At 62.7% G+C, this 57,671-nt stretch carries 41 protein-coding genes; 20 read left to right on the forward strand and 21 right to left on the reverse strand.

What is annotated here, in order from left to right:
- The 13 genes from mmsA to ACTHN9_RS13765 form a co-directional block, all read right to left on the reverse strand.
- On the reverse strand, positions 1-929 hold a 929-nt coding region (gene mmsA, locus ACTHN9_RS13705), incomplete at its 3' end, for a CoA-acylating methylmalonate-semialdehyde dehydrogenase (RefSeq protein ID WP_440537305.1).
- A 96-nt stretch (positions 930-1,025) separates the two neighbouring features.
- Entirely contained in the window at positions 1,026-2,792 is a 1,767-nt protein-coding gene (locus tag ACTHN9_RS13710; RefSeq protein ID WP_440537306.1) for an AMP-binding protein, read from the reverse strand.
- A 388-nt stretch (positions 2,793-3,180) separates the two neighbouring features.
- Positions 3,181-3,429, reverse strand: a complete 249-nt coding sequence (locus ACTHN9_RS13715; protein WP_440537307.1) for a hypothetical protein — start codon at positions 3,427-3,429, stop codon at positions 3,181-3,183.
- Positions 3,430-3,680: 251 nt separating this feature from the next.
- Positions 3,681-4,079, reverse strand: coding sequence for a response regulator (locus tag ACTHN9_RS13720; RefSeq protein WP_440537308.1), 399 nt, complete (start codon positions 4,077-4,079; stop codon positions 3,681-3,683).
- Positions 4,055-6,181: a response regulator gene (locus tag ACTHN9_RS13725; protein WP_440537309.1), complete on the reverse strand. Its 2,127-nt coding sequence runs from the start codon at positions 6,179-6,181 to the stop codon at positions 4,055-4,057. Before ACTHN9_RS13725 ends, ACTHN9_RS13720 begins: the two co-directional genes overlap by 25 nt.
- Positions 6,178-7,245 carry a chemotaxis-specific protein-glutamate methyltransferase CheB gene (cheB, locus tag ACTHN9_RS13730; protein WP_440537310.1) on the reverse strand — a complete coding sequence of 356 codons (1,068 nt, stop codon included), beginning with the start codon at positions 7,243-7,245 and terminating at the stop codon, positions 6,178-6,180. The genes ACTHN9_RS13725 and cheB overlap by 4 nt, the downstream gene beginning before the upstream one ends.
- Positions 7,242-9,203: a response regulator gene (locus tag ACTHN9_RS13735; RefSeq protein ID WP_440537311.1), complete on the reverse strand. Its 1,962-nt coding sequence runs from the start codon at positions 9,201-9,203 to the stop codon at positions 7,242-7,244. Before ACTHN9_RS13735 ends, cheB begins: the two co-directional genes overlap by 4 nt.
- Positions 9,204-9,392: 189 nt before the next feature.
- Entirely contained in the window at positions 9,393-10,862 is a 1,470-nt protein-coding gene (locus ACTHN9_RS13740; RefSeq protein ID WP_440537312.1) for a HAMP domain-containing methyl-accepting chemotaxis protein, read from the reverse strand.
- Complete coding sequence (locus ACTHN9_RS13745; RefSeq protein WP_440537313.1) at positions 10,859-11,422, reverse strand: chemotaxis protein CheW; 564 nt, start codon at positions 11,420-11,422, stop codon at positions 10,859-10,861. Before ACTHN9_RS13745 ends, ACTHN9_RS13740 begins: the two co-directional genes overlap by 4 nt.
- Complete coding sequence (locus ACTHN9_RS13750) at positions 11,419-12,915, reverse strand: CheR family methyltransferase (RefSeq protein ID WP_440537314.1); 1,497 nt, start codon at positions 12,913-12,915, stop codon at positions 11,419-11,421. The genes ACTHN9_RS13745 and ACTHN9_RS13750 overlap by 4 nt, the downstream gene beginning before the upstream one ends.
- A complete protein-coding gene (locus ACTHN9_RS13755; RefSeq protein ID WP_440537315.1) occupies positions 12,899-13,384 on the reverse strand; it encodes a chemotaxis protein CheW in 486 nt (161 codons plus the stop codon). The genes ACTHN9_RS13750 and ACTHN9_RS13755 overlap by 17 nt, the downstream gene beginning before the upstream one ends.
- Positions 13,385-13,386: 2 nt before the next feature.
- Positions 13,387-15,534, reverse strand: a complete 2,148-nt coding sequence (locus ACTHN9_RS13760; RefSeq protein WP_440537316.1) for an ATP-binding response regulator — start codon at positions 15,532-15,534, stop codon at positions 13,387-13,389.
- Positions 15,535-15,828: 294 nt separating this feature from the next.
- Entirely contained in the window at positions 15,829-16,962 is a 1,134-nt protein-coding gene (locus tag ACTHN9_RS13765) for an acyl-CoA dehydrogenase (protein WP_440537317.1), read from the reverse strand.
- A gap of 351 nt (positions 16,963-17,313) precedes the next feature.
- Between ACTHN9_RS13765 and ACTHN9_RS13770 the strand changes: the two genes are divergently transcribed.
- From ACTHN9_RS13770 to ACTHN9_RS13790, 5 genes are all read left to right on the forward strand, one after another.
- Complete coding sequence (locus ACTHN9_RS13770) at positions 17,314-18,336, forward strand: AraC family transcriptional regulator (protein ID WP_440537318.1); 1,023 nt, start codon at positions 17,314-17,316, stop codon at positions 18,334-18,336.
- A 115-nt stretch (positions 18,337-18,451) separates the two neighbouring features.
- Entirely contained in the window at positions 18,452-20,599 is a 2,148-nt protein-coding gene (locus ACTHN9_RS13775; protein WP_440537319.1) for a sensor histidine kinase, read from the forward strand.
- Between the two features lie 24 nt (positions 20,600-20,623).
- Positions 20,624-21,082 carry a response regulator gene (locus tag ACTHN9_RS13780; protein WP_440537320.1) on the forward strand — a complete coding sequence of 153 codons (459 nt, stop codon included), beginning with the start codon at positions 20,624-20,626 and terminating at the stop codon, positions 21,080-21,082.
- On the forward strand, positions 21,079-22,581 hold the full coding sequence (locus tag ACTHN9_RS13785) for a PAS domain-containing protein (protein WP_440537321.1): 1,503 nt from the start codon (positions 21,079-21,081) through the stop codon (positions 22,579-22,581). The genes ACTHN9_RS13780 and ACTHN9_RS13785 overlap by 4 nt, the downstream gene beginning before the upstream one ends.
- Before the next feature lie 101 nt (positions 22,582-22,682).
- Positions 22,683-23,951 (forward strand): hypothetical protein, encoded by a 1,269-nt coding sequence (locus tag ACTHN9_RS13790; RefSeq protein WP_440537322.1) that lies wholly within the window; start codon positions 22,683-22,685, stop codon positions 23,949-23,951.
- A 73-nt stretch (positions 23,952-24,024) separates the two neighbouring features.
- On the opposite strand, the gene ACTHN9_RS13795 is transcribed toward ACTHN9_RS13790, so the two are convergent.
- On the reverse strand, positions 24,025-25,608 hold the full coding sequence (locus ACTHN9_RS13795; RefSeq protein WP_440537431.1) for an ABC1 kinase family protein: 1,584 nt from the start codon (positions 25,606-25,608) through the stop codon (positions 24,025-24,027).
- A 377-nt stretch (positions 25,609-25,985) separates the two neighbouring features.
- Here ACTHN9_RS13795 and ACTHN9_RS13800 point away from each other — a divergent pair, with 377 nt between their 5' ends.
- The 4 genes from ACTHN9_RS13800 to ACTHN9_RS13815 all read left to right on the forward strand — a co-directional run bounded on the left by ACTHN9_RS13800 (position 25,986) and on the right by ACTHN9_RS13815 (position 31,466).
- On the forward strand, positions 25,986-27,023 hold the full coding sequence (locus ACTHN9_RS13800) for a rod shape-determining protein (RefSeq protein WP_440537323.1): 1,038 nt from the start codon (positions 25,986-25,988) through the stop codon (positions 27,021-27,023).
- Positions 27,024-27,215: 192 nt separating this feature from the next.
- Complete coding sequence (locus ACTHN9_RS13805) at positions 27,216-28,085, forward strand: MOSC domain-containing protein (protein WP_440537324.1); 870 nt, start codon at positions 27,216-27,218, stop codon at positions 28,083-28,085.
- A 101-nt stretch (positions 28,086-28,186) separates the two neighbouring features.
- Positions 28,187-28,969 carry an alpha/beta fold hydrolase gene (locus ACTHN9_RS13810; RefSeq protein WP_440537432.1) on the forward strand — a complete coding sequence of 261 codons (783 nt, stop codon included), beginning with the start codon at positions 28,187-28,189 and terminating at the stop codon, positions 28,967-28,969.
- A 205-nt stretch (positions 28,970-29,174) separates the two neighbouring features.
- Positions 29,175-31,466: an amylo-alpha-1,6-glucosidase gene (locus ACTHN9_RS13815; protein WP_440537325.1), complete on the forward strand. Its 2,292-nt coding sequence runs from the start codon at positions 29,175-29,177 to the stop codon at positions 31,464-31,466.
- Positions 31,467-31,534: 68 nt separating this feature from the next.
- Here the strand turns inward: ACTHN9_RS13815 and ACTHN9_RS13820 are convergent, their stop codons facing one another.
- Complete coding sequence (locus ACTHN9_RS13820; protein WP_440537326.1) at positions 31,535-31,828, reverse strand: hypothetical protein; 294 nt, start codon at positions 31,826-31,828, stop codon at positions 31,535-31,537.
- Between the two features lie 284 nt (positions 31,829-32,112).
- On the opposite strand from ACTHN9_RS13820, the gene ACTHN9_RS13825 reads away from it, so the two are divergent.
- From ACTHN9_RS13825 to ACTHN9_RS13865, 9 genes are all read left to right on the forward strand, one after another.
- Positions 32,113-32,580: a helix-turn-helix domain-containing protein gene (locus ACTHN9_RS13825; RefSeq protein WP_440537327.1), complete on the forward strand. Its 468-nt coding sequence runs from the start codon at positions 32,113-32,115 to the stop codon at positions 32,578-32,580.
- A complete protein-coding gene (locus ACTHN9_RS13830; protein WP_440537328.1) occupies positions 32,577-32,945 on the forward strand; it encodes a PIN domain-containing protein in 369 nt (122 codons plus the stop codon). The genes ACTHN9_RS13825 and ACTHN9_RS13830 overlap by 4 nt, the downstream gene beginning before the upstream one ends.
- 313 nt (positions 32,946-33,258) lie before the next feature.
- Positions 33,259-34,461, forward strand: coding sequence for a hypothetical protein (locus ACTHN9_RS13835; protein WP_440537329.1), 1,203 nt, complete (start codon positions 33,259-33,261; stop codon positions 34,459-34,461).
- 11 nt (positions 34,462-34,472) lie between these two features.
- Positions 34,473-35,099, forward strand: coding sequence for an ABC transporter ATP-binding protein (locus ACTHN9_RS13840; RefSeq protein WP_440537330.1), 627 nt, complete (start codon positions 34,473-34,475; stop codon positions 35,097-35,099).
- Positions 35,100-35,749: 650 nt separating this feature from the next.
- Positions 35,750-37,879 (forward strand): type I secretion system permease/ATPase, encoded by a 2,130-nt coding sequence (locus ACTHN9_RS13845; protein WP_440537331.1) that lies wholly within the window; start codon positions 35,750-35,752, stop codon positions 37,877-37,879.
- A gap of 15 nt (positions 37,880-37,894) precedes the next feature.
- Complete coding sequence (locus ACTHN9_RS13850) at positions 37,895-39,316, forward strand: HlyD family type I secretion periplasmic adaptor subunit (protein ID WP_440537332.1); 1,422 nt, start codon at positions 37,895-37,897, stop codon at positions 39,314-39,316.
- Between the two features lie 142 nt (positions 39,317-39,458).
- Complete coding sequence (locus tag ACTHN9_RS13855; protein ID WP_440537333.1) at positions 39,459-40,784, forward strand: TolC family protein; 1,326 nt, start codon at positions 39,459-39,461, stop codon at positions 40,782-40,784.
- Positions 40,785-41,206: 422 nt separating this feature from the next.
- Positions 41,207-47,131 (forward strand): beta strand repeat-containing protein, encoded by a 5,925-nt coding sequence (locus ACTHN9_RS13860; RefSeq protein ID WP_440537334.1) that lies wholly within the window; start codon positions 41,207-41,209, stop codon positions 47,129-47,131.
- 33 nt (positions 47,132-47,164) lie between these two features.
- Positions 47,165-47,980 (forward strand): sulfotransferase family protein, encoded by an 816-nt coding sequence (locus ACTHN9_RS13865; RefSeq protein ID WP_440537335.1) that lies wholly within the window; start codon positions 47,165-47,167, stop codon positions 47,978-47,980.
- Between the two features lie 128 nt (positions 47,981-48,108).
- Here the strand turns inward: ACTHN9_RS13865 and ACTHN9_RS13870 are convergent, their stop codons facing one another.
- The 5 genes from ACTHN9_RS13870 to ACTHN9_RS13890 form a co-directional block, all read right to left on the reverse strand.
- Complete coding sequence (locus ACTHN9_RS13870) at positions 48,109-48,609, reverse strand: hypothetical protein (RefSeq protein ID WP_440537336.1); 501 nt, start codon at positions 48,607-48,609, stop codon at positions 48,109-48,111.
- A 173-nt stretch (positions 48,610-48,782) separates the two neighbouring features.
- A complete protein-coding gene (locus ACTHN9_RS13875) occupies positions 48,783-49,340 on the reverse strand; it encodes a hypothetical protein (RefSeq protein WP_440537337.1) in 558 nt (185 codons plus the stop codon).
- A 95-nt stretch (positions 49,341-49,435) separates the two neighbouring features.
- The gene (locus ACTHN9_RS13880) at positions 49,436-50,611 is read right to left on the reverse strand and encodes a glutathionylspermidine synthase family protein (protein ID WP_440537338.1); all 1,176 of its coding nucleotides are present in this window, start codon (positions 50,609-50,611) and stop codon (positions 49,436-49,438) included.
- Positions 50,608-52,053, reverse strand: coding sequence for a saccharopine dehydrogenase NADP-binding domain-containing protein (locus ACTHN9_RS13885; RefSeq protein ID WP_440537339.1), 1,446 nt, complete (start codon positions 52,051-52,053; stop codon positions 50,608-50,610). Before ACTHN9_RS13885 ends, ACTHN9_RS13880 begins: the two co-directional genes overlap by 4 nt.
- A gap of 147 nt (positions 52,054-52,200) precedes the next feature.
- Positions 52,201-52,737, reverse strand: a complete 537-nt coding sequence (locus ACTHN9_RS13890) for a peroxiredoxin-like family protein (protein ID WP_440537340.1) — start codon at positions 52,735-52,737, stop codon at positions 52,201-52,203.
- A gap of 90 nt (positions 52,738-52,827) precedes the next feature.
- Between ACTHN9_RS13890 and ACTHN9_RS13895 the strand changes: the two genes are divergently transcribed.
- A complete protein-coding gene (locus tag ACTHN9_RS13895) occupies positions 52,828-53,595 on the forward strand; it encodes an AraC family transcriptional regulator (RefSeq protein ID WP_440537341.1) in 768 nt (255 codons plus the stop codon).
- A gap of 98 nt (positions 53,596-53,693) precedes the next feature.
- Positions 53,694-54,767, forward strand: a complete 1,074-nt coding sequence (gene hisC, locus ACTHN9_RS13900; RefSeq protein ID WP_440537342.1) for a histidinol-phosphate transaminase — start codon at positions 53,694-53,696, stop codon at positions 54,765-54,767.
- A 123-nt stretch (positions 54,768-54,890) separates the two neighbouring features.
- Here the strand turns inward: hisC and acnB are convergent, their stop codons facing one another.
- Positions 54,891-57,476 (reverse strand): bifunctional aconitate hydratase 2/2-methylisocitrate dehydratase, encoded by a 2,586-nt coding sequence (gene acnB, locus ACTHN9_RS13905; RefSeq protein ID WP_440537343.1) that lies wholly within the window; start codon positions 57,474-57,476, stop codon positions 54,891-54,893.
- Positions 57,477-57,671: the final 195 nt, after the last annotated feature.

Here is a 57,671-nt window from a genome sequence, read left to right on the forward strand (position 1 = left end):
AGATCGGGCAGCCATTCGCGGGCTTCGCCCACGAGCACCACGGCCGAGGTGGCCATGCATCGTTGGCCCGCCGCGCCGAATCCCGCGCCGGCGAGCGCATTGAGCGTTTGCTCGCGATTGGCGTCGGGCAGCACGACAGCATGGTTCTTCGCACCCATCATCGATTGCACGCGCTTGCCGTGTTCGCTCGCCAGGGTATAGACATGCGTGCCGACGGCCGTCGAGCCCACGAACGAGACGGCTTTGATGTGTTCGTGCGTGCAGAGCGCGTCCACGGCTTCCTTACCGCCATGTACGACGTTCAGCACGCCATGCGGTACGCCGGCCTCGATCGCGAGTTCGACGAGCGCCATCGTCGATAGCGGATCCTGCTCGGACGGTTTGAGTACGAACGTGTTGCCGCAAACGATCGCCATCGGGAACATCCACAGCGGGATCATCGCGGGGAAATTGAACGGTGTAATGCCCGCGCAGACGCCGATCGGCTGGCGCAGCGTATAGGTGTCGACGCCGCCGGCGACGTTTTCGGCGAATTCGCCCAGTTGCAGCGTGCCGATCGAGGCGGCGTGCTCCACCACTTCGAGGCCGCGGAAGATATCGCCTTCGGCGTCGGGGAGCGTCTTGCCTTGCTCGGCCGTCAGGATCTTCGCGATGCGCGGCATGTGTTCGCGGATCAGCGCTTGATACTTCAGCATGATGCGAGCGCGCACGCCGATCGGCGTGGACTTCCACTGCGCGAACGCCGTTTGTGCGGCGCCGACCGCGGCATCGACTTCGGCAAGCGTGGCGAACGGCACGCGCGCCAGGACTTCCTGCGTGGCGGGGTTGACGATATCGCGCCATTGCGTCGAGGCCGATTCGACGAATTCTCCGTTGATCAGCAGCTTGACGGTTGGGCGGCTCGTGCCGGCGGCGGAAGAGGGGCTCATCGATGGACTCCGGTTCGGTTCGGGTTCAAGGTCAGGATAAAGGGCGGCGCGCGGATAAGGCATCGGGCAGGGACGCCTCGGGCATGGCTCGCGCGGTCACCGCAGATCGGGGAAGTCGTCTTCCCAATACTCGCCGGGCAGCCGCTCGGCAGCCGCGCCGCGCGCCATTTCCCGGCGGCGCAATACGACTCGGCGGATCTTGCCGGAGATCGTTTTAGGCAGCTCGTACACTTCGAGACGCCGGATGCGCTTATACGGCGAGAGCCGTTCGCGCGAAAATGCGAAGATGCTCCTCGCGAGTTCCGGTGTGAACGTATAGCCGTGACGCAGCATCACGTACGCTTTCGGCACGGCGAGCCGCATGGGGTCCGGGCTCGGCACGACAGCGGCTTCCGCTACGGCTTCGTGTTCGATCAGTGCGCTTTCGAGTTCGAACGGGCTCAATCGATAATCGGACGACTTGAAGACGTCGTCGGCCCGGCCGACATAGACGTAATAGCCGTCGGCGCGGCGCAGGGCGACGTCGGACGTGTGATAGCGGCCTTCGCGCATGACGTGGGCGGTCGCATCCGCGTTGTTCGCATAGCGCGTCATGAGCGCGACCGGCCGCCGGCAAGGTTCGGACTCGCCGGTGCCGATACCGGTTTCGCTGTCGCTCGGGGCGCCAAGCGGGAGCGCGATTTCGCCTTCTTCCGCCGGGTGTCCGTCCGGATCGACCAGCATGACGCGGTAGCCGGGCAAGGGGCGCCCCATCGAGCCCGGCACGAGCGGCTGCCCCGGCGAATTGCCGATTTGGCAGGTCGTCTCCGTCTGCCCGTAGCCGTCGCGGATCGCGATGCCCCAAGCCGCTTTGACGCGCTCGATGATTTCCGGGTTCAGCGGTTCCCCCGCGCCGACGATCTCCCTCAGCGATACCGCATAGGACGCCAGCGGCTCTTGCACGAGCATGCGCCCGACGGTGGGCGGCGCGCACAGCGTCGTAATGCCGTGGCGCGTCAGAGTCTCGAGCACGGTTTTAGCGTCGAAGCGGGCGTAGTTCAGCACGAACACGCATGCTTGGGCGTTCCAAGGGGCGAAGAAGCAACTCCATGCGTGCTTGGCCCAGCCGGGCGAGCTGATGTTCCAGTGCACGTCGCCCGGTTCAAGCCCGACCCAGTACATCGTCGACAAGTGACCGACGGGGTAGCTCTCGTGCGTATGCTCGACGAGCTTCGGCTTCGAGGTGGTGCCCGACGTGAAGTAAAGCAGCAATGGGTCGCGGGCGCGCGTCGCGGCGAGCGGCTCGAAGGCAGGCGAAGCGGCATAGCCGACTTCGAAGCGGTGCCAGCCTTGCGGCATTGCACCCTGTTCGGTACCGCTTCCGGCGCCGACGGCCACTTTGACGAGCTTCGCCTCGATGCCGTCGAACTTCGCGCATTCGGCGGCATCGACGATCGCGAATGTCGGTTGCCCGATTTCGATGCGCTCGGCTAGATCGTCGGTAGACAGCAGCGTCGTGGCCGGCATGAGAACGGCACCGAGTTTGATCGCGGCGAGCATGGCATCCCAGAGTTCGACGCGATTGGGCAGCATGAGCAAAATGCGATCGCCGCGGCCGACGCCGAGTTCGCGAAGAAAATTGGCGATCCGCGACGAGCGCTCGGACATCTGCGAGAACGACAGCTTGATTTCTTGCCCGGTGGCGGCATCGACGATCCACAGGGCGGGCGCTTCGTTCCCGCGCGCGATTTGGTCGAAGTAATCGATCGCCCAATTGAAATCGTCGAGTACGGGCCAGGCGAAGTGCCGATAGGCGTGCTCGTAGTCGGCCCGATAGCGCAGCAGGAAATCGCGCGCGGCTAGAAAGCGCTGTGATGCGTTCATGCTTGTCTCCTCTCGGCCCGAGTCGGCGCTTCAGCGCTTACTGTGTCCCATGGCGAGGCCTGCCTTCAGCGAGTGCGTCGCCGGCGATTGTCGGCCCTCGGCGCGCGAGGAGCCCAACCGCCCTTGCCGAAGCTGCCCGCGCATTGACTCATTTATAGACAGGATCCGTCGAAGCCGCCGGCAGCGCGAATCTTTTGCCGCTTATGCCGATGGACTACGCGTCGAAGTGTAGGCAGCGGCGTCGCCGCTTTCGATGCTCAAGCCGCTCACTTTGCGTGAGCGCATTTGCCACCCGCCCCGCGCGAGGGCGGTGGGCGCGGAGGTAGCGCAAATGCTGGAATGGGAACCTTGGAAGGCGGGCGCTGGACGAACCGACCAGCCGCGGGAATCAGCCCAGGCCGAGTCCGCGCAAAATGGCGCTGCCGTCCTCGGTAAGCTGAAAGCGGGTCGCGCCGGATTCGAGCGTCACCGATTCCACGAGACCGGCCTCCTGCAGCATCGGGATCTCGGGCTTAGCGGAAACGTCGATCGGCGAGTGCAGCAGGAGCAGCAAGGTGGCGATCTCGTGATGGCTTAGGATGCGGCGCAGCATTGTCCGCGGCTTGCTCGCCTTGGCAGGTTTGTTCAGGTCAGTCATCGGGCCGGCCTCCATCACGTATTCGCTGCGGCCAGATGGTGATTTCGGTGCCTTAAGCCATCCTTAAAATGAGGCATTTTCGGCACGTTGCACCGCGTTGCGCAGGGAAGGTACTTCGTTGAAAATGAATGATTTTTGGTTATTAGGCGTTACCGTTGCGTATTAATATGTTACACATTTAGTCGATGGTCGCGGGCCGTCGCTAAGTAGGAACGAGCGGGCAGATAGCGTCAACCGGGTATCGCCGAGCATCAGCTGCCGGGCTTGAACGCGCCCGCGATTTGTTCGAGGAACAGGCTAACGTCGATCGGCTTGGTGATGTAGCCATCGAAGCCGCTCGCGAAGATCTTTTCCCTGTCCCCTTTCATTGCCAGTCCGGTAAAGGCAAAAATCGGAATGTCGGATGTTCTGACGTGGGCTTTTAGAAGGCGGGCGGCTGCTAGGCCATCGGTGCCCGGCAACTGAATATCGAGGAGGATCAGATCGGGACGCTCGTCCTGTGCGAGTGCAATGCCCGCCTCGGCACGGTCGGCCAGCAGGACGGTATGCCCGGCCTTGTCCAACAGGAAGCGGGCGAGCTTCATGTTGGCGGGATTGTCCTCGATCACCAAGACCTTTGCCATCTTTACGTCGCCCGAACCGGTAGCCATACGATGAATTCGGAGCCGCGGCCGACGCGGCTGTCGACGGCCAGCGCGCCGCCGTGCAGTTCGACCAATTGCTTGACGAGCGCGAGCCCAAGGCCCGTGCCGTTATAGCGGCGCGCTAAGCTGCTGTCGAGCTGGACGAAGGGTTGGAACAGCCGCGGCAATTCGTTCGCGTCGATGCCGATGCCGGTGTCGATCACGCCGATTTCCACGAAGCGCGGCACATCGAGGGCGAGCGCCTCACCGTTGCCGACGAGCCGGGCCGCTAGCGGTCGGGATCGTTCGACGAGGCTTGCTCGCAAGGTGACCGTCCCCTCGTCGGGCGTGAACTTGACCGCGTTGGACAGCAGGTTGTAGACGATCTGTTTGGTCTTGCGACGATCCACGGGGAGGGTGCCGATATCGCCGAATTCGGTTTTGAGTTGAAGGCGATTCGCCATCGCGCGTTCCTTGATGACGACCAGGCTGGCCTGCAACAGCGTGCCGATATCGGTCGGTTCCAACTCGAGCGCCATGCGACCGGCCTCGATCTTCGATAAATCCAGAATGTCGTTGATCATCGACAGCAGATGCTTGCCGCTTTCATGGATGTCGCCCGCGAACTCCCGTTGTTGGGGCGACATGGGGCCAGCCATGCCGCTCGTCATGACTTCGGAAAAACCGATGATGGCGTTCAAGGGGGTGCGCAACTCATGCGACATGTTGGCGAGAAATTCCGACTTGAGATGGTTGGCGGCTTCCAACTGCCGGTTCTTTTCGGCGATGTGCAACTGATTGTCTTGCAACGCGGCGTTGGCCGCTGCGAGGTCGTGGTTTTTCTGTTCAAGGATCGACAACAGCTCGGCGCGGCTTTCCGCGAGGGCGCGCGCCGCGCGAGCTTCGGCCGCTTCCAGCTCCTTGCTCAGCAGCTCGGATCGAATGACGCGATTCTGGTCTTCCAACTGCTTGCGCCGCAATTGGACGCGCACACGGGCCTTCAACACTTCGATCTCGCTCGATTTGAGCACGTAGTCGTCCGCGCCGCTGCTCAAGCCTTCAATCATCGCGGCCTGGTCTTCGGACGCGGTTAGCATGATGACGGGAATGTCGCGCAGTCGGGCCGATGCTTTGACACGGCGACAGGTTTCGATGCCGCTTAGGCCCGGCATCACACGGTCGAGCAAGATGCAATCGACGGGCTGTGCCGATGCCATATCCAGCGCCTCTTCGCCGCAGCGAGTCAGGATCACGTCGTAGCCTTCGGCGCGCAGCGTCTCGCCGAGCGCTTCCAGATACGTCGAGCTGTCGTCGGCGGCCAGGATGCGCTTCGGACCAAGCAGGCTCGCGGTGCGCCCCTCGATCCCTTCGCCCGAAACATTGCGCAGCACCGCGGTCACCCGGGCGAGCACCATGTCGAATGCTTCCGACTTGAGCATATAAGCGTCGGCGCCGGCCTCGAGCGCGGTGAGTTCGCTACGCCGATCGCTGGATCCTGTCAGCAGGATGCAGGGTGTGTTGCGCAAAGCCGCGTCGAGACGCAGCTGACGGATCACCGTCGGGCCGTCGATGTCGGGCAGTACCCCGTCGACGATCGCGACGCTGGGGCGATGCAATGCGAGGCTGCGCAAGCCTTCTTCGCCTGTCGCCGCGTGCAGGACCTCGAAGTTCTGGTCTCGCAGCAGTTCGCCCAGATGCTCGCGGAACGTGGCGCTATCGTCGACGATCAAAACGCTCGGCTTGCGCGACGTTCCGTTGCGCCCGGGCCGCAGCAGCTCGCGCACCCGCGCCGCCAGGTAGTCGCGGTTATAGGGCTTGCCCACGTAGTCGCTCGAACCCATCGTCAAGCCGCGAATGCGGTCGCTCACCTCGCTTTCGGTGGAGAGGATCAGTACCGGCAAACCCGCCACGGCCGGCGTGGCGCGGATCTCGTGGAGCCATTCGATGCCGTCGCCGTCGGGCAGGAGGACGTCGAGGACGATCAGATCGATAGGCTCGCGCGCCAGAACGGCTCGGGCGCGCGCCAGGTCGGAACAAGCGTGAAGCGCGTAGCCGTTGCCGGCCAGCGCCTCGCACAAGTCGGTGCGCACGGTCAGGCTGTCGTCGACGATGAGGATCGACGCGCTCATGGCGGGTTTCTCGAGCCGCGTCGGTTCGCGAAGCGTGCCAGCGCCGGGCCGATTTCGGAAAGGGGCAGCACGTGTTGCGCGGCACCGAGCAACACGGCCTCGCGTGGCATGCCGTACACAGCCGAGGTGGCTTCATCTTGCGCAATCGTCAGGCAGCCGGCCCTGCGCATCGCGAGCAGGCCGCTGCCGCCGTCCTGTCCCATTCCGGTGAGCAGGCAACCGGCCGCTGCGCCGCCGTATTCTTCGGCGATCGACTCGAACAGCACATCGACCGAAGGCCGGCATGAATGGCGCTCTGGCGCGTCGGACAATACGAGCCTGCGCTTGCGCACTGCCAGATGACAGCCGGCCGGGGCCAGCACGATGCCGCGCGCCGGCACGGCGTCGCCGTCTTGCGCGACACATACGCGATGCGTGCTTTGTCCATCGAGCCATTGTGCGAACGTGTCGCCGAACGGGGTGCCGATGTGCACGACCACGAGAAGGGGAAGGGAGAAGTCCGCCGGCAGACTGCGTAGAATGTCGGCCAGCGCGCGCGGGCCTCCCGTGGATGCGCCGATGGCCGCAATTTGGAGGTTGAGGGGCTCCGGCGCAATGTCCGGTGTGTCGATGGATTCGATTGCCGGCGTGTATTTCTTGGTTAGCCGCCCGCGCAGATGCGTGATCGGCTTGATCCGCGCGACGAGCTTGACCATCGCCACGAAGCGCGATTCCCACTCGCCGGCGATGCCGCCGGCGGACGGTTTTTCCATGACCTCGACCGCGCCGGCTGCCAATGCGTCGTAGGTCCTAAACAAATCCCGCCGATTGAACGACGAGGACACCACGAGAATGGGCGTCGGACAATAGGCCATGATGTACTCGGCCGCGGCGAGCCCGCTCATCACCGGCATCATCATGTCGAGCGTCATGACATCGGGCCGTAACGCTTGGCACAGTTCGATCGCTTGGCTGCCGTCCTTGGCTTCGCCCACCACCTCGACATCCGAATCGGCGCTCAAGATTTCGCACAGGCGCTTGCGCACCGTCAGCGAATCCTCGGCCACCAGTACGCGAAGTTTCATGTCTCTAACAGAGTGTCGATGCGTTGCAGGAAATCGGTCTGATCGAATTGGCTCTTGACGATGTAAGCCGATGCGCCTGCGACTTCGGCACGGCGCTTGTCTTCGGCCGAATCGCGCGAACTGACGAGAATGCAGGGAACTTGGCGCAGGGCCGCGTCGCCGCGGCTGAACTCGACGAATTCGAAACCGTTCATGCCGGGCATTTCGATGTCGACCAGAAATAGCGCGTAATCCTTGATTTTCGCCATCTCCAGGCCCTCCTCGGCACAGGCTGCCGATTCCACAGTGAATCCGGCCGATTCGAGGATGCTGGTTTCCAGCATCCGAGTCGTCAGCGAATCGTCGATGATCAGGATCGGCCGCGGTGCGTCCAATGGCGGCAACTCGCCCGAGGGGTGCGTGTCCGGTGCCGCGATCAATTGCTCCGGCGCAAGCACGGCACGCGGTATGCCGTCTTGATCGAGGAACGTCCCGGCGACGATGGCGTCGACGGGGGCCAGTGCCGGCAGCGGTCGCAGCAAGACGATCTGCGTTCCATGCAAGCGGTCCACCTTGACGGCAGCGGTGGCCCCGGCCCAGGCCAAAACGGCGGCCGTCTTGGCACGCGCCTCGGTACCGGCGTTTGCGTCGCGTCTTTGCGTAGCGATTCTCCCGAGCGTCGGCGAGACCAAGCGGATCGGCACGCCGTCGTCGACAATCGCCTCACCTTCGGGCGAGTGGATGATCTCCGCGGGAACGATTCGTCGCACGCGGCGCACCGCTTCGAGCGGTATCGCGACAGTTTGGTTGGCTAGCTCGACGATGAGCACCTCGATCGAGGCCACCGACACCGGCACGCGCAGCTCGATCGCCGTTCCGTCCCCGCGTGCGGTGCGGCCGCCGATCTTGCCGTTCAGGCGCTGCATCGCTTCACGCACCACATCCAATCCTACGCCGCGGCCAGCGAGGGGCGTGATGGCGCTCGTGGTGGAGATGCCGCCTTTGAGCAGAACCGACAGCCAATCGTCGGGGTCGAGGCCATTCGCATGGGCCGCGCTCGACCCTTTGCTCTGCGCGGCGCGCTTGACTGCGTCTATGTCGACCCCAGCGCCGTCGTCGGCACAACGGAACACGATATGGCAGCCTTGCTGCTGCATCTGCAACGTAATGTGTCCCGCGGCTGGCTTCCCGGCCATCAGCCGTTCGGCCGGCGATTCTATTCCATGTGCGACCGCGTTGCGTACGAGTTGAACCAAAGCATCTTGCACGACGTCTAGGACTTTGCCGTCGAGCCTGACCTCGCCGCCGTCGGTCACGAACTCGACCTGCTTGCCGACGCTATGGGCGCCATCGCGGGCGACGCGTTCCAGCGTGGTGAAAACATGGGAAACCGGCGTCAAGCGAAGGCGGTCGGCCGTGTCGCGCAACTGGTGCAGTTCGCGCCCCATCCGTTCCGCACTGAACATCAAGCTGCGCTCGGTGTGGGGCGGCAGCGCCCGATCGCGGCCGAGCTGTGCCAGCACGCGCCGCATCGTGCTCAGCTCGCTGCTCAACTCGTTCAAGCCTTCCAGCAAGGTGTCGACCATCGCAACATCGGAGCGCGGGGCGCGGGCCGGCGGCTCCGGTACCGCCTCCTTCGTCGCGGCACCGGGCGCCGCAGCATCGGGCGGCGCCAATCGATTCAGGTGACCTTCGATCGTATCGAGCCGCCGGAGCATGGCGTCGATCTTGTTCCGCTCGGGTGCTCCGCGCTCGCTCCGGTACGGTGCGAGATCTTCCTCGAGCGTATGGGTGAGTTCCGCAATTTCGCCGAGTTTGACCACATGCGCGGCGCCCTTGAGGGTATGGGCGAGCCGCAGCAGCCGTGCAACGAGTTCGGCGTCGTGCGGCCCCCTCTCCAGTTCCAAGACGCCGGCGCAGAGCTGGTCGAGCAGCTCGCGCGCCTCGACGCGGAAATAGCGGTACGGATCCTTGCCCATCTAGTGTCCTGTCCCGTAAGTTCTTTGATAAATGAAATTGTTCATTTGGTTGTTAGGCAAGGAGCGAGGAGGCGCCATAGCCGAAGCTATGGCAACGACGAGAGACGCCGTCCCCCAAGGGGATTTCCTTCGGGGCACATGGCGGCCAAATGGGCGATTTCATATCAAAGGAACTTGCGGGGCAGGGCACTAAGCCGCCTGCGACAAAATCAAGCGCCGCAATTCCGACGACAACCCGGCGAGTTGCGAAGCCGTCTGCAAAGTCTGGGTGGTGCTCGTCTCGGTTTCCTTCGTGGCTTGCGACACGTCCGTCACGGCGATCCGTACCTGCTCGGCGGCCGTCACCTGCTGCTTGGTGGACAGCTCGATTTCACGGGCAGCATCGGTGGTGGTGCCGACCAGTTCGGAGATTCGCTTCAAAGCGACGGCGACATCCGCGAATTGGCGTGCGCCGGCGTCGACCGCCTTGGCGCTGCTCTCGGTCGCCATCACGGTCGTATTGACGGCCCCGCGGATATCCTCGATTTGCGTGCGGATCTCCTTGGTCGAGTTCGAGACGCGATCCGCCAACTTGCGGATCTCGTCGGCCACGACCGCGAAACGCTTGCCGCTCTCGCCCGCGCCCGTGGCTTCGATGGTGGCGTTGATCGCCAGGATATTCGTTTGTTCGGCCAGTTCGGCGACGATATCGAGCACTGCGCCGATTTCCTGCGATTTGCGCCCGAGATCGAGCATGTGGTCGACGACGACGTCGACCTGCTTGCGCATGATGGCCATCGATTCCTGACCTGTTTCCACTTTGGCGTCGCCGGTCCGCGCCGCGGCCGCGGTTTGCTCCGCGACCTGAGCGACGCGTTGCGCACTTTCGGCGATTTGACGCGAAGTGGCGACCAGTTCGCTGATGGTGGTCGTGATCTCGGTCATCGCCGTCGCTTGCTCTTTGGCGCCGGATGCTTGCTGCGTGGCGGCAGCCTGCAGTTCCGCCGACGAACTTTGGACATGGCCGACGGCTGCGCCGATCTGCCGGCTGAGCGTGCGCGTCAACAAATAGGCGACGGCAATCGCGCAGACCAGCGTGCCCGCTGCAAGGGCGAGCACCAAGTCGACGGCGTTGGATGCCGTGTTCGCCGCCATGCGATTGGCCTCCGTCAGGTTGCGCTCTTCCAGCGAGACGAGGGCGCGCAACTGTTCGTCCAATTGCTGCCGCGCCGGCAGGATTTTCGTATCGAACTGGCGCAGCACCTCGTCGGTTTTGACGTGGTTGCGTACGGATGCGGCCAACGCCTCGGTGGCTTGGTGATAATCGGCGGAGGCGCGCTCTATGGTGTCGATCTGGCGGTGCGATTCATCGGTATCGGCGATCTCCTTCAAGTGAGTGAGGATAGAGACGAATTCCGCACGCGAAGTATTCAGTTTCGTCGCAAAGCGATCGTCTCCCGTCAACATATAGCCGCGCAACGCCGACACGCGTTGCTCCGAGACGGTATTGAGCCTTTCCACCTCGATCAGAATCCGCGCGTTGGTATTGATGACGTGATCCTTGCTAGCGATCGTACCGAGCAAGACGTAGATCGCGACGGCCGAAATCGCGGCGGCAAGCACGACGAGTACCCCATAACCGCCCGCCAATTTTTGCGAGAAGGTCCAATCCTTGTTCATGGCTTATCGCTCCTTTCGTCGAAGCATGGATCGCACAATCCGCGAATCGCGGACAGCGTGGACTGCAACTGGATGATCGGGCGGACCGTGGCGCCGTCACGCACTAGGTCGCGGAGATGAGGGCGCTCGGGTTGTCGCCCTCGTTCGGCGTCCGGAGAGTGGGCGACGTGTTCCGCGCCGGCCGTGAACCAGTGATCGAATGCATCGAAGGCGAAGGAGACGGGCTCGCTGTGGCGCAGCGATACGATCCAACGCGGCATCGCCGGCCGGGTCCGTGTGTAGCCCAGCATCGCGGCGAGGTCGTACACGGGACTGACGAGTCCTCGAAAGCCGACGACACCCAAGAATTCGCGCCGGTCGGAAGGTAGCGCGACGACGTGGCGATCGGCATGTAAGCCTAGGATTTCCGTGACGCGGATAGCGTAGGGATCTCCGACGACGGATACGGCGAGCAGGGTCTCGCGCGGCGGAGCTTCGGTGGGCCGTTGCGCGAACGACCGGTCGAAGGCTTCGCGCATCGAGCGCGCGATGTCGCGCGTGCCGGATTCGGAAAGGGTCATACCTGGGCTCTCATGTTGTTGCAGTGAGCACGACACATGGCGACCAGCGCCTCGCGCTTGAAGCCGCCGCCGAAGAGCAGAACACGCGAGGGATCTTCCTGCTGCAAGAGATGAGCGGCATGCGACAGCTCGCGCACGGCGGCGGCACAATCGCCTTGGCGCCGCGCGAGCAACCCCAAGTGCAGGCGGGGCATGGCAAAACTGGGGTCGAGGTAACAGGCAGCCTGATCGTGCTCGATCGCCCCGCTAACGTCGCCCGCCGCTTCTCGGCACACCGCGAGGATGTACTGCGCGCCTGTATTGAGTCCGTCGCGTGCAAGCAAGTCGCGACAAACGGATTGCGCGCTGTCCAACTCGCCGCTGTGACTGAGCGATACGGCCTTCAGCAGCAGGACGTCGGCGTCGTTGGCATGTTCGGCCGGCAGGTCCGCGATACGCCGCAGCGCCTCGCCGAAGCGCTCCGTGCGCACGCATTCGAGCGCCGATGCGAGATCGAGCGGCACCGCTGCCGTCCGGTCGAGCGTCCCTGCCGAGTCGATCTGTTTCGTCAGCGTGGAAATGCGCTCAGACGCTCGCTGAATGACTTCGATCCAACTCGTGTCGCTCGCGATCGCGGGGGCCTCCCGGGGCTCGAAGCCGGCGTCCTCGTTCGCGAGCGTCGCGGCGCTGCGTTCGTCTTTGCGACGATAGTAGAACGTATCGTGCGTATGGCACAGTTGGTAGTCATTGGACAATCCGCGCAACGTTTCCGCGTGCCCGAGGAACAGGTAGCCTCCGGGCGCGAGCGAGCGGGTGATGCGATCGATGGCGGCGCGCGCTTGCTCGGCGGAAAAATACATGAGGACGTTGCGGCAAAACGCGATTGCGAAGCGGCCCGGCTGCCAGAACGCGCGATCGCCTCGCGCCAGATTGCCGGCGCCGATGTGCACCGCGCGCCGCACGCTGGGGTCGAGCACATAGTCGTTGCCGTCGACGGCGAACCACTTGTCTCTGATCGATTTCGGCGTATCGCGCAGCGACCAGTTCGAGTACCGCCCTTGGACCGCTTTGTCGAGCGCGATCGGATTGATGTCGAATGCTGATATTTCGACGACATCCGCCGCCTCCGGAAAATGCTCGCGCACCGTTATCGCCAAGGAATAAGGCTCCTCGCCCGATGCGCAGCCGGCCGAGAGGATCCGGCACACGCTGCCTCGCGCGGCTAGTGCGCGGGGCAGGGCCACCTCCGAGAAAGCGGCGAATTGGTCGCTGTTGCGAAAAAAATAGGTCTCCGAGACAGTGAGTTCCCGTGCCAGCAGAGGCAATTCGGATTGCAGCCACGCTTCGCCGGCGAAACGATCGAGATACCGCCCCGCACTTCCATATAGCGCACAACGCGCGCGCAGCAGATGAGCCAGCGCATCCAGGCGGGCGTCGTCGATATGCAACCCGATATGGGTTGCGATCAGCGCGCGGAAACGTTCGATTTCGTGCGCGTCAGGCGCGGTGGTCATGACCTGGCACCTCCGCGTGGGCGTTGATGGCGAACCAGAGTTCATCGGAAATCAAGTGAGCGCTTTGCAAGACGACCAATAGCTGCGTATCGAGAACGCCGATTGCGGTCACGATGTCCGAATCGGATGCGTGCAGCAGATGAGGCACATCGGCGCGCAGCGTTGGCGGGACGTTGCGAATGCCGATCACTTCCTCGACCGCGAGGCAGGCCATACGCCCGTCGATCTTGACCGTGACATAGCGTGCCGGCCGTGCGCCGGAGCGGGCGCAGACCAATAGCGCGGTGTCCAGAACCGGGACGCCTTCCCCCCGGACGATTGCGATGCCGAGCACGAATGCCGGCATGTCCGCAACCTCGGTGACCGGTAATGGCCGCATGGTCTCGACGACACGAGCCAGGGGAATGGCGTACAGCAACGTATCGCTGCGGCAAATCAGAAAGCAGTCGCTGCCGACATCGTGGCCCATGATCATTCCACCGTTCTGGCTTCGACCGCCACAAGCGGCAAAATCGCGGTCAACGCGAAGCCCGAGCCGGGTGCCGTGCGAATGTCCACTTCGCCGCCTAAGAGCGTCGCGCGCTCGTTAATGCCGAGCAGCCCGAACGAACGCCGATTCGGGTGCGCGTCCTGCTCGGCGCCACAGCCGTTGTCGACGATCCGCACGATGCAATGCGGGTCCTCGCGGACGATGTCGAGCACCACTTCGGTCGCGCCGGAGTGGCGCGCGACGTTCGTCAGCGCCTCCTGCACCATGCGAAACACTTCGATTCTGCTTTGGCGGTTGAAGGCAATGGCGTCTGCGTCGATGTGGTGGACGACACGAATCCGATAACGCGCCGAAAACTCGTTTGCCAGCCACTCGATGGCCGCGATGAGCCCCAGATCGTCTAGCATGGCGGGCCGCAGGTCTGCCGCGATCCGCCGCACCGAGTCGACCAATCCGTCGATTAACGTGCACATGCCTTGCAAATCGTCGCGCAATGCCGAAGGCTTCGCGGCCGCGTCGCTCTTGTGGTCGACAAGCGTCACCGCCATCTTTAGCGCCGTCAGTTGCTGACCAAGATCGTCGTGCAACTCGCGCGCGATGCGCGCCTTTTCCTCTTCGCGAATGCTTTGATTGTGCGCAGATAGGCGCCGCAGCGCTTCACGCGAAATGCGCAGTGCCTCCTCGCTCGCGGCAAGGTCCGCGAACGCGTGGGACAAACCGAGTGCTTGTCCGATCTGAGCGCCTAGCACGCGGGCGAAGGCGAGCGCATCTTCCTGCGAAATATCGTCCGCGGGCCGGCTGCCGAGGATCGCCGCGCCGTAAGTCGCATCGGCCCACCCTACCGGTACGACGAACAACGAACTCGCCCGCATCCCGACGACGAGCGTCTGCGCAACGTCGGCCGCGATGGCGGGGGAGGGGACTGGCGTCACGTTTCCGCGCCTTGCGATCTCGCGAATGACCGCTTCCGAATCGAATACGCGCCGTACGCTTGGCATCTCAGCGTCGGAAAAACCCGTCTGGTGCTTGAACGCGAGACGCCCGTCGTTTTCCGCCAGGTAGAGCACCCCCTTCGAAATTCCCGCCATGTCCAAGCACGATGCCAATACTTCCCCTAGCACACCGTTCAGGGCGCGGTTCCTCGCCAGCGCCTCCGATACACTGGCGAGTACGGCGAGCCGCGCCGCCTGCAGGTTGGAGCGATTCACGAGGTGTGCGTTCTGTCGTACCTGGCGCTCGAGTTGCCAGAGCGCGCGCTTGGCGTGTTCGTCGTTGATTGCTTCGAGGCGATCGCCTGGCGACGGAGGCGGTGGCGTTTGCAGCGCGTTGCCGATCGCTTGCACCAACGCATCGAGCCCCTCGGTCTTCGCAACCAGCACGCTCGCGCCGACGCGTGCGGCCAGCGCACGGTCCGATTCTTCGATATACGAAGAAGAGGACAGGACGACTGGGATGTTTTCGGTGTCCTTGTCGCGGCGCAGCGCGAGGCACAGCGCGAACCCATCGATGCCGGGCATAAGGATATCGCTGACGATGGCATCCGGCCGATGCCGGCGGACCTCCTCCAGTGCGGATGCGCCGTCGGAGGCAGTCGCGACGTCGAACCCCGAGTTTGCAAGCCAGACGCGAGTCAGCTTCAACTGCATGGGATCGTCGTCGACCAAAAGAATGCGGCGGTCGCGGACCGTTACCCCGGAATTGGCCGACGTTGCAACCAGGTGGGCTCTGACGAGTTCGATGAGGTGACTCGGATCGACAGGCTTGAACAGGACAACAGCGAACCCTTCGTCCGCTGCTCGCGCCTCGTTGAGTTTGGACAAGAATCCCGACACGCAAAAGATAGGGATCGATGCGCTGCCCAATTGCCGGCGAAATGCGTGCAACAAATCCAGACCATCCATGTCTGGAAGGGCGAGATCCTGAACGATGAGATCAGGCTGGCGGTGCGAGGTAATGTCCAGCGCGGTGCTGGCATCGCCGGCCTCGATCATGGTATATCCGGCGCTCCCCAGCGCGACGCAGAACATTTTCCGCGTCGTCGGGTTATCTTCCACGATGAGAATGGTTCCGGCGGCTTTCGTAGCGGCATGTCCAGGAACGTGCGTCCCTTCCCCCTGCAGGCTATTCACATCCTCGCCCCCCGGTTTTCTCTAGGTGTCACACCCAACTACCGGCATCCGGGCCGGATCGAAGGCGATTCGACATCGCGGTCGTGCTCTTGCGTTCGTGGAAAGCAGTAGATGATCGAATCGGTGGTGTGCCTGGTCGATGCCACGCGTGCGGACAACCTACGCCATTGCCGGCAATCGTAATAAGTATAGTCAGACGTCGTCGTCTTACAAGAAAGGGGCGGCTAGTGTGGCGACGTGACGCGCGCGTTGGCGGGCCGAAAGGAGGGCCCCGTGCACGGGCCCTCGGACCGATCAAAGATGACGGGCGATCACCATGCGTTGCACTTCGCTCGTGCCTTCGTAGATTTGCGTGATGCGCGCGTCGCGATAGTGGCGCTCGACGGGGTAGTCGGCCAGGTAGCCGTACCCGCCGTGAATTTGAATCGCCTTCGAGCAGATGTCTTCGGCCGCCTCGGATGCGTAGAGCTTCGCTTGCGACGCCTCGGACAGGCAAGGCTTGCCGGCCGTGCGCAGGCGCGCGGCATGGTGCACGAGCAGCCGCGCCGCGTTCAGTCGCGTGGCCATGTCGGCCAGCATATGGGCGATCGCCTGATGCTCTTTGATGGCTTTACCGAACTGGATGCGCTCGCCGGCGTACGTTCTGGCGGCATCGAACGCCGCCCGCGCGATGCCGACGGCTTGAGCCGCGATGCCGATGCGGCCGCCCTCGAGGTTCGACAAGGCGATCTTCAGGCCTTCGCCGCGCTCCCCGAGCAGGTTCTCTTCGGGCACGGCGCAGTCTTCGAGCGTGATCGGGCAGGTATCGGACGCCCGGATGCCGAGCTTGTTCTCCGGCCGGCCGACCGTGAAGCCGGGGGTGTCCGTCGGTACGATGAACGCCGACAGCCCGCGTTTGCCGAGTTCGGGATCGGTGACGGCGAAGACGATGGCGAGGCCCGCGCGCCCGCCGTTCGTCACGAATTGCTTGCTGCCGTCGATGACCCAGCGCCCGTCTTTCAGCACGGCCCGCGTTTTCAGATTGTTGGCCTCGGAGCCGGCATGCGGTTCCGTGAGGCAAAAGGCGCCGATCGTCTTGCCGAGCGCGAGATCGCCGAGCCAGCGCGCTTGCTGCGCCGCACTACCGAATTTCAGGATCGGCCCGCAGCCGACCGAGTTGTGCACGCTCATCATCGTCGCGCAGGCAGCGCATCCGGCGGCGATTTCCTCCAAGGCCAGCGCGTAGGCGACGTAATCGGTATAGGTGCCGCCGAGTTCCGCCGGCACCATCATGCCGAGCAAGCCGAGTTCGCCCATTTGCCGGACGATGTGGGCGGGCAAGGCGCCCTCGCGGTCCCACGCGGCGGCGTGCGGCGCCAGGCATTCGATCGCGAACTGCCGTGCGGCGTCGCGGATCATGCGTTGTTCGTCGGTATAGAACTCGTCCATGGCGGTGTAAATCCGGGCGTTGGGTCAATGGATCGTGGCTAGCACGCGGCTTCGCTGCGTCCGGCGATGCGCGTTGTGCCGAATCGCCGCGAACCCGTGCCGAGCGTCGGCTTGGCGACGGCGCAAGCCCGTTTTACACTTTCGGGTTTTCGGCCATGCCGGCGCGACCGCGCCAACAGCCACATGCGTTCGGTGCATCGCGGCGCCCGAGAGCGAGCCTTTGTGCACGTGCGCAAGTGTAGGCAGGCGCATCGCGGCTTTCGATGCTCTGGCCGCTCAATCGTCGTGAGCGCATTTGCCATTGAGGCTGTCGATCGTTCGCGGCACCTGCTCCGCCCGTCGGAATCAATCATGGAAAAAGAAAAAGGGACCATCGCCGTCAGCCTCGTTGAAGAAGCCGTGCGCTGCGTGGTCCGGCGCGGGATCGATCCTGCGCCGATGCTCGAGGAAGCAGGGATATCGCCGCAATTGCTGGCCGCGCCGCAGGCACGGGTATCGTCCGCGCAGTACGGCGTGCTGTGGAGCGCCATCGGGCGTGGGCTCGACGACGAATTCTTCGGCCAAGATACGCATCCGATGCGAAGCGGCAGCTTCATCGCGATGTGCCAAGCGGCCCTGACCGCGCGCAGCGGCGCGCAGGCAATCGCGCGCGCCACGGGCTTCATGCGGCTCGTACTCGACGATCTCTCGGCGCACGTGGATGCGACGAGCGAGCGTGTGCGCCTCGTCTATCGCTTGCGCGACGGCGTGCCGGAGAAGGCAATGTTCGCCTACGCCACGCACTTCATCCTGGTGTATGGGCTCGTCTGCTGGCTCGTCGGGCGGCGGATTCCCGTGCGGACGGCGCGCTTCGCCTGCGCCGAGCCTGCCGCCGGGCACGAGTATCGCTCGATGTTTTGCGACGATTTGCGTTTCGCGGAGCGCGAGTCGTATGTCGAACTCGAGCCGTCCTTTATGACCTTGCCCGTGATCCAAACGCCGAAGTCGCTAAAGACGTTTTTGCGCAATGCGCCAGCGAGTTTCATCGTGAAGTACCGCAATCCCGATTCGTTAGGTGCGCGGGTGCGGCGAGCGCTCCGCACCCGCCCCGTGCTGGAATGGCCCGGCGCCGACGTCTTGGCGGGCGAGTTGCGTATCGCGGAGGCGACGATGCGGCGCAAGCTCAAGCGCGAGGGGGAGACCTACCAGTCGATCAAGGATGCGCTGCGCCGCGATATGGCCATCGCCGCCTTACAAAAAGGGGAGCGAACGATTGCCGATATCGCCGTCGATGTCGGCTTCGCCGAGCCCAGCGCGTTTCATCGCGCTTTCCGGAAATGGACCGGCGCTCGGCCGACGGACTATCGGCCTTTGCCTCGCGCGCAGGACAGTTAAACGATTACAACTCGCAAGGAACGCAGCTCGTTACGATTTATCGTTGTGATTCGTCAGCCGAATTTCCTATCTTGTGTGTACGAGGCACCGCAATACACGTTCGAGGCGAGAGGCAATGAACAAGGCCGTCCAACGTTTCAGTCGCGCGGGGATCGCTTGGGTCGGGTTCGGCTGGCCTTTGATCGGGTTGCTCATGCTGATCACGGCCGGCATCGGGGCGTTCGGCACGGTGAGCCTATATAACAGCGAGGCGGACGTTCAACATTCGAATGCCGTTTTCGTGGGCCTCGAGCGGTTGCTCGCGCTGGCGCGCGACGCCGAAACGGGGCAGCGCGGCTTCGTGATCACGGGGCGCGAGGAATACCTTCAGCCGTACCGCGAGGCGGAGCCGGAAATCGTCACGGAACTCGATACCTTGCAATCGCTCTTGTCTAGCGACCCGCAGCAGGTGCAGCGCTTGGAGCGCCTGCGCACGCTGCTGGACGAAAAGCATCGGGAATTGCGTACGGTGATCGACGTGCGGCGCTCGGAAGGTTTCGACGCCGCGCAGGAGATCGTCGGGAACGATACGGGCAAGATGTTCATGGATCGCGCGCGGACGATCGTCGGCGATATGGAGCAAGCAGTCGCCGCGCAACTGGCCGCGCGGCAGGCGGTAGCGCGGCGCACGCGCGATTTGGCGGTGATTGTCGGATTGGCGTCCGGCGCGCTCACGGTCTTTCTGTGCTTGTCGTTCGGATACTTGGCGCGCCGCATGCTGCATGACGCGACCGCATTGGCCGCCTCGCTGTTCGAACAAAAGGAATGGCTCGAGGTGACGCTGTCGAGCATCGGCGATGGGGTTGTGGCCACTGACATCGACGGTCGCATCGCGTTTTTCAATCGCGTCGCGCAGACGTTGACCGGTTGGCACCCGCAGGAGGCGCTCGGCCGGCCCATCGACGAAATCCTGCAGTTCGAACGAACCGACGACAGCCGTGCCGAAAACCCCGGCCTGATCGCGCTCCGCGAGCGGCGCAAGGTCGATCATTCGAACGGGAACGTGCTCGTCGGGCGGGGCGGCAAGCGAACGCACGTCGATGCGAATGGGGCCCCGACGTTCGATTCCGAAGGCCGACTCGTGGGTTCCGTGCTCGTCTTGCGCGACGTGACGGAGCGAGAGCGGGCGGAAGAGCGCTTCCGTGTGGCGGTGGAGGCAGCGCCTAATGCGATGATCATGGTCGATCACGAAGGCAAAATGACGCTCGTCAATACGCAAACGGAGCGGCTCTTCGGGTATCGGCGTCCCGAGTTGCTCGGGCAACCGATCGAAATGCTCGTTCCCGAGCGCTTTCGCGGGCACCACTTGAACTATCGCTCGTCATTCTTCGCCGCGCCGTCGGCGCGACCCATGGGTTCCGGGCGGGATCTATTCGGCTTGCGCCGGGACGGCGCGGAATTTCCGATCGAAATCGGCTTGAATCCGATCGAAACCTCCGAAGGCACGTTCGTGTTGAGTTCGATCGCCGACATTACCGAGCGCAAACGTGCGGAGCGCCAGTTGCAGCAGCGCAGCGAGGAGCTGGCCCGTTCGAACCGCGATCTCGAGCAATTCGCCTATGTCGCCTCGCACGATCTGCAAGAGCCGTTGCGTGCAGTCGCGGGACCGTTGCAGCTCTTGCAGCGGCGCTACGAGGGAAAGCTCGACGAGCGCGCCGACGAATTCATCGGCCATGCCGTTGACGGCGCGACGCGCATGCAGTCGTTGATCGACGATCTGCTCAGCTATTCGCGTGTCGGGCGGCTCGAAGATCCGAAGCAGCCTGTGCCGGTCGAGCATGCGCTGGAATTCGCCCTCAAGAACTTGGCGATCGTCATGCAAGAGACTCAAGCGCAGGTGACGCACGATCCGCTGCCGACGGTGCAGGGCATCGCGTCGCAATTGACGCTGCTCTTCCAAAACCTGATCGGCAATGCGCTCAAGTTTCGTCACAAGGCGCGGCCGGTACGGATTCATGTCGGCGCGCAGCCGGTGGGCGACGCATGGCAGATCTCGGTGGCCGACAACGGCATCGGGATCGCGGAGCAGTATTTCGAGCGCATTTTCGTGATTTTTCAACGTTTGCATACGCGCCGCGAATATCCGGGCACTGGGCTCGGGCTCGCGCTTTGCAAGCGTATCGTCGAGCACCACGGCGGAAAGATCTGGCTGGAGTCGAAGCCGGACGAGGGCACGACGTTCTTCTTTACCTTGCCCCGCGCGGCGGGTGCAGACGCAGGCTAACGCATCGCCCTAGGAGTGCCGCTCATGCTACGCGATGAAAACGGTAAGCTCGTCCATATCCTGCTTGTCGAAGACAGCCCTACCGATGTCATGCTGACTCGGGAGGCGATGGAGCAATACAAGGTCCTCAATCCGCTCGATATCGTCGAGGACGGTGTCGATGCCATGGACTACCTCAGGGGCCGCGGCAAATATGCCGGTCGCGAACCGGTTCGCCCCGGGCTCATCATTCTCGATCTCAACTTGCCGCGCATGAGCGGGCGGGAAGTGCTCTATGAACTCAAGCAAGATCCCGAACTGCGCAACATCCCCGTCGTCGTGCTGACGACGTCGAAATCGGAGGAAGACGTCGTCAAGTCGTACTGTCTCCACGCGAATTGCTACATTACGAAGCCCGTGGATTTCGCGAAATTCATCGACGTCGTCCGCAGCATCAACGAGTTTTGGTTCGGCGTCGTGACCTTGCCGCCGGTTCGCTCTTGAATACACCGTCGTCCGTCAAGATCTTGCTTGTCGAGGACAGTCCCACCGATGCACTGATCATCGGCGAGGCGCTGATCGACATCAGCGAGTTCGACCATACCCTGACGCATGCGGAGTCGCTTGCCGACGCGCTCGCGCACGCCCAGAAAACGCGCTTCGATGTCGTCTTGCTCGATCTCGGCTTGCCGGACGGCAATGGGATCGACACGTTCCGGCACTTCCGGCAGGTTACGCCCGATACGCCGGTGCTCGTCTTGACCGGGCTCGCCGATATTTCCGTGGGGCTCGTGGCGATCCAAGAGGGCGCGCAAGATTACGTGCTCAAGCGCGAGATCGAGGCGGCGCTGCTGAGCCGGGCAATACGCTATGCCATCGAGCGCCACCGCGCGCTCACCGCGCTGGCCGCGAGCGAAGAGCGGTTCCAACTGGCGGTCAGCGGGGCCAGCGCGGGTCTGTGGGATTGGAACCTGCGCACGGGGGACATGTACTTGTCGGCACATTTTCGCGAAATCGTCGGCCACGACGAAGACGAACTGCCGAACGAAATGCGTGCCCATTACGAGATCATTCATCCCGACGACGTCGAGCGCGTCATGCGTGCCCTGCGTGGGCATACGCAGGAGCGGCATCCGTACGACATCGAATACCGCGTGCGCACGCGTTCCGGGGAGTACCGCTGGGTCCAATCCCGCGCGCAAGCACTGTGGGACGCTTCGGGAACGGCGTACCGCATGGTCGGTTGGATCATGGATGTCACCGATCGGCGGCGCGCCGACGAAGCGCTGCGAGAATCGACCGAAGAGCTGCAGCGCTTGTCGGCGAACATTCAACACATTCGCGAAGAGGAAAAGACGCGGATCGCCCGCGAGTTGCACGACGACCTCGGGCAGTTGCTGACCGCGCTCAAGATCGATATGACGCACTTCGAGGCGACGATACAGGACAAGATCGACCATGCTTCGGGCGGCGCGTTGCGCAACATCTATGGGCTGATCGATCAACTCGTCGGGTCGGTGCGCCGCATCGCTGCCGATTTACGCCCGGTCATGCTCGACGATCTCGGCCCGATTCCCGCCATCGATTGGTTCATCCACGAGTTTTCCGCGCGGCACGGTATCGCTGTTCATGCTCAGCTCGATGTCAATGAAGTCGCTTTCAATCGCGACAGCGGTACCGAGGTGTTTCGGATGGTGCAAGAGGGGCTGACGAACATCGCTCGGCATTCCGGTGCAAGCGTGGCCGAAATCGAAATCGCCCGCGACGAGCCGTTCTGCATCCTCAAAATTCGCGATAACGGTCGCGGGGCGCTGCCCGATGAGAGGCGTAGCCGCAAGTCGTTCGGATTGCTCGGCATGCGCGAGCGCGCGGCGCGGCTCGGCGGAGAACTGAGCGTCGCCACGGCGCCCGGGGAAGGGTTCGCGCTTACCGTGACGTTGCCCCTCGCCGTCGTCGAGGCGCCCGACGCGGACGCTGCCGGGCCCGGCGTCGTCAAACATTGAATACGTAGCGGATTGGCATCGGTGCGGCATCGTCCCCCATATGCCCCGCACGGAATTTGCTTGCCTGCAGACAGGCAAGCACTTTCTACGGCGGTTAGTGGATGAGAGAAGTTATTTTTTCCGAGCGACGCTGCGTCAAGCGTCGCGGCGGCGTATCGAGCGAACGGCACGGGCCCAATCGGCAGTCGAATGCACGAAACGATGCGCTTGGAAGCTGGACGGCGCGCGTCGCGTGCGCGGTCCTTTGCGCCGCCATCGTCGGTCAGGCGAATGCGGCGGGAAGCCCGGCGGTGTCGGGGGCTTTTACGGCCTCCGCTGGCTCGAAGGCCGCAGCGACGCCGCCATCGAGTGCGGCCGCATCGAATCGTCGTGTCGAGCCGGAGATACCTAAACCGTCGGTATCGAAACCATCCAACGCCGCATCGGCAACGGCACCGTCGCCCGGCTCGGCCGCATCGGCCGCATCGGCCGCATCGGCAGCATCGGCAGCATCGTCCGCCGCATCCGCGGCTTCGGATGCCGCCGCCGCCGCGGCATCGGCCGCTTCCGCGGCGGTGGCCGCGGCCGCGCAGCATGCGGCCGACGTCGCCGCGCACCTGGACCCGCGCGATGCGCTCAAGCTCAGCGGCGAATTCGCGAATGCCGTCGCACGACGGCTAAGCGTACCGCCGGCCGATCAGCGCGCTTATGGCCAGCGTCTGCAGGCGGCATTGGCCGCCAAGGGTCTAGGCGCACTATCGCGCCAATATGTCGTGCTCGTCGATCGCAATCCGAACGTCCAAGCGTTGTTCATTTACTTTCGCGGGGATCCCGCCGGTGCATGGACGCTGATCGGGGCGTCGCCCGTCTCGACCGGATTGCCGGGCCGCTACGATCATTTCGTGACCCCGCTCGGCGTGTTCGAGCATACCCCTCAAAACATGGACTTTCGTGCCGAGGGCACGCTCAACGAGAACGCAATCCGCGGCTACGGCGCGCGCGATATGAGGATCTTCGATTTCGGATGGACCGATGCCTTACGCGGATGGGGTAAAGGCGGCGTCTCGCCGATGCGCTTTCAGATGCACGCGACGGATCCCGACAAACTCGAGCCTTTGCTCGGCATTCGCCATTCGAAGGGTTGCGTCAGAATTCCCGGCTCGCTCGATCGCTTCTTGGATCATTTCGGCGTACTCGACGCCGACTACCAGGCAATGACCGATGCGGGGCTCTCGCTCTGGGTGCTGCATGCCGATCGTTCGGTCACACCTTGGGCGGGCCGTTATTTGGTGGTCGTGGATTCGGGCGCGAAGTCGCGGCCGGCATGGTCGCCGCTGCCCGGACGGGAAGTGCGCTCGCGCGTGCCGGAGGGGGCGGATACGGCGGATTGAGCGACGTCCGGCGTTGGGGGGCGGCGTGGGGCGTGGGGCCGTCGCGGCGCTAGCGCATTGCGGTCGCCATCGATCAGCGACCCAGCCAGATCGCGCCCACGCCGATCAGTGCACCGCCTAAAGCACAGGCCCACAGCAAACGCCGGGTTAGACGCTGCTCGTGCCGCAGTTCGGCAAGCCAATGCGCCGATTCCTGCCGCTCATGGGGGCTGTACGCATGCAGCAAGCGCCGCACGATAAGGTTGGGTACGCGCGGTATCGCGGCAAGATGCGGCATTTCGCGCGCGAGCCGTTTGATCCAGCCGCGATGGCCGATGTCTTCGCGGGCCAACGCCTTGAGCGTGCCTTTCGCAATCTGCCAGGTGTCGATGCCCGGCGCCAGCGTGCAGGCGAGCGATTCCGCTCGTGCGAGGGCCTGGTGCGCGAGCGACAGCGCGGGCGAGACGGCGCCATCGAAGGGCTCCACGGCCGAGAGCAAGTGCTCGAGCAGCGCCGCTGGCGAACGTCTATCGCTAGGCGCGGCGAAGTGCGGCTCCGCGCGCGTGCGCAATTCGGCGCCGAGCATCTCGTCGCGCGTATCCGGCGCGACGTGGCCGGCATCGCGGTGCATGGCGGCGAGCCGCCCGTAGTCCTGATCGAATAGCGCGCAGGCTCCGTGCACGAAGAATTCGCGCTCCGGTTCCGTCAGCGTCGCCATGATCTTGCCCTCGCCGAACACCAGCCTGCCTTGCGTTCGCGGCGCGATGCTCACGCGCAGCCGTTCGGCGTCGAGCGCGGCATGAAAAAAGCCGTGCGCGAACGCTTGTTCGACGACGACTTCGACGATGCGCTGCGCCAACGCTTCGAGATCGATGCCGCGCAGGCGCAGCGCTTCGAGATCGGTCACCGGCAGCGAATCGATTCGTTCGAGGACAAGGACATGATCGGTGCTGAGTTCCCAAACGACATCGGGTACGACGACGCGCTCGTCGATGCCGAAATGCCGCGCCGTCTGCGACAAATTGGCGGCTTCGGTTCGTAAGTCGAAGCGCCGCTGCACCTGAGCGGCGAGCGATTGGGCCAAGGCGTGCAGTCCCAGTTGACGGGCCGCGGGCAGCAAGCGTTCCAACAGCCGCGCCACCCACCGCAGGACGGCGATGTCGTCGCCGATCCGTTCCACCTCCCGTACGCGCAGGAGTTTGACGGCGGTCTCCACATAACCGGCGTCCTGCCCCGGCGCGTGTTCCGCGGTGCGCAGTCTAGCGCAATGGACTTGCTCGGCAATGCCGGATTCGTGCGCGACGAGGTCGATCGAAGCGAACACGGTATCCGGCGCGCGGCCCATGGCGGCGCCGAGCGCGGCGGCGACTTCGCTAGGCGGGAGCGGCTTGACGAGGGCCGTTTCCGCCTTGGCAAGCAGGTTGAACACGTCGTGGACCGAGCGATCGAGCGTGTCGGGATGCGCCAAGGCTTGCTCGGCGAATGCTTCGATGAGCGGTCCCAACTGCGGCAGGGCGCGATGCAGCGCACCGCGCGAGCCCGGGCGGGCGTGCAGGCGCCTAGCCAAATGCACGAACCATCGCAGCCGGTCTCCTTGCGGGGCGGCCTCCCATAGCAGCGTCGCGCCGTAGCGCAGCGCGCAGAACAATAGAGCCAGACGTCGAAACGGAGTGCGCATGGGGAAAAAGTGGAGCCCGACGAAAGCGTAGCGAGTGGCCAGCGAGAAGAATGCCACGTCATGCCTCGGCACGGGCGGCAAAGCGGCGAGAAAGCAGCGACAAAGCGGCGACTAAGCGGCGACTAAGCGGCGACAAAGCGGCGACAAAGCGGCCACAACCCTCGCTGCGCATGGCCGAACCGACAACCGGCTCCCTCGCACCGGCCGCGGATTGCGGCGGCGCATCACAAGAAAAATCCAATCGACCCTAAAGTTGCGCGCACGGCTGCCGTAATGGGGGCAAGGCCCGACAGCGCTACCCGCATTTACCCACACTGGGCGCCTCGCCCGTCGTGACGGGACGCATGCCGTTGTTGTCATCCATGAGAGAGTCAACGATGTCGCACTCCGCATTCTTTAGTCGACTGCTTCCGCAAAGCGTGGCCGTCGATCTCGGCACGGCGAACACTTTGATCTACACGCGCGGGAAAGGCATCGTGCTGAACCAGCCATCGGTCGTCTGCTTTCAGAAATCGACGGATGTCGGAAAAAGCCGAGTGACGGCCGTCGGCGACCAAGCGAAGCAACTCATCGGGCGCTCGCCCGGCAACGTCGAGGCCATCCGGCCGATGCGGCACGGCGTCATCGCCAATTTCTCCGCCGCGGAGCGCATGTTCCGCGAATTCATCGATATGGCCCAACTGCGTTCGCTGTTCGGGCGCCGCGCCGAATTCACGATCTGCGTCCCCTCCAACGCCACGGCCGTAGAGCGGCGCGCGATTCGCGAGGCAGCGCTGGCTGCCGGTGCGTCGAAGGTGACGCTGATCGGGGAATCGCTCGCGGCGGCGGTCGGCGCCGGCTTGCCCGTTGCCGAGGCGCGCGGGTCGATGGTGGTGGACATCGGCGGCGGCACGACCGAGGTCGGTATCGTCTCGCTCGGCGGGGTGGCCTATCAAACGTCGGTGCGTGTCGGCGGCGATCAGTTCGATGCCGCGATCATCGGGCATATCCGTGGGGTCTACGGCGTCATCATCGGCGACCAAACCGCCGAACTCGTCAAGAAAACGATCGGCACGGCCATCGCGAACGTGCCGGACCAGCGCATGCGCGCGGTGGGCCGCAGCTTGGCCGACGGTTTGCCGCGCACGATCGAACTCTCCACCCATGACGTCGCCGAGGCGCTGGCCATGCCGCTCAAGACCGTCATCGGCGCCGTCAAGAACGCACTCGAGAACGCTCCGCCCGAACTCGTGACGGACATCGCGGATACCGGCATCGTGCTCACGGGCGGGGGGGCCTTACTGGCGCATCTCGATGAACGGCTCGCCGAGGAAACGGGGCTGGCCGTGCGCGTAGCGAACGAGCCGCTGACCTGCGCCGTGCGCGGAGCCGGTGCGGCGGCCGATTGCGTCGATTCCGCGTCCTTCCTTCAGTAGCGTTCAATAAGATTCGGCGACGCTGGCGCGCGCCGAGCGTGCCGGGCCGCCTGCGCTTGGCGGGCGGGCGTCGGCCGGTGCTCCGAGCGCGCAGCGGCATCATCGGGCGCGCCGTCCGGAGAGGCACGAGCGATTCGGGCCGGTGTTACCATCGGCGTTTGCTTATCCGCCTCAGCGCGAGCCGGCCCGCCCATGCCTTCCATTAGCCAACTCAACGTCTATCCCATCAAGTCGTGCGGCGCGATTTCGTGCGACACCGTCCGCTTGACCCCGTATGGCCTCGAGCACGACCGTAACTGGATGGTGGTCGATGGGCTAGGACGCTTCATCACGCAAAGGACGCATGCGAGCCTCGCGCGCGTTCAGCCGGCGCTGAACGGCGACACGCTCGACGTGCGCGCGCCGGGGATGTCCGCCCTAGCGTTGCCCATCGACCCCGCGGCGCTAGCCGGCGCGCGTACGATCGCGGCGAGGGTTTGGGGCGACACCGTGCCTGCGCTCGATGCGGGCGACGCCGCCGCCGGCTGGTTTTCGGATTACCTCGGTGCGCCGGTGCGGCTCGTGCGCTTCGATCCCCATGCCGAGCGCACGGCCAGCCGCGAGTGGACGGGCGAGAGCGCCGCGGCAGTGCGTTTTGCCGACGGTTTCCCGCTGCTCGTGATCGGCGAAGCTTCGCTGGGCGATCTGAACGCCCGTTTGCAGGCCAAAGGCGTCGATCCGATTCCGATGAACCGTTTCAGGCCGAATTTGGTGCTGAGCGGGATCGAAGCTTACGAAGAGGATTACACCGATACGTTGCGCATCGCGGCGGCCGACGGCGACATCGCGTTACGTATCGTCAAGCCGTGTACGCGCTGCCCGATGCCGACGATCGATCAGGCGCGCGGCACGCCCGATCCGCGCTGGCCCAACGAGCCGACCGACACGATGAGCACCTATCGGTCCGACAGCCGCATGAACGGCGCCATCACGTTCGGGCAGAACGCGATCGTGGTTTCGGGGGCGGGGAGCACGTTGACCTTGGGCCTAGCCTGCGACGTCGACTTGCGTTTCGACGCATGAGCGAGGCCGACTCGATGAATGCTCGCTCAGCCCCCGTCGGTCGCGCCGTCGCCGTCCCGGAGGACGACGTCCGCTTCGTCGACTTGGCGGGCGGGTTACGGATGCCTTACGTCGAGCGCGGCGCCGGCCCGCTCGTCGTGTTCGTGCACGGCTCGCTGTGCGATTACCGGTATTGGCAGCCGCAACTGGCGGGCCTGTCGGCGCGCTATCGCTGCGTGGCAGTGAGCCTGACGCACTATTGGCCCTTGGCCGGTTTGCCGTCTACGCTTCCCTTCAGTTGGAGTCTGCACGCGGACGAACTGGCGCAATTCCTGGCGGCGCTCGATGCGGGCCCGGCACATGTCGTGGCTCATTCGCGCGGCGGGGCGGTGGCCTATCAGTTTGCCGTGCGTCATCCGCAGCATGTGCGCACGTTGACGCTTGCCGATCCGGGCGGGCCGCTATCGATGCTCGGCCAGCCGGGATCGGTGCTGCCCGACACCGTCAATCCGCTTCGTGCACGGGCGGCGCAGCTCGTCGAGCGGGGCGAGCTGGAGGCCGGGCTGCAGTTATTCGTCGATTCCGTGAGCCGTGTCGGCTCGTGGGCCAAGAGCACGCCGGCGTTTCGGGCGATGGCGCTCGACAACGCATTGACCCTGCCGCTGCAGTTCCAAGATCCGCTGCCCGCGTACACGCGCGAATCCGCTTGGAGCCTGCGATGCCGGACGATGCTGATCGACGGAGAAAAAAGCCCGGAGCTGTTTCGGCGCAACGTGGCTATGTTGGAGGGGTGGTTGCCCGACGTGAGACGCCATACGATACGCGGTGCATCGCATGGCATGAACCTCGCGCATCCGAGTGCCTTCAATCGCCATATCGACGAATTCATTCGCGACGGCGAGTGAGCCTTGGCGTGACAGGCATCGCGTTTGCGCCGATGGGCGGTGATCCCGGGGCGAAGGGCAATCGGTTCGCCCCATTGTTTCCTTTACGCGTCGCTTCCTACAATCGAGGCAAGCGAACGGCCGCAACGTACGGGCTGGCGTTAGGCGCTAAAGAGCCAAGTGGCGAAGCGCTCGAGCGCCAGCTCCAATCGACTGGAGCAAGACGATGCTCGATACCGACACACTGACCGATACTCCCACGCAGACCGGTGCCCCGTTGCACGCGGATCCCGATGGCGTGTTCATCGCACCCGAACACCCGTATATCGCGCGCACGAGCCAATACGTGCTCAAGTCGGGGGACACGTTTGTCGTCAACGATCCGCTCGGGGACATCAACGGTGTCGACGACGGGCTGTTCGTCAACGACACGCGCATGCTGTCGCAATTGCGCTTGACCTTCGGCGGGCGGGCGCCTTCCCTGCTGTCCGGCAACGTCAGCAGCGACAACACGTCGTTTACGGCGCATTTGACGAATCGTCCGCTGCCGCCGCTCGGCGGAGAAGGCACGCCCGAAGGCGCGATCCATGTGGAGCGCATGCGCGTCCTATGCGGGACCGTGCTCTACGAAGCGATCTCGTTGACGAATTACGGCTTCAGCGATGCCGTCGTGCCGCTGTCGATTTCCTTCGCCAGCGATTTCAAGGACATGTTCGAGGTGCGCGGCCTGAAGCGTACCCAGCACGGCAGCGTCGAGCCGACCCGAGTCGGGCGGGACGACGTCAAGCTCGCCTATGTCGGGCTCGATCACGTGCGTCGGCATGTCGATATTGCGTTCGCACCGGCGCCTGACCATCTGTTCGAGGATCGTGCAGACTATACGGTCGAGCTGCCTGCGCATGCATGCGTCTCGATCTATCTCTCCGTCGCGGCGCATACGCATGCGGTGTCGGCTGCGCAGGGCACCGAGCCGCTTGGCGTCCAGATTGCCCAACCGCCCCATAGCTCGCATCCCGCGCACTTGACGCAGATCGACGCCGCGCCGCCGCGCGTCGGACGGGCCGCGGTGCGTGCCGCGCTGGCCAACGCGCATTTATCGATGCGCGAACGTCGCCGCGCGACCGCCCGGCTGCGTTCGAGCAACCCGCTGTTCAACGCTTGGCTCGACCGTTCGTTCGCCGACCTGAGTTTGCTGACAACGGACTTGCCCACGGGCCCGTATCCCTATGCGGGCATCCCTTGGTTCTCGACGCCGTTCGGGCGCGATGCCGTGATTACCTCGCTGCAGACGTTGTGGCTGCAGCCTTGGCTTGCGCGCGGCGTGCTGCGCTTTCTGGCCGAGCACCAGGCGCGCGAGGACTCGAAGTTTCGCGATGCGGCCACCGGCAAGATCATGCACGAGATGCGCAAGAGCGAGATGGCGGCGACGGGCGAGGTGCCGTTCGCGCTGTACTACGGCGGCGTCGATACCACGCCGCTGTTCATCGTGCTGGCGGGCGCGTACGCGCAGCGCACCGGCGATGATGCGCTGATCGCGCAATTGTGGCCGGCGCTCGAACGGGCGGCGCAATGGGTGGCAAAAGTGTGCGACAAGAATCGCCATGGCTTGCTCGACTACCAATGCGAATCGGACCGCGGCTTGGCGAACCAAGGATGGAAGGACAGTCACGATTCGGTGTTTCACGCGGACGGACGCTTTCCCGACGGCCCGATCGCGCTCGTCGAAGTGCAGGCGTATGCCTGCGCGGCATTCGACACGATGGCGCGGTTCGCCACGCAGCGAGGGTTGATCGAAGACGCCGCTCGCTATGCGGCGCGCTCGACGGCACTGCGCGAGCGCGTGGAGGCGCTGTTCTGGATGCCCGAGGCCGACTTTTACGGGATCGCGCTCGACGGGCATGGCGAACTGTGCCGCGTGCTCGCCTCGAATGCCGGCCATTTGCTGGCGTTCGGGTTACCCACGCGCGCGCGCGGCGAAGCCGTCGCCCGGCATCTGCAATCGACGCTCTTTCACACCGGGTGGGGCGTACGGACGCTTGCCGCGGGGCAAGCCCGCTTCAACCCGATGGCCTATCACAATGGCTCGGTGTGGCCGCACGACAACGCGCTGTGCGCGCGCGGGCTGGCGCGCTACGGCAACAAGCCGGCGGCCGTGCATTTGCTGCAGGCGCTGTTCGAGGCCGCGGTCAGCTTCGACATGCGGCTGCCCGAGCTGTTCTGCGGATTGGGGCGCCGGGGCGGCGAGCCGCCGACAGCCTATCCGGTCGCTTGTCTGCCGCAGGCATGGGCGGCGGGCGCGCCTTTCATGATGCTGGAGGCGTGCTTGGGCGTCACGGTGGACGCCGAGCGCGGCGAAGTGCGCATCGATCAGCCGGCCTTGCCCGCGGGCATCGATTGGCTCGAAGTGCGCAATTTGCGCGTGGGCGAGGGGACCGTCTCGATGACGTTCAGGCGCGTCGGAGAGAAGGTCGTTCCCTCCACCGATAGCGGCAACGTGCGAGTCGTGGCGATGCTGTGATCGGCCGCGCACCGTCTCGCGCGGTGGGCGGGCCTGCGCCCGCTCGGCGCGAGAACAGCGCGAAAATATCAGCGGAACTTGAATCGATCGCCTTCGAGCTTCGACGCCCCGGTGTCGTGCGACACCGCTTTCTGTTGCCACTTCGGGATGAAATCGGGTCCGTAGATGACGGGTGTCATGCGGCTGCCCGAATGCGCATTGTCGTTTTTGACGCGCAGCATGTTGAAACCGTCTTGCGTCATAGTGCCGGATAGCAACGGATTCGCCGCGGGCAGCGCGGTGTCTTCGGTCGCGTGGGCGGCGAGGGGAAGGGCGCCGGCCAAGCAGGCAACGGCGAGCGATGCAATCAGTGGATGAGACATGGCGGGACCTCATCTTCATGAAGGAAAGAACGGTTGCCGTCGTGCGGCAGTAGCGCCAAGGTGCGGTGGGGCGGGTGGACGATGACCTCCCGAGCATCCGCCGATGCAAACCGGCGCGCCTGAGAAATTTAAGCAGCGATGCTTAAAAATGGCTTAAAACTTCTCGGCGTAGCGTTTGTAGTGTGCGCCAGCGCGGCGAAGTCCGTTTTGTTTATTTCGTCTGTTTCGTCTGTTGCGTTTAGATGGGGCCGAGCGTATCATGGCTGCGTCGCTAGGAGCTTCCCATGACCACTGCTACTCCTGATCGCATTCAATTGACGGATGACCAGGCCGCGCTGCTTGCGAGTGCCAGCCGCCTGATGGGCGAAGCGCTCGATCACTCGCGCGCCGCGCGCGTGGCGCTAGTGGAAGAGGGCGAACACGGCGATGTGGCGCGCATCGACGTTCCACCCGCGACCTTGCGGGTGCTCTCCAAGATATTGGCCATGATGGCGAGCCAGCAGACTTTCCTGTTGTATCCGGCCGACACCGAACTAACCACGGGGCAGGCGGCGGACATGCTCGGGGTGTCGCGTCCCTATCTGATTGCGCGGCTTGAGGCCGGCGAACTACCGTTTCGGAAGGTTGGGCGGCATCGCCGCATTCGGATGGAAGACGTCCTCGCGTACAAAGCGACCATGCAGGTGCAACGCAAGGCGGCGCTGGACGAACTGGTCGCACACAGCGAAGCCCTCGGCGGATACGACTTGTGAGGCTGGCGTTCGACCGTTTCACCGTCGTGCTCGATGCGTGTGTGCTCTTCCCGATGTTCACGCGTGACGTGTTGCTCACGCTGGCCGATCACGGCTTCTACAACCCGAAGTGGTCGGATAAGATCCACGCGGAATGGACTTCGAATCTTGTCTTTCGTCTGCGAGCCAGCGGCGCGGTCGACGATCCTAACGTGCGGATCGACGCAGTCCGATCTGCGATGGATCGGGCGTTTCCCGACGCATTGATCCGCAACGTACCACCTGATTCCGGAGCCGTATTGCCGGTGGATCCTAAAGACCGTCACGTCGCGATGGCGGCAATTGCTGCTCGCGCGGACGCAATCGTAACGTTTAACCTGAACTGAAGGATTTCGCTGACAAGCACCTGCGCCGCGAGCTTTCGATCGAGGTTCTTCATCCAGACGTATTCGTGCGCGACCTCATCGATCTCAATGAAACGCGTGCAGCCGGCGCATTTCGCGAGTTGCGCGCACGCAAGCGCCAGCCGCCTTGGGAGGTCGACGAGCTAATCGAGCGCGCGCGGCGCGCCGGTCTTTTAGAGACAGCGGCTTGGCTTGAAGGAGAGGACGTTCGCCGACTTCTTTAACTCCGTCAATGGAATCGCGTGCCAACTACATCTGCCATGGCTCGCGATTTCAATCAGTGGGGTGGGAAAACATGTTGTCTTGCCGAATGCGGTGGTATGTCCTCGAGACATCTCGCCTCCTGCGCCGGTATTGGCAGGCGCTGTTGTTGTCGGTGATGCTATTGCTGCCCGCGATGCCCGTATTTGCGCAGACGCAAATTTTGGGTGCGCCCGTGCTCGAAGCCGTCGTGCCTTCGCGCGGCGTGGAGTGGCAGCTTGTTTGGGTGCACATGCTCGAAGCGATCGGCGTGCTATGGGTGTTGGCGCAACGAACCGCGATCGGCGGCGGGGCGTTTGGCGCCTTCGTCAGGTCGTTGCCTATCGCCGATGGCCGACGCCGCGCCGTCGATATTGCGATGGTGCTCATGGCGAGTACGCCGCTGTTGCTGCCGGTGCTCGCCGCTGCGATTGCGCTGGCCTTTCTGCCGCAGAAGCTGGGCAACTACCTGTTCGTTCTCGATCTCACCTTAATCACGCTTGGATGGCAGTTGACGGTGCTCTCGTGGGGTACCCGGAACGCTGCACCATTGATTGTGGCCAATGTCGTCCTCGTCGGCGCGTCGCAGGCGGGCGAGCCGATCCGGCCGGCGCTGCTGTTGATTCCATTGGTGCTCGCGGCATGGGCGATTGCGCATACGCCGAGCGCATCGGTTTCTCGGCGATCGGTAGGGTTGAGGGCATTCGCGCGTCGCGCGACGAGTTGGACGCAGGCGCGGTTCGAGTTTGGACTGTCGCCGCTGATGAAGCTGCAAATTGGCATCGTGCGGGATCGTGCGGCAGCGGCGTTCGGCCGATATCTCACGATGGGTTCCGTCGCGGCGTCCACGTGCTTTTTGCTCAAGCTTTGGGGTTACGATGCGCGCGTCGTTCCGTTGACGCTGATATCGCAGGCTGCGATTGCCTTGATCGCTGCCGCGACCTATCGCGATTTGCGGGCGGCTCATCTTCGGGCCGCTCATTTCACGTTTTCTCTGCCCGTGGCATCGACGACCGTGGTGTGCGCCGATATGCTGACCGTCGCTGCGCTCGCGCTGCCATTCGCGTCTATTGCGCCCCTGCTGCTTGTGGCTCATGGCGTTCTGACGGGGTGGACGACGGGGGCGCTGTTATTCTCGGGCGCTCCGCTGGTTGTCGCGCTGTATTTTCCGCAACGCTATGCGCCTCGACAATCCATCGTGCTCGGGGTGGTGTTGGCCACGATGTGGGTGGCTCTGGCTTGGCAAATTTTTGTGTGAACGACTTCTCTATGCTTCGATTCGAAAACCTTGCGAAACGTTACGGCGACCGCGTTGTTTTTCAGGGGCTGCAACATGCCTCCGGTCCCGGGTGCATCGCGCTGTGCGACGAGAACGGTAGTGGCAAGTCCACGTTGCTCGGTGTGCTGGCGGGCGCGGTCGATGCCGACGAAGGGGAGGTGTGGCTGGGCGGGCATTCGCTGCGCAGCGCGCCGCTTGAAGCCAAATCGGCGTTGGCGTATGTGCCGGACGATTGCATGGCCTATCCGTTCATGACGGGCCGGGCGCTGCTCGAGCTGGTGGCGTCGACGAAGAAGACCACCGTGGGCGCTGCCACGCTCGAGCTTGCCGAACGCTTCGGGCTCAATCCGCATTGGGAGAAGCGCTTCGAGCAGATGTCCTTAGGGACTCGCAAGAAGATATTTTTGGCGGCGACCACGCTCGGGGATCCCGCGGTCGTTATTGCCGACGAGCCGGCCAATGGACTCGATGCCGCCGGGCGCGCGGTGTTGATCGAGCTGTTCAAGAACTTGGCTAAGGATCGTGTGGTGTTCTTTTCGAGTCACGATATGGCCGTCGTGCGGGCTTGCGAGGCTAGGGTGGTGGGGTTTGGGGATCTTGCTCGAGCAATGCCTTGAGTCTATTCGGGTCGCGCGCGCCCCATTGAAATATCCGTCGCGGCGCGGCGACAGTATTTCAGAATATTACCGAATTGTCGCCACGTCGCTTGGGTCATATCGCTCTTATGCTGGATTTACTTAATTCGAGTGGAATCGATCTCATCTGTTCGCCGGTTCATTCCTTTATGCCGCTTTAACCGCGAGCATTCGCATCCGCGAGAGGTTGTGAGTCGCCTGTGTCGTTGCCGCGGCAAGGCACGACGAATCCGTCCGTGTGGCAGTTTTTTGCGGGGCCGACGAGGTTTCTGGCTGCCAACGGCCACGAGGATCCGTTGACAAAACTATAATCGGACGGTTATAAATGGCGCACCGCATAACTGCTTGGTTATGAAATGCTGACGATCAGCCAGGCTGATATCGTCCTTCGCGTACCGGTCTGTCTTCGATCGGGTTGCTCGAGGAGTGAGTAGACCGTGCATGTGTAGAACAAGTCATACGGGCGGTGCGAGCGTTAGCGTATCAAAGGCTGGTGGCGTGTCGTAAGGCGTAGGGAGCGCGCCGGCAGGCAGGCGTGATATCCGCGGTCGCCGGGCTGCCTTAAGAAGGGAATAAAAACTTAAACGAGGGTAAGCGGCGCGACCATTCAGTGGTTTGGCCCTTACGATTGCATGGCCGAATCAGACCAAGAAACGTCGCTCGCCGAAGATCCGGGTCTAACCGCGCTCGTCTTAATCGCGCGCTTTCATGGCGTTGCCGCGGATGCAAGCCAATTGCGGCATACCGCCGCGATGAAATCGAATTCATTCGACGAACGCGAGTTATTGCTTGCGGCGCGTTCGCTTGGACTAAAAGCTCGTAAGGTCACCGTAACGGCCGCGCGTTTGGCCAAAACGCCTTTTCCAGCGCTTGTACTCGATAAGGACGGCCGGCACTTTATTTTGGCAGGGTGCTCAGCCGACAAGGCGCTCGTGGTCGAGGCCGGGCAAAGCGCTCCTGCCACGACGACGCCAAGCGAAGTGATGTCGCGCTGCGATGGGCAGCTTCTCTTGTTCGCATCGCGCGCCTCGCTGTCCGGCGAGCTAGCTCGATTCGACTTTTCTTGGTTCATTCCAGCCGTCGTCAAATATCGGCGTCTGCTGTTGGAGGTGTTGCTCGTATCGGCCGTACTGCAACTGTTCGGCCTCGTCTCGCCGCTGATGTTTCAAGTGGTGATGGACAAGGTGCTTGTCAACCGCGCGTTCAATACGCTCAATGTCGTTTGCATTGCCCTGTTCGTCAGCTCCACCTTCGAGATATTGCTCACGGGACTGCGCAACTACGTCTTCTCGCATACGGCGAACCGGATCGACGTTGAGCTGGGCGCAAGGCTCTTCCGGCATCTTCTGGCACTACCGCTTGCGTATTTCGGTTCGCGACGCGTGGGCGACACCGTTGCCCGCGTGCGCGAACTCGAAAACATTCGCAGCTTCCTGACGGGTCAGGCGTTGACGGCCGTCATCGATCTGCTTTTTTCGTTCATCTTCTTCGCGGTGATGTTCACGTACAGCGTATGGCTCACGATCGTCGTGATCGTTTCGCTGCCCGTGTATGCGGCTGTTTCGATCACGCTCAATCCCGTCTTGCGTCAGCGCCTGAACGAGAAGTTCGCACGCAGCGCCGATAACCAGTCGTTCCTTGTGGAAGCGGTGTCTGCTGCCGAAACGGTTAAATCGATGGCCGTCGAGCCGCAATTCACGCGTCGCTGGGATACGCAGCTTGCCGCTTATGTGGCCGCCGGATTTCGCGTAACCTCGCTCGGCGTCGTCGGCCAACAGTTGATTCAATACGTCGGCAAGCTTGTCACGCTTGTCACGCTCTATCTCGGCGCGAAGCTCGTGATCGACGGCAAGCTCTCCGTCGGCGAACTGATCGCATTCAACATGATGTCGCAGCGCGTCGCCGCCCCCGTCCTGCGGCTCGCGCAGTTATGGCAGGACTTCCAGCAGATCGGTATCTCGATGGGGCGGCTCGGCGATATCCTCAATACGCGCACCGAGCTGCCGCAAAGCCGTCAGGCGTTGCCGGCGGTCAAAGGGGAGATCGGCTTGCAGAACATCCGCTTTCGCTACCGTCCCGACGGCCCCCCGATTCTGGATGACGTCTCGCTCGACATACGCGCCGGGCAGATCATCGGCATCGTCGGCCGTTCGGGCTCGGGCAAGAGCACGCTGACGAAGTTGCTGCAGCGGCTCTACATCCCCGAGCAGGGGCGCGTCTCCATCGACGGCATCGATCTCGCGCTTGCGGATCCGGCCTGGCTGCGCCGCCAGATCGGCGTCGTGCTGCAGGAAAACCGATTATTCAATCGAACGATTCGCGAAAACATCGCCGTCACGGATCCGGGTACGCCGCTCGAAGCGGTGATCCGCGCAGCGCAGCTCGCGGGCGCGCACGAATTCATCTCGGAGATGCCCGAGGGTTACGACACCGTCGTCGGCGAGCACGGCTCCAACTTGTCGGGGGGGCAACGGCAGCGCATTGCGATTGCGCGCGCACTCGTGACGAACCCGCGCATTCTGATCTTCGACGAAGCCACGAGCGCGCTCGATTTCGAGACGGAACGCATCATCCAGCAGAACATGCGTGCGATGTGCGCGGGGCGTACGGTCATCATCATCGCGCATCGGCTCACCGCGGTTCGCCATGCCGACCAAATCATCGCGATGGACAAGGGGCGCATCGTCGAGCGCGGCAAGCATGAGCAACTCATCGAGCAAGCTGGGTACTACGCACATCTGATTTCTCTTCAGAACGCCTAGGCGGAAAGCGTGCAAATGAAATCGTTGAGAGTGCAGGCGCTAACCGATCTGTTGCGTCGCTACGGCGCCGTCTGGAAGGCGGCATGGGGGATTCGCCGTCAGCTCGAGGGGCCGCCGCGGCTCGCACACGAACTCGCGTTCTTGCCGGCCAATCTCGAGCTAGCCGAGACACCGGTGCATCCTGCGCCAAAGTGGGCGATGCGGATCATCGTGACGCTGGCATTGCTTGCCGTCTTGATCGCCGCATTGGGTCAGCTCGATATCGTCGCTGTTGCCAAAGGCAAGCTGATTCCAGACGAGCGCGTGAAAATCATCCAGCCGGCGGTCACCGGCGTGGTCAGGCGCATCCTCGTGCACGATGGTCAACGCGTTAGCGCCGGACAATTGCTGATCGAACTCGACCCGACACAGTCGGCTGCCGATTCGAGCAAGGCGAAGGCCGCGAAGCTCGATGCCGCGCTTGCGATCGCCCGGGCGCAAGCGCTGCTCAAGGCGCAAGCGGGCGGCGGTGACCCCTTGCTTGCGCAGGTGGATGGCGCGTCTAGCCAGGAGATGGACGAAGCGCAGCACTTCGCCGATGGCGTTTATCGAGCTTATGAGGACAAGGTTGCCAGCTCGCGGGCGGAATTGAGCAAGCGCGAAGCCGAGCTTGCCACGACGCACGAGCAAATCGCCAGCTTGGAGGCGACGGCGCCACTCGCGCGAGAACAGGCGAATCAATACCGACTGCTCGCGAAAGACAAGTACGTGGCGCAGACGGACTACCTGGACAAGGAACAGGCGGCGCTGCAAAAGGAGCACGACTTGGCGGCGCAGGAAAGCCATGCCCACGAACTGACGGCGGGCATCGCAGAGCAGCGCGCCGATATCGCGGCAACGATGTCGGAGTTTCGCCGCGCACAACTCGACGACCTCGACAAAGCCACGCAGCAGCTTCAGCAGAGCAGCAACGATGAAACGAAGGCCGTCACCCGCCAACGGCTCATGAGCCTATCGAGTCCAGTTTCGGGCACCGTGCAGCAACTGGCCGTCCATACGCTTGGGGGCGTCGTGACCACGGCGCAATCATTGATGGAAATCGTGCCGGACGACTCCGTTGAAGTCGAAGCCAACATCGAGAACAAGGACATCGGCTTCGTGAAGGTCGGGCAGACGGCTGTCGTGAAGATCGAAGCGTTTCCCTACACGCGCTACGGCTACCTGACGGGCAAGGTCGTCGAGGTGCCGAACGATGCGGTTCAGGACAAGAAGCTTGGATTGACGTTCGTCGCACGCATTCGCTTATCGACGAACCGGATCTTGGCTAACGATCAATGGATCAACCTGACCCCCGGCATGGAGGTGACGGCCGAGATCAAAACCGGCAAGCGCAGCGTCGCGCATTACTTTCTCGATCCGGTGATTCAGACAGGCGAGGAGAGTTTGCGTGAACGGTAATCGTTGGCCGTCCATGCTGATACGGGCGCGATGGGTGGTCGCTTACTCGATAGGGATGAGACTGCTCTGTATCGCAGGGCCTGCGCACGCTTTTGATCCACTGTTTGCCGAGCGGGCGATTCCAGCCACGCCGGCTGCGTTGATGAAAGGCGACGCAGTGACCGGGACGTGCGTGTTCGGTGCGATACAGACTCCGCTTCGATTGCCGGAAGCCGTCGAGCGCGCGCTTTGCAACAATCCCCAGACTCGCCAAGCCTGGACCGACGTGAAGGCCGCCGCGGCTGCGGTCGGCAAGGGCCGTTCGGCCTACTTGCCGCAGGTCACCGGCAATTGGCAAGGGACGCGCGATGAGACGAAGGAAGCCATTAGCGGTTTGTCGCAGTTCGATTCGACCTATCGAAACAGCGCGCTTCGCAATGAAAGCGTCTCGCTGAGTTGGGTGCTCTACGACTTCGGCGGACGTAAAGCCGCGCTCGCCAATGCCAATGCGTTACTCGTTGCAGCCCGCGCCACCGAGGACGCGACGCTGCAATCCGCATTCGCGACCGTTGCCAAGGACTACTACGCCGCGCAATCGACACAAGGCGCATTGGTTGCGGCGAAGGAAGTCGAAGCGACAGCCGCCGACAGCCTGAAGGCGGCCACGATGCGTGTCGATCATGGTGCCGCGCCGATCACCGATGAACTGCAGGCGCGGACATCGTGGGCCAACGCCGTTGTCGAGCGCACGAAGGCCGAGCGCGATTGGCAAACGGCACTGGGGACACTCGCCGCGGATATGAATGCCGAGCCGTACGCGACGATCGTGTTGCCGGACGTGGCTGACGGCGTGGCGCCGGACAATGCGTTCGACGAATCGGTGGCCGATTTGATCGGCGACGCAAAGCGATTTCATCCGAGTGTCGCGGCCGCCGAGGCAGAGCTCGAAGCGGCGCAGGCGAAAGTGCGGCAAACGAGCGCCGAGGGCATGCCGACGGTCAGCTTGGTCGCCAAATACAGTTGGAACAATCAGCCGACGACGTTGGAACTCGGCGTGCCGCAGGTGCCAGCAACGACGCGCGAATGGTACCTCGGCATTCAGGTGACGATCCCGTTCTTCGAGGGCTTCGGCCGCACGTATGACGTTCATCGAGCGCAGGCCGAGGCGGAAAAGCAGGGCGACGTGCTGGACGAAGCACGACGGCAAGTGGGACTCGATGTGTGGACGAGTTACCAAGCGCTGCAGGCGGCCGGCAAGAATGTGACGAACAGCGCGACGCTGCTCGATGTCGCGCAACAGTCGTACGCGGCGGCGCAACGCCGATATCAGATCGGCGTTGGCAGCATCCTCGAATTGCTCAACGCGCAGTCGGCGCTGGCCGAGGCGAAGCGGCAGCGGATTCAAGCGCTGACGGATTGGAGGTCGGAGCGGTTGCAGTTGGCCGCGAAGCTGGGGCGGTTGGGGATGTGGGATGTTTTGCCGGGTTAATGATGAGGCGAGCTATGGGCATGTTTCCAAACGTGACTTCGATGCGAGTTTTTGCAGAACGGTCTTGTTGATGTTGTCGGCGATGGCATAAATGGTTTCGATAACCGTTCGTATTTTAATTTGCGATTATGTTAAAAACAAACTTGTTGCCAATTTCATGCGCGAGCACGTTGATATTTGTCACTGGACTTTTGGCGTTCGGTTGCTCTCCATTCATGATGAATTATGTTGGAATTTGCGCAGCTTTTTTTTCAATAGGCACGGTTTGCTCTGTGTTTGTATTTGCTGCGGCGGTCATCGCGAAAATTGGTTCTGGTGCCAGAGGGGTCGCCTTGGTTGTGATGTGGGTATTTCTATTGATTGGATATTTCGTTGAGCTTCGTCACATTTTGGCAAATGTTTGTCTTAAATGAGAGGATATCATGGGCACATTGGAAGGATTGGCGCCGTTTATCAACGGAAGTGGATATGCATTCGGCTCGGTGGATGGTCTTGCAAGTGTGCAGTCGGCAGCAGCGGATCTTAGCAAGAACCCGGGCGACCCCGGCCTGCAGGCAGCATATAACGCGGCATATTGGAATGCTGTTGCCGCCGAGACCGCATTGATACCGGGTGTCGGCGCTGTTTATGCGTCGAAAGCATTCGCAGCAGATCTGGTGAGCATATCGGTAAATAAGATAAGCCCGCTTTCGGAGGAAGGTGCTGGCGCCTATGTCTCATTGATGAGCAATTTTGCCATCATGCTGTCGCAAGGCGTTGCGGTAAGTGCGGTTGTCGGCGGTGCTCCGATGACCATCGCTATTGCGGGAACGACATTCGTCGCCTCAGAGTTGGTCGATTTTGCGAGCGCTATTCTGACTACTGCTGGAGTTTACATCGACAAGGCCACAATCGGAAATTATCTTGCGCAAGGTACTAGTGCGGCGGGGATCAATCCGAATGCGGATGGATCATACAATGTATCGAATACTGGTAACTCGTCATTGAATATCGGTTTCAATGGCATTATGCCACAATCCACGTTTACTATGAACACCGTCGATATCCAGGCCGGCAACGCGCTTTACGTGCCGACCGTCGACATCAACGGCAATATCACGGGATTCACTGCGCGGGTGCCGACGGACGTCTATCAATACGGCAACGGGACGGCAGGAGCGAATTTCGGCAACGACGCGTCGGTCGCGACGAATGTAACGGATATCCCGAATTCACCGGCGGGCGCATCCCCCACCGCCGTATGGAACGTTCCCAATGTGAACGGTACTTCCAATAACGCTGTCGTTGTTCAATATTCAGACGGTACTTTTGGCTCACTAAGCGGCAGTGTAGGTAACTACACCGTGCAAATGAAAAACGTCGGCGCCCCGCTGCCCGGCCAGTCCAATGAAGTCAGCATGACCGATGACAACGGTCAAATTTCCGCGTCAATTAACGGCAGTGGCGCAACGCTAGATGCCAGCAACTGCGCAGTCAACCTCAGCGACGGTACAAGTGCGACTCTGGACGGCTCGAATCTCCAGGTGACTGCGCTCTCCGGCTCCGCCTTCACACTGAATGGTACAAATGATCAGGTCAGTGCATCCGGCGCCACTATGACGTTGGCAATGAACGCTAACGCCGATATCGTCGGCAACAACAACGTTGTTACCGATGTTTCGGGCTCCGCCGACGTGAGCGGATCGCACAACGATGTAAGCGTGTCGGGCGCAGGCGCAAGTGCCAGTGTGAACGGTGGCGACAACGACGTCTCCGTGTCGAGCAATGCATCGGGCAGCACGATCGCGTTTGGCGGCACCGGTACGGGTGCCGATACCCTTAGCGTCGCATCCGGCGCAACAGGCGTAACGGCGCAATTGGGCCTCTCTACCTCGACGCTCGATCTCGCCAGCGACACCAGCGTGGCGATCGACAGTGTTAACGGCGGCGGTACCGTGGTCGGCACGACGGGCGATAGCGCCACGCTCTCCGGCAAAAACATCACGCTCGATGCGACCGCGGGCCAATATACTTTCACAGGCACCGGCGGCACTGCCGACGCCTCGAACAGCACCATCGACATAACGACCGGCGGCAGCCTGAACCTCGCAGGCAGCGGAGACACGGTCGCATTGCGAGATGGCTCGACAGTTACCGTGGGACACAACTTCAGCGACACGATCGAAAACGACGCCAACGGGCAGACGATTTCAATCGACAACGGAGACCTCACGCTATCGGGCAGCACACAAGCGTGGTCCGCTGGGGTGTCCGACACCGTTGCCGTCGCCGCGAACGGCTCTGCCATCGCGACCGCGTACGACAGTGCGACCGACTCGAATCTGACGACCGTGGTCGATACCGCCGCGAACGGCGGCATTAGCCAAATCGCGACGACGACCGCGGGCTCGAGTTCGGACATCTACGACACGACGATCACCAATGGCTCGGACAAGGTGCTGGAGACGGAAACGAGCGTGTTGTCCAACGACGCGTTGCAGTTGCAAAGCGAGTCGACGTACAACCTGAATGGCCAGTTGACGCAGACCGCGAGCTACGACGATGGGGTGCTAGCGCAAACGAACGACTACGCCTACGTCTACGGCACGAACGGCGCACTGAACGCGATCGACATCAGCAGCTACAACGGCAGCAATGTGCTGCAGCAAACCGAGAGCATGCAGTACGACGCGAGCGGTCAGGACGACGAAAACGTGATCGACTACGCAAGCGGCGGCTCTCAGATTCAGCAGCTCACCGGCCTGCCGAGCAATCTGTCGCAGATCGACGAAAACTTCAGCGGCACGGATGGCGCGGGCACGGAGACCGCGATGATTATCGACTATGCCGCCGGCGGTTCGCGGGAGCAGTTACTGGGCGATTTGCCGAGCGGCACGATGGGTTCCTTCGAATATTTCGATGGTGCCAACGCGACGGGTACCGAAAGCGCGACTCTAACAAGCTTAACGAACGGCGAGTACGACTATCAAGTTCTATCGTCGACCACCCTGCAAATCGGTGCAAGCATAAACTCATCGGTGCAGTCGACCAGTACCACTGGCGCGACGCTGGACGTGGGCGCCGGAGCGACGCTATCGGTCACCGGAAACGACATGGCGGTAAACGCGACGGGCGGCACTTCGATTACAGCCCAGGGCAACGGCGACACGATCATCGGAGCGAACGACGACACCGTCAGCATCGCAGGCACGGACGATAGCGTCACGGCGGGCAGCGGTAGTGCGATCAGCGTTGCGGGCCAGGACGATACGTTGACGGCCTCGGGCAGTTCGATCGCCTTTGGTGCCGACAGCCAGGCTACGGTCACCGGAACAGGCGATAGCTTCACGGTTGCATCGGGCGCTGTCATCGACCTGGGCAATGCCTCTATTACGGCAACCGGAACTAACGACGTGACGATCGACGGCTCGGTCACGTCGAGCGACGTGCTCGACCTGAGCAACGACACCATTTCAATTGGCGCTGACAGTAGCGTGTCGATCGATGGTTCGCACGATAACATTCTCGGTTCCGAGAATGACTCGTTCACGATCAATGGCAGCGATAACACGACATCCTCAGGCAGCGGTAGCGTGATCAGCATCGCAGGCCAGGATGAATCGGTGACGGTGGCGGCGGACAACAACCTAACGATGTCCGGTTCCGATGACACTGTCGTCGGTGCGACAAACGACACGCTCACGATCGACGGCAGCGGCGATAGCACGACAACGGGAAGCGGTGGGGTGGTCAGCATCGCAGGGCAGGATGATACCGTGACGGCATCGAGCAGCACGGTCGACGTTGCATCCGGTGGTCAGGCGCAGATCGACGGCTCCGGTGACAACATCACGGGTGGTACCGGCAGCGCACTCGCGGTGGATGGCCAAAGCGATTCGATCTCGGCTTCGGGAAGTTCGCTTGAGTTCAATGCCAACACCCAAGCGACCGTCACCGGAACAGGCGATAGCTTCACGGTCGCCTCGGGCGATGCAATTGGATTGGGCGGCGGTGCCAGCATTACCGCAACCACCAACAGTAGCGTAACAATCGACGGTGCGTTCGCGTCGGGCGATGTACTCGACTTGAGCAACGGCTCCATTTCCGGTGCCGCCGACAGTAACGCAACGATTTCCGGTTCGAACGATTCGATTGTGGGCGGGGTGAAGGACACGTTTGCGATCAGCGGAAACAACGATAGCGCGATCGCGGGTAGCGATAGTGTGATCAGCATCGCGGGCCAAGGCGACAAGGTGACGGCGTCGAGCAGCACGGTCGACGTCGCAGCCGGCGACCAGGTGCAGATCGATGGCACGGGTGACGGTGTCACGGCTGGCAGCGGAAGCGCGATCGCCGTGGACGGCCAGAGCGATTCGATCGCGACGTCGGGCAGTTCGCTCGACTTTGGCGCCAACAGCCAAGCTACGGTCACGGGCACAGGCGACAGCTTCACGGTTGCCGCGGGCGATGTCGTCAATTTGGGGAATTCCACCATCACCGCCAGCGGCAGCAATGTGACGATTGACGGGTCCTTCGCGTCGGGCGATGTGATTGACCTGAGCAATGCGACCGTTACGTTGGGGGCTAATGCGAACGTCACGATCGTCGGCTCGAATGACACGATCGATGGCGCGGCGGGCGATACCATCAGCATCACCGGAAATGGCGATACCGGCGTGTTTGGGAATGGCAGCTCGGTGAGCTTGACGGGGCAAGGCGAAAACATCACCGCATCGGACAGCACGATCGATGGGGCCAACGGCTCGACGTTTGCGCTGTCCGGCGGGAGCGACAGTGTCACCTTGTCCGGCTCGGGCGACAATGTCGACCTGCTCGGCGGAACGGGCCTGTCGGTCACCGGAAGCGGCGATACGATCAACACGACGAGCGGCACCAGTTTCAATCTCTCCGGCAACAGCGATAGCGTCGGTCTGGGCGGCTCGGGCGATTACGTCGGTTTGCTCGGTGGCACTGGCCTGTCGGTGAGCGGAAGCGGCGATACCATCAATACGACGGGTGGCACCAGTTTCAATCTCTCCGGCAACAGCGACTCCGTCGGCCTCGGTGGCTCGGGCGATTACCTGGGCTTATCGGGTGGCTCGGACAGCGTAAGCGGTACGGGAGATACCATCGATACGACCGGAGGGAGCAGTTTCAACCTGTCGGGCGGCAGCGATTCCGTTGGCTTAGGCGGCTCCGGCGATTATCTTGGCCTTCTCGGCGGTACGGGTTACAACGTTTCCGGCACCGGAGACAGCATCGTGACGCAGTCCAACACCGGGCTGCAAATCAACGGTAGCAGCGACACCATCAACGTTGGCGCGGACTCGTCTGTAGACGTGACCGGCGGCAGCGGCGATGTCTTGGACGGCGATGCCGTTAGCGGTGGGGATACGTACGATACGAACGGCAGCGATACCTTGTCCGGGCCTGGCATCGGGGGGGGCGACGGCGGCGCACCTACCGGTGGATACGGATACGGCGGTGCTGGCGGATATTACGGATATGGCGTGGCTGGTTCGAGCGCGGTAGTGTCTGCTGCAGTCGGTCACGATATTGGGGCGATCGCCCAATACGACTTGAGCCATGGCAATTTGGCGGGTGCCGCCGCAGCCGAGCGTGCACTTTACCAGGCCGATGAAACTGCGCACCACGTGCCGACGGCAGGTTCGGGGGTGGCAGTCGGTACAGGCGAAAAATGGGCAGCCGGCAGCGTCATCACATGGAGCGTTTCCAGTGCTATGTCGCAATACGGCAGCGATGTGCAGCAAGCGTTTGCGACTTGGGCATCGGCGTCGGGGCTGAAGTTCGAAGAGGTGTCGAACACTTCTAGCGCAGACATCCGGATTGGTCTGGCCGATCTCAATACGGCGACTTCGGCAATAGTGGGTTATACGCGCTCGAAGAGCGCGTCCGGTGTGATTTCGGGCGCCACGATCGAACTCGAAGATCCGACGCAAGATGCGCTGATTGCCGGCAGCGATGGAACGCAGACTTACACCGGGACCAACGCGACGCTGGAGCAGGCGCTGCTGCATGAGATCGGTCATGCCCTGGGGTTGGCCGATGACACCGACAGCAGCTCGATCATGTATTACGAGCTGACGTCGAGCAATCGAACGTTGGATAGCACCGACCTCGCCGGGATTAAATCACTCTATGGCTCGGCTTCGGGAGCGGTGCAATCCAGCGCGGCGATGTCGACGAGTGCTCCCGGCGAAGCTGGGATGCAGGCGTGGATCTCGGATCAGCTTGGCCAGATGGTTGCGAGCATGGCGGCCTTCAACGCGCAGCACGCCGCGGCGACGACCCCTATCGCCCAAGCGACCGATCCGCATCTCGTCACACTGGCTGCTAGCAGTCATTGATTTTTAACTAACCTCTCGCCGACAAGGAGCCGTATGGTTCATCGATTGCATTTGATCTCGGGCCTGCCCCGTTCAGGATCGACTTTACTGTGCGCGCTCCTGCGCCAAAACCCGCGCTTTCGCGCAGCGATGACGAGCCCGGTCGCCTCGCTGTGCGGCGCGCTTCATCAGAAAATGTGCGGTGGCGAGTTCAGTGTCTTCTTCGATGATCCCAAGCGTGCAGCCATGTTGCGCGGCGTGTTTGACGCTTACTATCCCGATGTAGAGCCGGAGCACGTTGTTTTCGACACGAATCGAACGTGGACAGCCCGCGCGGCGTTGCTGCGCGAACTCTATCCGCAATCGCGCCTCGTTTGCTGCGTTCGAGACATCGGTTGGATTATCGACAGTATCGAGAAAATGCTCGCCCAGAACCCGCTCCAGTTGTCGCGGATGTTCAATTTTCAACCCGGTGTCTCCGTCTATTCACGCGTGGACATGCTGATGAATTCGGAGAACGGACTGATCGGCCATCCTTGGAGCGCGCTGCGGGAAGCTTGGTTTGGCGACGAAGCCAAGCGCCTGATCGTCATCCCGTATGAACGTCTGGTGAAAGAGCCCGAACGAACGTTGAGAAAGCTCTACGACGAACTCGGCGAGCCCTGGTTCGCGCACGACTTGAACAACGTGATCTACGATGAGCCCGACTACGATGCGCTTCTCGGCATGCCCGGTTTGCACAAGGTCAGAGAAAAGGTCGAGTATCGCGAGCGCAAACCTTGCATTCCGCCGGATCTGTTTGCGAAGTACGCGGGCAGCTCGTTTTGGGCCAAGCCCGAGTTGAACACCCGTGGCGTCAAGATCTTGTGATCGCCCACGAGCATCTCGCTCGGCTGTACGGTTTGCGCTCGACTATGGCGCCGCGCGGGAACGGGAGCCAACGCTCGATCGGCTTCTCCAACTCATGCGCCGCTAGCGCCGTCCGATTCTCATCCCCGTTACATGAGCTTGATAATATGTTCGGCGATATTTTCGGTGTCCTGGGCCGACGTCCACGCTGTAATGGTGACAACGACTTGGCCCACCAATGCGTTGATCGCTGTTCCGCCGCCAATCTGCGGTGTGAGATAAGCTAGGTCGCCGTAGCCGGGGCCTGTCAGTTTTTTGGCGGGGCTACCGTGCTGACCGGCAAACTGTGCCATGCCTTCGAGAAATTGCCGGTTTAATGGCGCATCGAACGTGATCGATAACGGCACCTTCTTTCCCGGCATGTGCACGCGACAGGCCCGTAAAACCGTGTAGGGAACCTGAGCCCCGAGTCGGTTTACCGCAGCGGTATTGTCCTCGACTGAGGCGATGGGCCCGTAGGCGGCCGCAATAGCCTGTCCCACGGCGTCGCACGTCGGCGCCTTGCCGGGCAACGGCGCCGCCACAGCCGTGGCGGAAAGGGGGAGCAGCAAGGCCAACGACATCGTGAAACGCGAATTGAGCCAATTCACTTGTCTTCTCCTTTTTTCTCGATTCCCTGGCAGCGGCCGCTGCCTCAGGCAGTTTGTCCGTCTCCATCGCGGGAAACCCGTCGGCCCAGTGAAATATCGGCCGTTAGCTTCATCAATCCGGGCGATCCGCTTCCTTCGCGAGTGGATTCTATACCTCGGAGCGCGAGACGACTTCAGCCGCCGCCCGATCCGTGACCGCCTCCGCCGCCATGCCCACCTTCGCCTCCGTGCCCGCCTTCACCGCCCGACCCGCCGCGGAAGGACAGAAAGCCGCCTCGCGAAATCGCGCGGCCTTCGCTCACGGAAACACTACGAGGCGTCGAATGGAACGCAGACGAATCGGCCGATAACGCGCTTTCGCGTACCGTGAGCGACGACACTGTACCGTGCTGCGTCGGCACGCCGATCGTATGCAGGCCACTCGCATGATAGACGAAGCCGTCGCGTGCGTAGTACGGGCCGTACCAGCCGCCATGTGCGGCGCCAGAAAAGCCAGCGCCCGACGCACCCGACGCACCCGACGCACCCGACGCCGCGTCCGCCTTTGCTGCATCGCCGGCGTCGGACACGAACTCGCAATCCGCCGGGTCGTTCCAATCCTGCAAGCACGCGTCACGCGACGCATATCGCGTCCGCTCGACATCGACGGCGGGTTCGCTCGGCGACAGCCATAGCGCGGCACCGACCGCCAGCCCGCCGAAGCCGATCAAGTACAACAGGGGCTTATTCAAGTTACCCTTCTGCCCGGGGGCGCTCCGCGAGGGTGCTGGCTTGCGCTTCGGTCCGTTCGCGCTGTGCTTGTTTTTGTCGGCCATGATAATCGCGCTTAACCGCGCGTGAAGTAATGAGGAACGAAGTTCGACGTATTGGTGGCGATTAGCCCGGATTGTTCGCGCACGCAAAGCCCGGCCGGCGCGTCGTCGACGATCCAAGCGCCAAGCGTGACGAAGCGGTCGCCGAACTGCGGCGCCGGGGCGTAGGCCTGATAAACAAAACCTTCGCGACCGTATTGCCCGCCTGTTTCGATGCGACGTCCGTCCGGAGTGACGAGCATCACGTTGGCGCCTTCTCGCGAGAGCAGCGGCTTTTTCACATAGGGGCGGCGACTGAAGTGCGCCTCGTGGAACGACGCCTCGAGCAGATTCGGATGATCCGGAAACAGCTCCCAAAGGATGGGCAAGATGCCCTTGTTCGACAGCACCGCCTTCCACGGAGGCTCCACCCAACGGCAACGGTCCTTCAGCAAATCGTCGCCGTAGGCGGAATTCATCATCCATTCCCACGGGAACAGCTTGAACATCAGCTCGATCGCCTCGTCCTGAAGATCGACGAAGCCTCCGTCGCCGTCGACGCCAATGTCCTTGACGTCGATCAGCTTGACCGACCACCCGGCCTGCACGGCCGTGTCCATCAAATACTCGGTATTGCAGACGTCTTCCTGGCTGTCGTACATGCACGCGAAATGCAGCAGCGATACGTCGCGGTAGTGGTTGCGCAACCAGCTCCAGCGCGCAATCAGTGCCTCGTGCAAGCTGTTGAACTGGTCGTCGTGAGGCCGCACGTCCTCTTTCCAGAAGAATTGCGCCAGGCTCGCCTCGATGATGGACGTGGGCGTGTCGGCGTTGTATTCGTACATTTTCGGCTGGCCGTCCGCGCCGATCGTCAGGTCGAAGCGGCCGTAGAGCGTAGGATCGTCCCGTTCCCACGACTCGCGAATCCAGGCCGCGGCGCGCGTGCCGATGCCGAGCCGCACAAATAGGTCGTGCTCGATCACATGATCGACCGCGGCCAGGCACAAGCGGTTCAACTCGAGTGCGGCGGCGTAGAGTCTTTCGACTTCCTCCTCGGAGAACTCGTACGCAATATCCTCCCGCCAATAGATGAAGGTATGCTGATCGACAGGCTGCGGCATGTCGTTTTCGTCCAGCGAGTGGAAATGAAAACCGATCGATTCCAGGCGGCTCGGCCAGTCTGGCCGCGGCATTTGCGCGATGCGTTTCATGCGGATTCCGTTTGGCAATGTGAGGCGACGAGGTCCACGCTGTCATCCCGAGCGACGGGTGGGCGGCACAGGAAATCGCCGAAGCGCAATTCGGTGCCGCCGGGGCGCCAACGGGTCCAGACTCGCTGGATCGGCTCCCAGAACTTTTGTACGCGCTCGAAGGTCGTTCGATGATCGATCGCATCGGATTCGACGATGCCGGCGCGTGGGTGCTCGATCATCCAATGCATACCGCCGATCACGCTCGACACTACCTGCAAACTGGTCGCATTGTTCAACGGCGCGAGCTTGCGTGCCCGTTCGATCGATAGCGCCGAGCCTAACCACAGCGATTCACCGCGCCCGCTCATGACGAGTACGCCGAGTTCGTCGACGCCGGTGACCAGTTCGTCTTTCAGTACACGTGTTTCGGACAGGCCTTCGCGCTGGTCGTCCGGCGACGGAAAGCCTCCGGCAAGCAACGGAAAATACGCTAGTGCCGCATCGATCGGGCGATACGCATAGTAGACGGTCGGCCGATGGCGCGGCCGTCCGTCCGCATCGGCGAGCGTGAGGTAATCGGCGACCGAGATCGATTCGTTATGCGTGAGCACGTGCGATTCGAAGGCGCCGTGAAGCGGTGTCCACGTCAGAACCTTCGTGTCGATGCCGTTGGTGGCAAGACGGATCGCGGGCGCGGCGCGGCCGTCTTCCCGATAGCGGCGCGCGCCGGCAGGCAACTGCGTTTCATGCGTGCCCCAGCCGAGTTCGGCGTGCTGCAGGCATTCGGCGACGAAGCCGTCCACCGACCACGTATTGACGAATGTGTCGCCGGTGGCCGGCGTTGCAGTGCGTTGCGTGTCTCGTTCGGAAATCTGGATGACGCGGACATCGAGATCGGCGGCAAGCAACGCCCATTCATCGCGACTGCGAGGTACGCGGTTCCGCCACGCATTTAGATTGAAGCGCTCCGCCATTTCGACGAGTGCGCATTTCGCCAGCACAGAAACGAAGCCGGGATTGGCGCCGTGGGCCACCAGGGCGGTTGGCGCGCCTCGCCGTATCTTTGCAAGCGTTAGTAGCTGTTGCCGCAAGGCATAATTGGTAGTGGAATCGGCATCGCCAAGCGCGTAGGCCCACGGTTCGATACCGGTATCCAGATAAAATGCGCCACGTTGCTGCGCTAACTGGATCAACGCCGCGCTTTCGACCGCGGGGGCGAGATTGAGTAGAAAATCGCCGCGTGCGAGCAAAGGGCCGATCGCATCCGCGTAATTCGATGCGTCGATCCGGCGTACGATAAAGCGCACCCCCCAAGCATTCGCCAGCGCCACGCGCGCCTCGTCGCCGTGTTGCTCGATGGCGGTCAGCGTGTACGTCGGAAAGGCGGCACGGAGCAGAGGCAGTATCGCCTGACCCAGATTGCCGAAACCAACGATAACGACATGACGACGGTAATCCATTGAGCGAACGAATGAGTTGTCGAATCGGAACGTGCACGGGTGCGGCACAGGCGACGCGTATCGCCCGTATGTGCGATTGCGCCGCATGATAACGCATCGCGAGTCTCTATCGTTCTAGGACAACTCGTTTTGGTCTAGCGAATCGGCTCAAACCGCGCCGACATACTCCCCGCGCGCCGGATAATCATGCTGGATCGTGAAATCGATCGCCTGCAGAAGCTCCTTGAAATTCGGCCGAACGAACGGCATCGATTGTATCGAGAGGTAGTAAATGGTCCGGTCCGGACGAAGCAGGAAAAGACCGGGTTCGGAAAATAGCTCGGGCTCGACGATCCCGATCGAGGTCTTGCCGCGAGAAGCCGAGATATAAAGTCCCCATTTGCGGGCTTCCGACAACGGAAGCCCATAACCGATACGCAAACGAGTCGCGGCAATCTTTTGCTGCATTTCGCGCGCGCGAGACGCACTATCGGAACTGATGGCGATCGTCGTGACGCCTCGTTGCGCGAATTCCGGCGCGAGACGGTCCAGCTCCTTCAGATACATCGCGCAGATCGGGCAGTGCAGCCCGCGATAAAAACAAATCAAGGTCAGCCGCTCAGGCGCCTCCGACGCGAGTTCGAACGAACCATGGTCCAAGGTATCGACCGCCAGCGCGGGTGCCGTTTGACGCGGGGTGAGCATGTCGCAACTCCTTTCATGACTGGGGATTCGCGCTCGTTGACGCGATGAGTCGACTGTCTCATACTTTGTGGCATGAAAAATCCTAGAAACATGATCGAAAATCCGGTTCGACCGAACAAGGTGGATCGGCTCTCCGCCTTTTTTCGAGCCTTCGATTTGTCGATCCAAGTGTCGGATAGCCCCGTGCCGACGGCCGACGCAAGCATCATGGTGCTTGGCGATTCGCAACGGATGCCGCAACAACTCATTCTTTACACCGGCTCGCCACAACGCTCCACGGTCGCAATCGACGCGCTCGTCGGTGCTTCGGTCAGCTTCGGCGGGCCGTTGAATCCGCTTGTTACAGCATTGCCGGAAAGCGTGTGCGTCGATTTGAACGAGTTGCCGACGTTGCACGCGATCACTCGAGCATTCGTCGAAGAAGCGTCGAATCCTCGCTGTGGGCAAAGCGCCGCGATGGGCCGTTTATGCGAGGTGATGTTGCTCATGATCTTGCGGCAGGTCATCGATGGCGGTGCGACGTCCCCGGGATTGCTCGCCGGGCTCTCTCATCCCGCGCTGCATCGCGCGCTAGTGGCGATGCACGATGCACCCGATCGGCCCTGGCGCGTCGAAGAGCTTGCTTGCGTTTCGGGTATGTCGCGCAGCCAATTTATGGCGTCGTTCCGGCAGATCGTCGGCACGACGCCCGCTGCCTATCTGACGACGTGGCGCCTTGTTCTCGGCCATCGCGCGCTGGTGGGCGGTGCGAAGATCAAGGCTGTTGCACAGCGCGTCGGTTTCGGTAGCGCGTCGGCGTTTTCGCGCGCGTATTTGCGCGCGTTCGGATACTCGCCGATCGCGACGCGTCAAAGTTAGCTTCATTGCCAGGCGTTGATGGCTCCGATTGCACTCACGCCGATGACTGAGTCGCTACAGATCGAGTAATCTTTGCCTTTTAGGTCAGGAGGGAACTGGTGAGCCGTTATTGGAGCGATATCGTTCAGAAACTTGTGCCCTATGTGCCGGGTGAGCAGCCGGCGCTCGCGCACCCGCTCAAGCTGAACACCAACGAGAATCCCTATCCGCCGTCGCCGCGCGTCGCCCAGGCCATCGCGGGCGAATTGGGCGAGGCGGGCGAAACCCTGCGGCGCTATCCCGATCCGCTTGCGCGCCGCCTGCGCGAGACGGTCGCGGCCCATCACGGCTTGAAGCCGGAGCAGGTATTCGCAGGCAACGGCTCGGACGAAGTACTCGCGCACGTATTTCAAGCGTTGCTCAAGCATGACAAGCCGCTGCGCTTTCCCGATATCACCTATAGCTTCTATCCGACCTACGCGCGGCTGTACGACGTGCGCTACGAGGCCGTCCCGCTCGCCGACGATTTTTCGATCGAGGTCGACAACTACCTGGGCGACGCCGGTTGCGTGCTCTTTCCGAATCCGAATGCCCCAACGGGCCGCGCATTGCCGCTCGCGGACATTGAACGGATCGTCGCTGCGAATCCGTCGTCGGCCGTCGTCGTCGACGAAGCCTATGTCGATTTCGGCGCGCAATCGGCCATCTCGTTGATCGACCGATATCCGAACTTACTCGTCGTCCATACGGCGTCGAAGGCGCGTTCGCTCGCCGGTATGCGGGTGGGTTTCGCGTTCGGTCACGCATCGCTCGTCGAAGCGCTCAATCGCGTCAAAGACAGTTTCAATTCCTACCCGTTGGACCGCCTCGCCCAAGTCGCCGCGCAGGCCGCCTATGAAGACGACGCCTACTTCCGTGCCACGTGCGAGCGAGTGATCGCGAGCCGCGAGCGGATGACCCAAGCGCTGTCGAGCCTAGGGTTCGAGGTGGTGCCGTCGGCGGCAAACTTTATCTTTGCGCGCCATCCGGTACACGACGCTGCAACGCTTGCGGCGCGTTTAAAAGACCGAGAAATTTTCGTGCGGCATTTCAAGCAGCCGCGCATCGACCGACATCTCCGCATTACCGTCGGCACCGACGGCGAGTGCGACGCACTGGTCGAGGCAATGCGAGAATTGACGACTACGCCGTGATGTCGTTCGCTTAGTCGTTAGCGCACCCCAAAAAAATAGCACCGCAGCGATCCCGCCTGCGGTGCTATTCATCATCGGTGCGAGCCGCGGCGATACAGCCCGCCGCGGCCCATTCACCCGTGCTTACATCGACACGGTGTCGGCCACTTGCTTGAAGTCTTCGATCTGATCGAAGTTCATGTACTGGTAAATCTTGTCGCCGTTGGCACTCAGCACGCCGATGTCGGCCATGTACTCTTCCTTCGTCGGGATCTTGCCCAGGCGCGAGCAGATCGCCGCCAATTCCGCCGAGCCGAGGTACACGTTCGTGTTCTTGCCCAGGCGGTTCGGGAAGTTCCGGGTGGAAGTGGACATCACCGTCGCGCCTTCGCGCACTTGTGCTTGGTTGCCCATGCACAGCGAGCAGCCCGGCATTTCGGTGCGGGCACCAGCCGTGCCGAATACGCCGTAATGGCCTTCCTCGGTCAACTGCTTCTGGTCCATCTTGGTCGGCGGTGCCACCCACAGCTTGACCGGGATGTCGCGCTTGCCTTCGAGCAGTTTCGATGCGGCACGGAAGTGACCGATGTTCGTCATGCACGAGCCGATGAACACTTCGTCGATCTTGTTGCCGGCCACGTCCGACAACGTCTTCACATCGTCAGGATCGTTCGGGCACGCCACGATCGGTTCGTGGATGTCTGCCAGATCGATCTCGATGACGGCCGCGTACTCGGCGTCGGCATCGGGCGACAACAATTGCGGATCGGCGAGCCATTGCTCCATCGCCTTGATGCGGCGCTGCAAGCTGCGTGGGTCTTGGTAGCCCTGGGCGATCATCCACTTGAGCAGCGTGATGTTGCTGTTCAGGTATTCGATGATCGGCGCTTGGTTCAAGTGCACCGTGCAACCGGCGGCCGAGCGCTCGGCCGATGCGTCCGACAATTCGAACGCTTGCTCGACCTTCAGATCGGGCAGGCCTTCGATTTCGAGAATGCGGCCCGAGAAGATGTTTTTCTTGCCCTGTTTGGCCACCGTCAGCAGGCCTTGCTTGATGGCGTACAGCGGAATGGCGTTGACGAGATCGCGCAGCGTGACGCCCGGCTGCATCTTGCCCTTGAAGCGCACGAGCACCGACTCCGGCATGTCCAGCGGCATCGTGCCCGTGGCGGCCGCGAACGCGACCAGGCCCGAACCGGCCGGGAAGCTGATCCCGATCGGGAAGCGGGTGTGCGAATCGCCGCCCGTGCCCACGGTATCGGGCAACAGCATGCGGTTCAGCCACGAGTGGATCACGCCGTCGCCCGGACGCAGGGCGATGCCGCCACGCGTGCTGATGAAGTTCGGCAGCGTTTGGTGCGTCTTCACGTCCACCGGCTTCGGATAGGCGGCGGTGTGGCAGAACGATTGCATGACGAGGTCGGCCGAGAAGCCCAGGCACGCCAGGTCTTTCAGTTCGTCGCGCGTCATCGGCCCGGTCGTGTCCTGCGAGCCTACCGACGTCATCTTCGGTTCGCAGTACGTGCCCGGGCGTACGCCCTGGCCTTCGGGCAAGCCGCAGGCGCGGCCGACCATCTTCTGCGCCAGCGAGAAGCCCTTGCCGCTGTCGGCCGGCTGTTGCGGCAAGCGGAACAGCGTGGAGGCGGGCAGGCCCAGCGCTTCGCGCGCCTTGGCGGTCAGGCCGCGGCCGATGATCAAGGGGATCCGGCCGCCGGCGCGAACTTCGTCGAAGAGCACGTCCGACTTGACCTGGAACTCGGCAATTACTTCGCCGTTCTTCAGCGCCTTGCCTTCATACGGGCGCAGTTCGACCACGTCGCCCATTTCCATCTTCGAGACGTCGAGTTCGATCGGCAGGGCGCCGGCGTCTTCCATCGTGTTGTAGAAGATCGGGGCGATCTTGCCGCCGAGGCACACGCCGCCGAAGCGCTTGTTCGGGATGAAGGGGATGTCTTCGCCCGTGAACCACAGCACCGAGTTGGTGGCCGACTTGCGCGAGGAGCCGGTGCCGACCACGTCGCCCACGTAGGCGACCAGGTGGCCCTTTTCCTTCAGCGATTCGATGAACTTGACCGGGCCGCGCTTGCCGTCTTCTTCGGGCGTGATACCGGGGCGCGCGTTCTTGAGCATGGCCAGCGCGTGCAGCGGGATATCCGGGCGGGTGGTGGCATCGGGGGCCGGCGAGAGATCGTCGGTGTTCGTTTCGCCCGTCACCTTGAACACGGTGATGGTCAGGCTTTGCGGCACTTCCGGACGGCTCGTGAACCATTCGGCGTCGGCCCAGCTTTGCATCACGGCCTTCGCGTTGGCGTTGCCCTTCTCGGCCAGCTCCTTGACGTCGTGGAACTGATCGAACATGAGGAGGGTTTTCTTCAGCGCGTCGGCGGCTGTTGCGCCCACTTCGGCGTCCGACAGCAGCGCGATCAGCGGCTCGATGTTGTAGCCGCCCAGCATCGTGCCGAGCAATTGCGTGGCGCGCGCGCGGGAGATCAGCGGGCAGGCGGTTTCGCCCTTGGCCACGGCGGCCAGGAAGCCGGCCTTCACGCGGGCGGCTTCGTCCACGCCGGCAGGCACGCGGTGCGTAATCAGATCGAGCAGCGCTTGCTCTTCGCCGGCGGGCGGATTCGTCAGCAGTTCCACCAGCTCGGCCGTTTGTTGGGCCGTCAGCGGCAGGGGAGGAATGCCGAGCGCGGCGCGCGCGGCTACGTGAGCACGAAAGTTTTCAAGCATGGGGGACCTGCTGTATCGCGTTTCGAGGGAAGGCCAGGCACGCCGAGGCTGTTCCTGTTCCGGGCACTGCATCGACCGGGATTCTAGTTTGCAATGGGTGGAACGTCAAATGTCTTATGTCTTATATAAGAGTTGAGCGCGAAAAAACGCGGCGAGCGTCGCCGAACGCAGTGGAGGCCGACGATGCGCGATATT

It is taken from the genome of Trinickia sp. (assembly GCF_051953405.1).
GTDB lineage: Bacteria > Pseudomonadota > Gammaproteobacteria > Burkholderiales > Burkholderiaceae > Trinickia.

What these genes read in the sequence shown, in the direction of transcription:
- ACTHN9_RS13710 (WP_440537306.1), bottom strand. Translation starts at nt 2,792, where the DNA reads ATGAACGCATCACAGCGCTTTCTAGCCGCGCGCGATTTCCTGCTGCGC.
- ACTHN9_RS13715 (WP_440537307.1), bottom strand. Translation starts at nt 3,429, where the DNA reads ATGACTGACCTGAACAAACCTGCCAAGGCGAGCAAGCCGCGGACAATG.
- ACTHN9_RS13720 (WP_440537308.1), bottom strand. Translation starts at nt 4,079, where the DNA reads ATGGCTACCGGTTCGGGCGACGTAAAGATGGCAAAGGTCTTGGTGATC.
- ACTHN9_RS13725 (WP_440537309.1), bottom strand. Translation starts at nt 6,181, where the DNA reads ATGAGCGCGTCGATCCTCATCGTCGACGACAGCCTGACCGTGCGCACC.
- cheB (WP_440537310.1), bottom strand. Translation starts at nt 7,245, where the DNA reads ATGAAACTTCGCGTACTGGTGGCCGAGGATTCGCTGACGGTGCGCAAG.
- ACTHN9_RS13735 (WP_440537311.1), bottom strand. Translation starts at nt 9,203, where the DNA reads ATGGGCAAGGATCCGTACCGCTATTTCCGCGTCGAGGCGCGCGAGCTG.
- ACTHN9_RS13740 (WP_440537312.1), bottom strand. Translation starts at nt 10,862, where the DNA reads ATGAACAAGGATTGGACCTTCTCGCAAAAATTGGCGGGCGGTTATGGG.
- ACTHN9_RS13745 (WP_440537313.1), bottom strand. Translation starts at nt 11,422, where the DNA reads ATGACCCTTTCCGAATCCGGCACGCGCGACATCGCGCGCTCGATGCGC.
- ACTHN9_RS13750 (WP_440537314.1), bottom strand. Translation starts at nt 12,915, where the DNA reads ATGACCACCGCGCCTGACGCGCACGAAATCGAACGTTTCCGCGCGCTG.
- ACTHN9_RS13755 (WP_440537315.1), bottom strand. Translation starts at nt 13,384, where the DNA reads ATGGGCCACGATGTCGGCAGCGACTGCTTTCTGATTTGCCGCAGCGAT.
- ACTHN9_RS13765 (WP_440537317.1), bottom strand. Translation starts at nt 16,962, where the DNA reads ATGGACGAGTTCTATACCGACGAACAACGCATGATCCGCGACGCCGCA.
- ACTHN9_RS13770 (WP_440537318.1), top strand. Translation starts at nt 17,314, where the DNA reads ATGGAAAAAGAAAAAGGGACCATCGCCGTCAGCCTCGTTGAAGAAGCC.
- ACTHN9_RS13775 (WP_440537319.1), top strand. Translation starts at nt 18,452, where the DNA reads ATGAACAAGGCCGTCCAACGTTTCAGTCGCGCGGGGATCGCTTGGGTC.
- ACTHN9_RS13780 (WP_440537320.1), top strand. Translation starts at nt 20,624, where the DNA reads ATGCTACGCGATGAAAACGGTAAGCTCGTCCATATCCTGCTTGTCGAA.
- ACTHN9_RS13790 (WP_440537322.1), top strand. Translation starts at nt 22,683, where the DNA reads ATGAGAGAAGTTATTTTTTCCGAGCGACGCTGCGTCAAGCGTCGCGGC.
- ACTHN9_RS13795 (WP_440537431.1), bottom strand. Translation starts at nt 25,608, where the DNA reads ATGCGCACTCCGTTTCGACGTCTGGCTCTATTGTTCTGCGCGCTGCGC.
- ACTHN9_RS13800 (WP_440537323.1), top strand. Translation starts at nt 25,986, where the DNA reads ATGTCGCACTCCGCATTCTTTAGTCGACTGCTTCCGCAAAGCGTGGCC.
- ACTHN9_RS13805 (WP_440537324.1), top strand. Translation starts at nt 27,216, where the DNA reads ATGCCTTCCATTAGCCAACTCAACGTCTATCCCATCAAGTCGTGCGGC.
- ACTHN9_RS13810 (WP_440537432.1), top strand. Translation starts at nt 28,187, where the DNA reads ATGCCTTACGTCGAGCGCGGCGCCGGCCCGCTCGTCGTGTTCGTGCAC.
- ACTHN9_RS13815 (WP_440537325.1), top strand. Translation starts at nt 29,175, where the DNA reads ATGCTCGATACCGACACACTGACCGATACTCCCACGCAGACCGGTGCC.
- ACTHN9_RS13820 (WP_440537326.1), bottom strand. Translation starts at nt 31,828, where the DNA reads ATGTCTCATCCACTGATTGCATCGCTCGCCGTTGCCTGCTTGGCCGGC.
- ACTHN9_RS13825 (WP_440537327.1), top strand. Translation starts at nt 32,113, where the DNA reads ATGACCACTGCTACTCCTGATCGCATTCAATTGACGGATGACCAGGCC.
- ACTHN9_RS13835 (WP_440537329.1), top strand. Translation starts at nt 33,259, where the DNA reads ATGTTGTCTTGCCGAATGCGGTGGTATGTCCTCGAGACATCTCGCCTC.
- ACTHN9_RS13840 (WP_440537330.1), top strand. Translation starts at nt 34,473, where the DNA reads ATGCTTCGATTCGAAAACCTTGCGAAACGTTACGGCGACCGCGTTGTT.
- ACTHN9_RS13845 (WP_440537331.1), top strand. Translation starts at nt 35,750, where the DNA reads ATGGCCGAATCAGACCAAGAAACGTCGCTCGCCGAAGATCCGGGTCTA.
- ACTHN9_RS13850 (WP_440537332.1), top strand. Translation starts at nt 37,895, where the DNA reads ATGAAATCGTTGAGAGTGCAGGCGCTAACCGATCTGTTGCGTCGCTAC.
- ACTHN9_RS13855 (WP_440537333.1), top strand. Translation starts at nt 39,459, where the DNA reads ATGAAAGGCGACGCAGTGACCGGGACGTGCGTGTTCGGTGCGATACAG.
- ACTHN9_RS13860 (WP_440537334.1), top strand. Translation starts at nt 41,207, where the DNA reads ATGGGCACATTGGAAGGATTGGCGCCGTTTATCAACGGAAGTGGATAT.
- ACTHN9_RS13865 (WP_440537335.1), top strand. Translation starts at nt 47,165, where the DNA reads ATGGTTCATCGATTGCATTTGATCTCGGGCCTGCCCCGTTCAGGATCG.
- ACTHN9_RS13880 (WP_440537338.1), bottom strand. Translation starts at nt 50,611, where the DNA reads ATGAAACGCATCGCGCAAATGCCGCGGCCAGACTGGCCGAGCCGCCTG.
- ACTHN9_RS13885 (WP_440537339.1), bottom strand. Translation starts at nt 52,053, where the DNA reads ATGGATTACCGTCGTCATGTCGTTATCGTTGGTTTCGGCAATCTGGGT.
- ACTHN9_RS13890 (WP_440537340.1), bottom strand. Translation starts at nt 52,737, where the DNA reads ATGCTCACCCCGCGTCAAACGGCACCCGCGCTGGCGGTCGATACCTTG.
- ACTHN9_RS13895 (WP_440537341.1), top strand. Translation starts at nt 52,828, where the DNA reads ATGATCGAAAATCCGGTTCGACCGAACAAGGTGGATCGGCTCTCCGCC.
- acnB (WP_440537343.1), bottom strand. Translation starts at nt 57,476, where the DNA reads ATGCTTGAAAACTTTCGTGCTCACGTAGCCGCGCGCGCCGCGCTCGGC.